The organism is Candidatus Cryosericum hinesii (assembly GCF_003570985.1).
GTDB lineage: Bacteria > Caldisericota > Caldisericia > Cryosericales > Cryosericaceae > Cryosericum > Cryosericum hinesii.
In genome coordinates, this window is sequence record NZ_QXIW01000033.1 from 1 (window position 1) to 57,671 (window position 57,671).

Consider the following 57,671-nt stretch of genomic DNA (forward strand, 5'->3'; position numbering starts at 1 on the left):
TGCTAGAGTGTTGATATCAATAGCCCCTTGTTGAAGTTGTCCTGTCAGATTATTGTTTGTTTCTGTCCAATTAATAAAAATGGCCAAATTTGTATAGACTGCAACATACTCAGTTCCGGTAAGGGCAGATCCGTTTGCAATATTGTCAGGAACTGTGGGAGTTGAAGCGGGCTGTGAAGTGACATTCAAACCTGGTTGTTGCACCCCGGCCACGCTTCCACCAGACAATGATGTGCAACCCGCTAGCACCAGAAGCGACAAAAACAAGGCAATGATTCCTGAAACTCTCTTTTTCATTTCCTGCTCCCCTTTCTTCCCTTCATCATTACCCCCTTCTTGTCAAGTTCTTTTGTTAGTATACACCCCCGCCACGCTTCGTCCAAATCTGGTCTCTGGCACTCCTTCCCTCACGCTCTTGCTCTCTTTCCTCGCCGGGTTTTCCGCTCTCTCTTGGTATGAAGGGTTGGTCTTCGGCAAGCATCTTGGACGGAGGCGCGCAATATGTGGAGAAGTAGTGCACTTTGGGGGTTATGCTGGACGCATAATGGGTTAGCTGCCCCTATCTCCACCACTCGACCCCTTACACCTGTCTTTCTCGCTCTGGGACTGACTTCCAGCCGAGGCATCTTGCACTCATTTTCCGAGAACCTCCAGTGGATAACTATGTTAGTAACTCCCAGATCGATACGTCTCGCAAACCGATGCACCACTTCCAGCTGGCTCTTTCGGTCAAGACTGTGAAAGAATGGCTCGAAATTCGCCAGCACGTTGTTCACCTCTTCCAACTGCGCCTTTTCCTTCCCGATTTCGGCCCGTTCCTGCAGTGCTTCATGCTTCAACGTCCTAAGCACAGCAATGCGCTCCCTCACTTTCTCTACGGAAACCTCCGGAATGGCAAGTCTTCCCTCGAGCTGAGTTATGTCCCTGTCGTACTTGGCGATCTTCCTATCCATCTCGATCAATCGGTCCGTACCATCGAACTTGGGCACGAAGTAACGCAGCTCCTCGCTGAGCTTGCTGACAAACACTGGAAGTAGGTTGTGTTCCAGCAACTGAGCTCCGCAGGCCTTCTGCCCGCCTCCTGCGCTCTGGCATGCATACTCGGTCTTGTTGCTCTTCGAGCTCCCGTGAGCGCTCAGGAGATGTTTGCACTTCGTGCAGTAGATCATCCTACCGAAGAGTGGCAGCGTTGACCCTTCACTTCTATCAGAGCGAAGGGCAAGTTCCTGCTGCAGACTAAGCCAGTCATCGAATTCAAGAATCGGTTCAATGCCAACGTAGTCCACGTAGGTCCACTTGTCGTATCCAACTCGCGTACCGTTCTTGCCACGTTTGTCATAGGCAATCTTCCCGGCAAACAGTGAGTTGTGCAGCACCGAGCGTACCTGGTCGCGCGTCAACCCTAGGCTATGTGCAACCTTCCGCTCAGGCTCACCGGATCCTGAACGGCGAAGGATCTCTTTCGCAACCGGGAGAGTCTCAGGATCATACAGTAGCTTCTTGTCTTCGTGCTTGAAGCCGAATGGAGCCGGTCCGCAGACCAAGGTGCCCAGTTCCTTCATTCGCGCCTCAGCGTCCACTGTTCGCTCGATGATCAGATTTCGCTCGAATCCAGCGATGACCGCGAGCATGCCAAGCACCATTTTCCCCATGGCAGTTGTCGTGTCGAAGGGCTCTGTGGTCGAAATGAGCCCCACGTCATGGGTCTCAAGTCTGTCACAGAGGGTAAACAAGTCGACGGGTCTCCTTGAGAGCCTGTCGGTCTTGTAGACGAGGACGACAGAGAAATGACCAGCCTCAGCATCGTCCATCATACGGCCGAGAGCAGGCCTTTCAATTGTCGCGCCAGACAACCCAGCGTCTTCATAGCACTGGTATACAGGCCAGTCTTTGGCTACAGCGAACGCTTCCAGACGACTCCTCTGCATCTCCAGCGACACACCTTCGTCGGCCTGTTCTGCAGTACTGACCCGCGTGTAGATCGCGCATCGTTTGCTGCCGGCCTCTTTGGCGGGACTTGTAGAAGCCAACTCATGCCATAGTGCGCTCATATCGGATTCCTCCTTACGCCATCACGTAGAACAAAGCGCCCCCTGCTGCGAACAAGAATACCCAGCATTCCGGACCAGCGCAAGACTCACGCATTTGTGGACGTTCAGAGTGCCCAAAGTCACCGACCTGCTTGCACTCAGCCATCCCTCTCTGCGCGATCGTGCTCGCGCCATCATGTTTCGTCCTGCGTTGCTTCAGACGACAACTCGCCTGATTCGTGATCATGCTAAGACTTGGTTGCATCGACCGATCGCGTCTCCATATAGAATTCCGTAGAGACGGGTTCCACTCCGAGCATGATGGGTGTATCTTGGCCATCGCTTCCACACACCAACCCTACGACACTTGCACTTCGTCTGCTTTCCTGGACAATCACGGCCAGCAGGAACTCAGTAAGGCCTTCGCTGAGTTCGGACTTGAGCTGCCGATTCATGGCTGACCTTCACCCTCGCAATGAAGTGCCCTCGGTCTGGCCGTGGTCCATAGAGTGTCAAACGCGGCGAGCGCTCCTGCGTTCCGGGATGTGGGTCTCTTGAACGCACCCCATGCGTTGACGGTAGAGGAACTGTATCGATTCCCACAATTCACTTTCGTTGCCCTCCCTAGAATGCCGTCCTCGTCCAGGCCTACGCCAGCCGCACGAGCCTCCACGCTCACCTCGTCGTCTGCCCGGATGTACAGGCTCCTCAGTGCCTTCCAACCGTATCTCATGCTCCCTTCTTCTTTCGTCTCGGGACCTTCACGATCCGCTCATGGCTTGAACAGGTCCAAGTGACATGAAGACCCTCGAAGAAGAGGTCTCCTTTCCCTTCATGCTTCGTACCGGCAAACATGTGGACACTTGCCTGGATGATCCCAGCAATATCGGGAACCTTGCCCAGGTTTCCGATGACTCTGATCTGCATCGTTGCTGTTGTCATTCTGCCCTCCCGGAGCGTACGATCTCAAGGCCCAGATCCTGCTGACACTCCCCACGATCAAAGTGGAGGGCCTGGAAAGGAACCGACTCGTCGATCACAATAGCTGTTCCGTCCAACACCATCTCGATGTCCAGCTCCCGCCAGATTGTCTCAAGTCTGGACAGGTAGAAGACGAGAGAACCCTCGTCTGATTGCCTCTTCAGCCCCTGCTGCACGTCGTCTTTGGTCCAGCCCTCAAACTCCTCGACTACTGACGAGGAAAAAACGGAGGACGTGTGATCAAACCGATCCATACTCGACCTCATCAGGTCGCGTGAGACTGTTGCTCCATGCCCCAGGAACTTGACCGCCTTGACCGTAACGCTCTCGCCGCGCAGCGTACCCATAGGTGGGCACAGGTCTAACATCGGGACAGAGTCTTCAGTAGTCTCGGTATCAACGCCAAACTCCTCAGTAGGAGTAGAGACTGCTGCCATCTTGGTCTCCATGTCACCACCTCCTGCAACCGTAGATTGCCGATGAACCCGTGGCGACGGGAGCGCCGCTTCGCCAAAAATCGCGCCGTGGTCGGGTTATCCACAGATAATCAGAGCAATTCAAGGCAGAAGAACCAAAGACGAAACACAAGACCCTGCGTATCCAGAAGCCTCCCTCTAGGGCATACAGAGGCATGTTCTTCTCTCTCATCGGTGAGTGCCTGTTCTGTTTGTAGTGATGAAGGGTTGATCCCCGTTTTGGAGAGCGTCCAAACTGTGCATTCTTGTACAGTTGTGAATGACACGGGTACATGTTTGTTCACAATTCACTCTGCCTGGTGGTTCCTTGTCACCCGCACACGGAACACGCTTCGTTTAAGAACCACACAGCTTCTTCCAACAGTTTAACCCTCACCGCGTTCTCGTCTTCTGATGACCTCACTTCAAGCAGGAGCAGGTCAAGGGCCTGTTCTGCTCGGGACCATGCATCCTCGTACAGGCATATACTCATTAGGCTTTTGCTCATTGGACCTTTACTCATTTGTATCACCTCTCCCCTCGGCGTCCGCCCAGAGCCTCAACTCTTGCAGATGTTCACGAGCACTCTTGACTGCCCGTCTGTCCACGTTGCAGGCCTTGGCCGTCGACGCATCAGACTTGTACCCCATCTTGGTTGTATAAGACCACACAAACCACTCAGGTGCTGACAACCCTTGCTTCAGAGCTACGCCAAACCTTGCAGTTATCTTCGCGTCCCCATGCGGGCAGTCCTCACAGCGGACCCAGGGCAAAGCGTCACGCGTGAACCGACAACCTACGGGACCGTGCCGGTTCTGCGCCTTGTCCTGCTCTAACCCCTCGTGAATGATCCTTTCAACCTCTGCAGACTTCAGTGGTGGTTTCAGGGTTTCGTTTTTCCAGTAGAGAGCCTTTTCTACTTGTTCTGGGTCATTCCTCAGCGTACAACCGCGCTGCCAGAGAACATATAGCGCCACTTCCCGTTCACCTGGACCGTTGCTGTCCGGGGCTTTCAAATCGCGTCCCCAAATCTGCTCAAGGCACAGCCGACCATTCGACCTGAATGGCAACGGTTTACCCCGTAGCAGCGTGTCCCCCCGTGATGTTAGTCCCCTACTGGTTTGCAGCTCCTCAGTGATGAAAGCGAACGCTGGCAAGCGTTGAAGGTGATCCGGACCTAGCCTGGGCTCAAACTCGTACACGCGTCCGCTCGCATGAAGTCCGGGCGGGGCGACTATAAGCGCATCAGCACCCTTGAACTCGCACGTTGTACCGTCTGGCAAGTGCAGCGTTCTGACTGTGGCATAAGCGCCAGCTGTACCCAAGAACCAAAGGTGGAACCCATGCCCTGTTCTCACTGTCGTTGTGTTACAGGCACTGAGTACGTCTGGCACATGGTCACACCAATCGAGGTCCAGAACGTACAGGGCATTGTCTGGGTTAACGCTGTTGCGTCCCGTGAGGATCCCAGGATTGAAGCCGGGCCCACCAAATTCAGTACTGTAGTCGGCAAACCACTGCAGCTGCTGTTCGACAGACGGGTTGCTGGTTCTGTACGGCACATAGTGGCCGTGCGTGTCCTGCAGGGCTGCTGACAGAGGCTGTTTTCCGTCGTACTCTTTGCCCGTGGTGCCGTCCACGCCCGGCAAGTGCAAAGGGATCCAGGGCAGCGATAGGTTGCCACCGTACTCAGTTACCGCGTCCTGAAGCGTCAGTATGCGAGACATGTCGCGCCTCGTTCTTCGAGGCCATCGAACGCAGGTGAACAACCTAGATTCTGCTTCTGGAGGGTCGCACGATGACGGACGGATCGACCGCCACAGTCAGGCGCCGAAGCGAACCCCTGCCCAGATTGCCCTATGTCCTTCCACTTCGCTTCTCTTCTCATCGACAACCAATGTAGCAGGGCAGTCGATGCACGATATGGAATGAAGTGTACTACGCTACTGTTTGGTGAGGCGTTTCTTCATATAGTGCTTGATGGAGTCGATCTCGTAGTATTCCAGCCACTTGCCATGGAACTGATCGTGGACGATGGGTGCCAGTTCCTCCGACGGAACCTCGCGGTTCTCCCAGATGAAACGGTCTCTTGCCTCGTTCTTCCTCTTTCGGATCACCAACGGTCCCTTGTGATAGCTGTCCAGCGCGGGGCGGATCTTGCTCCACCTCTTCTTTACATAGTCGAGGACATCTCGCTCCGATGCCAACGGACTGATGCAAATGTGTACTGGAAAGAGCAGGATGGAGAGTCCCTTGGCAGGGGTCGGATCTGGCGGCGTCCTGTACCAGTCGCCCTCGGAGCTTCTCAGAATCTCCTGCGGCTCGTCGACTATCTGGCAAGGATCTAGGGCAGACCATCCAAGAGCGCCGTTGCTGTCGGCCATGAGGTGACTCCAAGGCGCTGCATCGTAGCAGTGAATGCCAAAGAACATCGCCAGTGCGGCCAGTCGTTGGCTGCGTTCCTTTGGGTCCTTGATCAGCAGTATGTCGGTCAGCTCAGCACCGTACTTGGGGTCTTGACACTGATCCAGCAGCCGTAGCCGGGCCTTCTTGAGACCTTGGCTCCGCTTGGGGGCCTGGACTTCATCAACGGGCCCCCTCGGCTTGCTTGCTCCTTGTTTCTTCGGACCAGAAGTCCCCGCAGGGAACTCTTGAGACGACTTCGGCTTCTCCGGTTTGCTACTCACTACGGCCTCCTAGTGACTGCTGTTTCGTGCGCTTCTTCCTGCGTTCAGTCCAGATGGTGTACCCCACACCTTGGAGAACGAACGCTAGGCCGATGAGGATTCAGTAGATCCCGCTCTTGATACTGCGGTAGATCACCATTGCTGCGCTCATCAGTCCACCGGTGAGGCTCAAACAACAACTCCGCGACATGTCCGCCTCCCCTGCGTTGCCTGTCTGTATGATACCGCATTTCGGGTTCTAGGGCCTACTCTGCATTATGTGCGCCAGAGCGTCTCTTCACAGAACTGCTCCGGGCCAAATGAACTTAGTCTTCGTTCGGGGCTGGCGACAGCGAACGCTGAAGGTACTCCCGGGGGTCATCCATGGCATCAGCGGGCGGGACTTGTTTCGGCCTGACAGTTCGCGTATCGAGCTTCCCAAGGTCATTCTGACCATGCTCATGACCACCGGCAGTGCGTGCACGCGCTTTGAATGCGCTCGTGCTGGCACGGCAGTGCCCCGTCGCGCTGATTGTGCCCGAACACATGATCCATTGACATGTCGACTCTTGGTGGAAAGCGAACATAGCCAAAACCAGCACATGCTGATGATTGCTGACGATTGCCTCTCGTTTCATGCTCCGCAAACGTCAGTTTTCGAACGTGGCAAGCTACGACCCCCATCACAAGCGCACTCTGCAAAGGCCTGTGGATAACTCATCGACGGGCGATCGAGGACAGGGCGAGCCAAGATCGATGGAGCAAACCCAGGAAATAGCCAGGGAAGCGGGCCGAGGTGCTTGACCGGCATGGTGGCTATAGCCGGGGCTGCGGTCAACGGAGCACTCAGTCGCCCTGCCGGTGCTAGAGCCCAACAGCAGGAAGGCTCAGACCAATACAGACAAGTACCCTGATCCCATCCCGTATCTTCTGGCATCCTCTGCACCGTTCTCTTCCTTAAGGTTCCTCTTCCCACCTCTCCTTCTTCCTCTTTGGGTTTCCCCTCACCGAGCAAACCGGGACTGATCGGAGCAACCTCAGACCAGAGACAAGCTCGTTCCATGAGAAGCATGGGCAAAGCAGGGCAAATGGACGGTCAAATTCGCAGTTTCGGGAGGCATGCCGTACCATACGACTCCCCACTGCAAATCGCGTCAGAAAACCCCTTCTTCCGTGTTGCTCCATAGACTCCGGGAATCTCGACGGCGGACCCATGCACCTGGTCGACGTGGAGCACAAGAGTCCCGGAAGGATCGGTCCCAAGCGAGTCGGGGTTGTGTGGGCCTGGCCTAGGTCCTCGCCTTGTCGCTGCATCCATCTCGTTGCAAGGGCGTTGTCCAGCTGCATGTCGCTGCATACGGTACTTTCACCAGCAGGTGGCAAGACTGGACGTCAGTCAGAGGTCCCGGATAGTATCCGACACCCTCGGCCAGGTTGTCGAGAAGGTGAAGTATCTGCACATCGGCCAGGACCTGACCCCGAAGAAGCTTGGTGCCGTGCTCAAGTATCTGAAGAAGGCAGGCGCGCGCTTCGGAGAACTCAAGAGGAAGCAGAAGCACTTCCACACGCTCACCAGAAAGTTCGAGGTGTGACATGAGCAACGATTTACAGGTATGGCAGTACAACAAGAACAAGTTCCGTACGGTTACCAAGGACGGTGAACCGTGGTTTGTGGCAAAGGACCTGAGCGACATCCTCGAGTTCAGGGACCCAGAACAAGCACTCCGTGGTCTTGAAGACTCTGAAAAGGGTACCACTATTGTTGGTACCCTTGGTGGACAGCAGTCTATGACTGTCATCAACGAATCGGGCATGTACGCGCTCATCCTCAAGAGCCGCAAGAAGGAGGCCAAATACTTCCGGCTGTGGGTCACCGGCACGGTCCTCCCGGAGATCAGAAAGCATGGGACCTATGCGATTGCCACGGCGACACCGGCGCTCACTGTCCCCGCAACCTTCAGTGAGGCCTTGTTCCTGGCAGCGAAGCAGGCAGAACAGGTCAAGCAGTGGCTAACTCATCAGACGTCTTGGACATCGGAAGCGGCGAGCTATACCGCAACCTTCTTCACGGTCAGGCGCAGATAGTGCCCCAGTGTCTTCTTCCCTTGCAGCATAACCTAGTCCCCTTTTGGCGGCTTCTTGTCGCCGGTATCCTGACGCGTCGCCGGGGGAGCCTTGGGGTGGAACGTGAAGTTGGCCTGCTCCATCCTGGCGAGGGTGGTGTTGATCGCTTTCAGGTTGCTGTACAGCTCATTGTCGAAGTCGTGCGCCATCTTCTCGTCAATCATCATGCGGCAGAGTGCCAGAGCAGTGATGGCAAGGCGCTCGAGATGCTTCCGCCACTCGCCAGGCCAGTACCCGGCCGGAAGGGCAGCGATCTTGTTGCACTCGAGATCGATTGCCAGGTGTCTTGCTGTGGTCGCGATCTTGTCTTCGTTCTCGGGTACCGGGGTCTTGATGATAGCATCCTGTGCAAGGAATGGCTGCGAACGTTCACTCATGGCATCCTCCTAGGAGATGAGTGTCATGCTGTGCTTGGCTGCAGCTTCGATCAGTTCGGCCCTGCAGGCGGCCGTGAACCATGCCAGGCACATGTGCGCCAAGTTGTCGATGGGGCGCCAATCCCCGAGTATCTTGGGCCCGAGGTAGCGGACGCTGGCCTCGAACCCATGGCTCCCTCCGTAGTTCCAGTAGTAGTCGATGACGTCGGCGGGGGTGATCTTCGCCACCCTGGGTTCATCGGTCACGACGTCGGCGTACGTGACGATCAGGGACGTGTGGTGGACCTCCTCAACGCTCCAGTCCCAGGGAGCGCCGACCCTTTGCTCGAACAGTTCACCCAGGTCATCTGAGGCTGCGCTACGTTTTGCGCTGCTATCCATACGGACCTCCTAGTCCTCAATGTTGAGAAGCGTATAGGTACCGACCTCCCCACTTCTGTCCGCGGCGGCCATGAAGACCTCTGCATCTCTCCGATCGGTGAATGTTGCGATGATGATGGAGGGGGCATCCGGGGCAAGGCGGTAGCCAATGACGGCCTCAATGTCATACATGTGCGCCAGGACGACCTCGAGTACTGATCGTGTCATGGTCTATGCTCCCTTCTCGCCGGCTGAACTCATTCAAGAGACCATGGCGTCCCCAGGGACACAGTGATGACCGAGGGCTTCAAACCCGGGTACATGCCAGATGTTGCCATCTGCGGAGTTGTAGTAGTTGGCGTTGAGCTTGCGCTTAGACAGGCGACCACCACACCGTGCACACCTATTCCTGTTGTCACAGAGGCAATGCATGGTCAGCACCTGTGCCTGGAAGACCGGACTGGGATCCAGGCACTCCCCTCGGTACTCGTGGCAGACCGGGCAGAGTGCCAACCCCTTGGGGACCCCTGGAGCTTCTGTATTGAGACCAGAGAGCCGCAGCAGGTCCTCGGCAGTTGCCGGCCTCGCGCCCATCGTGAGGTCGCCCATGAGGGCACCTGTGACAGGATGGCTGCTGATGGACTCGGCCAGGATGGCCACCCGTGTGGCATACGTGGCATCTGTTGCCGTCCAGGCACTGACGCGACGCGAAAGCTTGAGGATGCCCGTCATGAGCATCCCGTTGGTGGGGATGTCACTTGCCGGCCGGCACTGACCATTCATGAGGTAGAAGCAGCGGTCAGGCGCCAGGACGAGACAGGTATTCAGGTCGTTGGCCAGTGCTTGCGAGATGGCGACGGTGAGCAGGGCTTCCTCACTGATGGTTGGCAGAATAGTCACATGGTACAGCGCAGCCACAAGCCTTGTTTCCAGATACGGGAACACTGGCGGATGCGGCCACGGTCCTGGCAGGATGACCGACGTGTCCTGGGAGATCATTGTGCGTCACCAGAGTGGTTCGTGTGCTTGAGGTTGGATCTCGGTTCGTCGTGCATGTCACTGCCTCCTTTGTCATCAGGCGCAGCGAGCCTCACCAGGAGAACCGAAGACGGCTCCCCTGCCGCAAAGACGTGGCAAGGGAGCCACGGCATTTTTAGCAGGTTGGTGAGGCGGCTGCAAGTTGCCATAAATCGCCGCCGGGCTGCAGTGCAGTCCAGGAAAAGCAAAAACCTTGCGCGCCAAAAACGCAAGGTCAGAACGTCAACTCCTGTCCCGGCGTTTAGCACATTTGTAGAACCCGCGGATGCAAGTAGCCTTCGTAAATCACCGCGTCGTACAATTTTAGAATACAGCGGACCGTCGACGTGTCAAGACCACTTGGGAGAGCTGAGCTCTTCCCTGGAGAGAACGGGTCCTCGATGTCCTGTGTCGATTTCAGGTCAATTCTGATGCTGCACCCTGCCATGGGGCACGAGGCACCTTGAGATCTCCGCTATGGGGCTGGAATCGCCCCATGCGGCCACAGCGAGGTGACATCCCAGAAGACTCACTCGTGCTGACCCTTCCTCCGGTTGACGATGAAGCCAAGATAGCTAGCATGCAATACAGATGTGTGTCATGTCAGCCCCTGGAGGAATGTATGCCGAACGCAGATGACTTTCGAAGTGAGCTCCATAGCATCTTCTCTTCGTCTCGAGGTGGCTACGTCGACGTGACGTCGGGTGACCTACACCGGAGGGTCGGAGGATATCCGGGGCCAAATCATCGCATGCCGATCTGCTGCAGTGTCATGAGACAGGCCATGCAAGGTGGTGATGTCATCCTCGATGAACCGCCGAAAGGAAATGGCGCCACGCTTGCGATACGGTACCGATTGCCGCGGTAGAACGGCTTGCCTACGCAGGACAACTTGTCTGACGAGACCATGGGTGCCCGCACATGGAGCTGACTCCGACGGTTCTTGTGTTGATCCGTGGCTTGCCACCACGGTCCTGCAAGTCACTCTCTACTTCTTAGTACACTTGTTCAATAGACAATCGGAATCCTCGGCCCACTCTTGCGTATTCCATACATCCAGGGCTATACTAATAAGGGTGAACGAATCGATACGGTCATCACTCTGAGGAGGGTTGATGCGTCTCAACGTGGGTTTCACAGAAGTGTGTGCACCTAGGTTTGCCCGATCCGACAGCCGGTATACATACGGCGCTGTTGCGGAGGAACGGCGGTTGCACTAGTGTTTGCGGGAAGACGCCCCTGAACACGGGTGAGACAGGAATGGCAGCGAAGATGACTGATAGGCGTGCGGATTGCGTGCATCGCCATGACCATCTCGTTGGACACCTGGAAGTTGACATTGATTGTTCCGGTGGCGACAATTGGAGGATTCAAAGGAGAAGGATGTGACCCTGTTGAGGGAGGCTGACACCATGGTTGTTTTGCTCACTCACAACTTTGACGGAGCGAGATTCAGGTGGCTTTATGCCAAATACGCTTCTGGATGTAATCCAACGCACCACTGCACGAATGCCATCAGAGGAAGATACAGTAGAAGATTCACTCGCTTGAGCAGCGAGTTTCGTCCGGGGCAGACTATTGCTCTTGATGAGTTTCCAACGGATACATGGGATGCTATATACATTTGCGGCGTTTCGGCAGACGGCTACTCAAGACACACAAACTACCCACACAACGTGCATGTCGCCATTTTGCCGAGATCCGGAGCAACAGACACATGGTTGTTTGAAAACTGGACTATGTCTGTCGAAAATGGAGTGTTCGAACGGGTCATTTCTGAGGGTGAACTCAATAGCAAGTACAAGAGCCTTCCTAGAGAATTCGTTACCTGCCGTATGTTCCGATGGGCAGTGTGGCACTATCGTCACCAGCTTGGGGATGACGAATAGCATATGAGATAGTTGGTTCGTGCCGGCGGTGCGGCAACCACGAAGCGTCTTTGCTCTGCCGCATCGCCGGAAGACGGACGTTTCTCCCTCGAAGGCGGCCACACAGTCCAAGGCGACCAGCTCATTGCGCGTCTGCAGCAGCCGAATACTGCCCTGCTCCCGCGAAGCCACTCCACGTCAGGGATGCGACTCATCCGCCAGGTACATGACATCCGCTGCGTGCGGCTGAGCGCCGGCGCTGACTGCACAAGGAGTTCATGGCACTGGACCTGTGCCGCATGCTCGAAATGAACAGTCGTGCCATCGTCCTGCTGGCTGGGATCGGTAGAGAAAGCATCCTCCCGTCGGGGAGAATGGGGCTGGCCCATCCTCCGTATCCGCTGTCAAAGCCCTTGCGACTCAGAATGACTCTCATTCGATGCTCTCTCCTCTTCTCATACGCACACCTGTCATCAGTGTCCCAACTGAGCGCGACAACAACCATTGTCGGTTTTCGCAACGCCAATTCAACTGTACGCAAGGAAGCGCGGTGCATGCGACAGCGAGGGCATCTTGCATGGGGGTTGCGCAGTACTAGACTGACTCTGTCGGAGAATGGGCGAAAAGCAGGGGGCAGGCACATGACACGTACGGGAAAGGAAGCTCACGGCACTAAGGGTGGTGTAACACCACGACCCGCTCAAACGCCTCAGAGGACCACTGCCCGAGCCACCCATCGTCGACACCGGCGTGGTCCTTTTATGCGTACACCTCCATTGCTGCTGGACGCGTCGCCGTGGGGGACAACGCTGACCGAGTCACCGGGCGGCGGGTGCGATCTTATCGCCATGCTGGCTGCATTGGCGCTCGCCGAACATCGTCAGCAGGAGAACCAGCAACATCAGAACCTGCTGATCGTGGCAGATACATCAATGCAAGCACGCCTGCTCACATGCGCGCGCCGCGAGACAGGGCTCGGAACGCTTCCAGTGCATACTCTGGATGACCTGCCTGTTGATCTCCGTGGTATGAGCATCATGCTGGTGTCTGTCACTTCTGATGACGCTCTCCGGACAATGCACCACTTGTGCACGGCTGGGGCTATTCCCTACTGCATCGTCTGCAATACAGGGACGAAATCAAGCCGGTTCATAGCCGACGCAATTCGCGGCAACTACCAGATTCTAAGGCTTAGCGCAGACCTCATCCTGACACTGGCAGGACGCCCGGCTCGTTGGATCTCACCTGTTCGCGTCCTGCTGCCAACCGTTGGGGAGTGGCAGCGCGTGACCTCTGCTACCCTGCCTTCATGCCACTCATTGCTCGTCGCCCCAGGACCAAGTCAGACGGTTCTGGTCTCCAGTGTCGATCGATGGAACGCGACAAGCCTCTCTGTCTCACTCGGTGTTCAGCTGCCAGGGACCATGGGGCTGTTTCTCTACGAGTGCGTGGGGCTTGATCCATACGGCGTGCACGAGATATGTCACGTGCAAACCTTGGCAGTCGATCTCACGGACGTCAACGGCCGTGCCGAGATTGCGCCTTTGAGTGAACCTGGTGCGCACAGCCAGGGTCTTGTCAAGACTGTCTCGCTGCGACAGGACCGCAGTGCCGTGAGCCAATACGATTCGCCACCACACGGTGCGACAGAGGACAGCTCTCGCCACTACGGAGACGACCAGTGGTATGATACCGAAGCAGAAAAAGAGGCCCAAGACCGGCGCCAAGGCGGCAAGATCAGCTACAGTGACGTTGGTGTCAAGCGGCAAAGCGCCCGGGACTATGGCATCACGTCAGAGCAGATGGAACAGCTACGAAAGAGGAGAGGTACTCCAAGAGAGGATCAGTGAGCATATTGCTGCACATCGGCTCTGGCTGTCAGATTGGCTAAGTGTACGACTACACGAATGGCTCAGTTGTTGTCTCGCGAGAAGCAGTGATCTCCACCACCAGGGAGGTGCCTTTGACTATCCACACGAACGGCTCATCGTCAGCCGGGACCAAGAAGGCCAAACATAAGAAGCGGAGGAAGCGTTCCGAGTACTACATCGAGAAGGCCGTGTCTGCTCAGCGGCATGCTCGTGGCACTCACCCGAACATCTCCAGTTCAACGATTGAAGATCTGTTGAAGAGGCGCGGCACTGCTGGACCTGATTGAGGCCACACATGCCTGGCTGGCAGATTCTGCTCGTTCCGCCCGCTGAGCCCGGGAGTCGGGTGCGTTCGCCCTCGGAACTGCAATGATGCGACCGCAGAAGGTGTCTTCCCAGGAGACCCAGCTACGTTGCCGACCTTCGACGTCGTGCTACAATATCTGATGATACGGCTCACTGAGGGGATGAGGCGATGCAGTCGGGTTCGAAAAAGGAGACAGTGCTGGCAACTTGGCGAGCAGTATCCACCAAACCACAGGGGCACACTGATCAAGGAGATCAGAAACTCCGTGTCTCGCACGTAGACACACGCGCATTGGGCTCAGTGTGGCACACCACCGCCAACAACGGTTCTTGGTCCATTACAGAAGCACTGGCCACAATCTTCTCGGCGTTCCTCGCAGCGAAGCTCGCGGCAAAGCAACGCAGGTCAGGCCCGATCCAGCTTGTCGTCCCATCCCCGGTACAAGCCCTGCTGACCACAAGTCTCCTCAGAGACCTGGGCCTTGGCAACATGGCGGTCTCGACTGCTCCCAGACAACCGCAACGTGGCGGCAGTCACAGCATCCTTGTGGTCTCTCTGCCCTCGAGCGGTGATTCCATGAGCAGCGACTATATCGGTATGATTAAGAACGCTCTGAGACACGACGTCTATCCCAATAGGGTCGAGGTAATCTCTGTCGGTGCAAAACCACTCCCGAATGCGTGTCATTCAGATCTTCTGGCGCGCGCGAGGCTGGACCCTTTCACTAGCAGAGGAGACCTGATCTTACGACTGCCTGCTCTCTCTTCACTAGCCGAGCGGAAGGTTGTCCCGTTGCTCACATCTCAAGACGTCCACGAGATCCCCTTGCTCATGGGGCGTCGCAACTGGACGAATCAGAGAGTTGTCTGTCTTTGTGGACCCGATCTGCCGCCCATAATAGCCGGCTTCAGCCATCTCTTCGCCAGAGAGGCGAGTGTCATGACGAACTCCCCCCAGTCTCTCGGATTCCGTGCTGCTGCGTCGAAGTCGCTCAGCGACATGCGAGACTTTGAGGGCGAGGCAGTCCTCTGCACGTCCAAACAGTGGCTGCTCGTCGAGCCACAACTCGGTCGGGACGGCGCTCATCGAGATGCGACGCTCTTCATGCGAGCCGCATCTACCACAGCCTTCTTCACCCAGCTTGCGCACGGGAAACTCGATGGCTCAGTCGGAGTAGGAGTCCCGAAAATCCATCATCAAGCGGCTGACCGCGCCAGCAGCCCCCCGCCTCCCAAACAAGAGCCCACCGTCACCCAACGGGCGGTTCAAGCGACACCTACCTCCCATTCGACTGCAGCCAGACCAGAACTGAACAACAAGAAGCATCGGTGCCGGCGCTACAGCGATCTCTATGAGAAGAGACTCCGTGAAGTCCTTGCGAAGCTAACGCCTGAGGAGACTGAAGCGCTGCTCGCTGCTCTTGAAGCGCAGGAGGCGGAGTGACGTGCCACACTCCGAGGGTGACAGTCGGCTGTCGTCATTGCACGCAAGAACGGACCAGCTATGAGAAAACCTGTTGCCATCAATGAACAAGGGAAGCCACCAACCATGGCAGAGCTGCTGGAGCAGGCAGGTGATGCTCAACAGTGGTGGGGGGCGATAGCCGCGTTCCTCGTCGACTCGTACCGCGTGCGTGCTACGGTGCGGTGGGAGTCTCAGTCTAGGGCTTGGGGAGAGACCTACTGGAAGGGCTCAAGCCCAGTCGTACACATCGTACCCTGCAACGGACATCTACTAGCGTTCATCCCCTTCAGAACCGCTGCGGTGAACAGGGCGACCACGAACCCCGGACTTCTCGATCCTGCTGCACGGACTGCGCTCGACAGCTACGTTGCTGGAGAAAGTCCTATGCCCGTTGTCTGTGTACGCTCAGACGTAGACGTAGATGCTGTCATGCGCCTGGTGTCGCTGGCTCATCCTCGAAAAGGTCATCCGTGCGGTTCCCTGTAGAACTGCCAGATGGGTCCCGCTTGACAGTGATGTCTGGCATTTCCTCCCTGAACTCGCTGTCGACAAGATGGGCCTGACGCCTTATGATCGCACGCTTCTCCAGTGCCGGCTGAAGACAGTAAAGGTCGAAGTCAGCAGGGGTGATGTCTTTGCTCTTATGTACGTTGGGAAAGAGCAGACGGAGGTAAGCAGCACATAGGCGCTTGACCGCAGTAACGTCACGCGTGTCTGCTTTTGTCGGCACAACGAGCATCTCCCCTACCACAACATCATAGTCGGCAACGCTTCGCAGTGCGTGCAGTACTTCTGAGAAGTACTCAACATTGAGCGTATATCCTCTGACTTTGAGATTCTCCTGTATTCGAGGAAGATACCACCCCTCAATGAAACCATGGAATCTGTCCAGTAGCGCAGATTCACGAAACATGGGTGGCAGGTCCTCAAAGTAGTGACTGTTTCGAGGGCGCAGATCGGAGGTCAAAGGAATGTTGCCCAAGAGAACGAACCCGGCATCAGCCTCCTGGCGCGATTTGCCGACAGTGAACGCGCCCGACTCAAGATAGTTCTTCATCGCCCCTGCAAGTTCGTCGGCGTCTGCGAACACGATTGTCGCTACTTCATCCATGGCGACATAGTCGTAGGACGTTACGATACCAGGGGAATTCTTTTGCATATCGTAGAAGAGCTTGGCCCGCGTGACGGTTCCGCCACTGATCAGCCATCCATACTTCGTGAGGTTGCCAAAGACGTATGATTTCCCTGTGCCCTTGGGAGCTAGTTCTACCATGTTCAGTCGTTGCTGAACAAATGGCAACAGCCGGGCAAGAAATCGGAGCTTCTGCGTCAAACCCTCAAAACCACCTGGATTGTACTCCATCGATTTGATCAACAAGTTCACCCATTCATCAACTGTAAACTTGTCCCGTGCCTGCCGGTAGTATTCGATGTCGACGTCATATGGCTTGAAAGGCTTGAAGTCAATGAGCTCGATATGGCCATCTTTCTTCCCAGTTGCGGTCGGTGCGATCCAAGTCAACTTCCCAACACCCCAAACCTCGCCACCCAGCAATTCACGGTGCTTATGCAGCAGAGACGCATTGACGCTGGCCTCGTTTGCTTTCACGCCCAAATCAGGGATGGCCAGCCTGTAGCTTCCGGTCTTGACGTCAACTTCGACTACCATGCGCATCAGCAGTTGTACGTCTTCGCCTTTGGTCAACTGACCCTTGATCGTGTGGCTCGTCTCCTTGTCTGGTATATGCTCCTGAAGGAAGCGGGCGAGAGCATAGCCATCGACGCTCCCGGCGTCATCTGCGTACTTCTTCACCAGCCAGTCGCGTATGAACGACGGCAACGCCCTGCCTCCGAAAGCCGAGTAGTTCTCAGGGTTCTTCAGGACTGACTCATTCGGAAAGATCTTAACTAGTTTCTCATCCAGGGTATCCATTAGAACAACTCCCTTTCTGTCATGCCTGCCTTGACAGGAATCATCCATGTCACAACAACAGTCCCGACTGCAACCGTAACGCTGACAGACCCAACCGCATCGTTCGGCAGCTGTATCCGCCAGGTGCCATCGGCTGAGTGGCTAACGTGAATGTCTTTCTGACCTACCGTAACCTTAGGAGCAGAAAGCGGCTCAGGCGTTACTGTAAACACCACCTGCCGCGACGTCTCGGCACTCTCTTCGACTATCTGCTTGATTTCGTACTGCTTTTGCACCTCGTCAAGCAAGCGCACGATGAAGGATGGAACGAGCACTTCCTCGGGAGTTGCGCCTCCATGAGCGAGATGTGTGCCTATTTGGTACAGTGAGCTGTAACCAAGAGAAAGTGCCACAGGTCCAGATCGCAATCCTTCCTGAGGCAGCACATCGTGAACAAGAAAGTCGGAGCATGACTTCTCTGCTTTCGCAAGCCAGGCGCAGCGTCCTTCGTGCTCTTGGCCCTCCATGTTGTACTTGCTCAAGGCAGCCACAGAGCGGGAAAAGACAGTCAGCCCGTGGTCGGCCAGCACCACCGTGCCCGGCTGAGCCATCTGCTCCTCAACGGCGGTTCCCATGACTTCCAATTCCTCAAGCAAGGTCTGTGGATACTTGTAGGGAGCTTTGTGGGCGACGGCATCCGGACTCTTGTCGATACCGACCACCCCAGAACCGAATCGGTTGAACTCGGTGGTACTCGGCAGTTGCGCTGCCATCGGAGCCAGGTCGGTTACGTCCAGACCACGTCGGTGGAGCTGACGTGTGATGAATGGTACCCATTCCCATCCCATGCCATCGACCATGAGAGCTCGCGTTCCCTGCGCCAGTAACCCCTCGGCTGTTTCATGTTTCCGTGCTGCATAGTACCACTCGTAGAATGCTCTCTCGTCAGTATTGACACGCGCCAGCTCTGCTCTTAAAGATTCACTCGGCATGTCAACCAGGCAACAAGCCCTGTACTCGTTGAAATATGCGTTCACCCACGAAAGTGGCTCCGAAAGTCCGCTGATATTGAGGGGAGCCGCGTAGTCGTACAAAAGGGGGAACGCATGCTCGACAGCGTCAAACCACAGATCCCGAGGAACCGTTGCATCAGCGAACAAGAGTACGAACTGAGCGCGTTCCCAGGGAGTTGTGTCTGTGAGCACTCTCATCCGCTCCGATGGCGGCAGGCCCGCCAGACCCCTCTGCAACTTCTCCGGCAGCTCCGTAGATTGGCCTGCAGAACGCGTTAGCACATCTAGGTGATCCCTTCTCTCTTTCAGCCGTTCCGGCGTGCGGTCGTCCTTTTCACCAATGGCACCACTCAACAACGCAGACATCAGCGCTGCCGAGTCCAATTCCTCCAAGCTCCTCATGCACTTCGCCAAGTAGCTGTAAGGAAAGAGTGTGCAAACGCCGACACGCAATAGCCACCGAGAGTACTTGTCTGACGCACTGGCGGGCCAGTACTTAAGGCACCCAGTCAGCCCAAACTGTGCCACATTGAACCTCTGACAAAGGGTGTTCTGAAGACGCGGCTCTGACGCCACCTGCATGTCTTCCACAAACTGCCTCCAGAGGTCCACATCCTGATTTCTGAATGACACCGGCACATCGACGCCGAGAACGTCACGCAGGTATTTCTCGTAACCCGACACGCGTGATATGTTCACTGCGGAATCCGGAAATACGTCCTTTGGGGCCATATCATACAGGTCGGCAACCATCTGTGAGGACACAAGAACAGCTGCCATCGGCTCACCTTGCCATAGTGACAAGAACTCCTTGTAACTGTTAATCCTACGAGCTGCCGGCACGTCGAGAGGTTGTCCGAACAGCACGACCTTGAGCACACCGCCGATCTGTTGATCAATCTTCCACACGGAGGGCCATAATCCGCTCGACTCACGGTTCGCCTTGTTCCAAAGCAGCTTCTGAAATCGCTCATGGAGTCCGGCCAAAGGAATGTAGAAACGGCGCCCTGTCCGGTTTTCGCCATGATTCTCGCACTCTGTAATGCCTCTCATGAGAGCCTCGAAATCCTCGTCCGACTTGAATCGCAGCACCTCGGACAGTCCAGTGATCACCCACGACTGGTCCCCTGCCTCACATTTCTGCATGAGACGCAAGACGTCATCACTGGTGATGACACTCTCAGCTTCGCGTTGCTCGCTAGTCACGTCCACTACGTGAAACTCTTCTCCCAGGCAAGACCTCAGCTCAGTTTCGACCGGTTTCAACCCCCACAGCGTCGGTACAAACACGAATCGCCAGGGATACCTGAGGTCTCCTCCATTCTCACTTAGCAGATCCTGCCGGATGACCAGCGCCAGATCCTGAACGCTACCTATGGTCCTGCTCATCCCGTCCGTCTCCAAGCAATTGCTCGAGAGCCACCCATCCGTTTGGCACCCTGTCAGCCATCTCAACCAGCAACTGCTGGGCTTCCGATGCCGACCGATGCATGACCTCCTGACGAATCCTGTCCTTGAAGTCCTCAGTCGCATGTAGAATGGGGGGACTCTCTTGAAGGGCAGCACGCGCCTCCTCCTCCCGGCACATTGATGGATCGCTGGTACTGATAAGCAGCGATTGGTACGCTGCAGTCGTGGTCTCTAGTGATGGGGCGACTTTGAGGCTTCGTGCGGCCCACGCGCCAAATGCTGATTTCAGGGTTTCAGGGGCGATGGCATCTTTGACTTGTCCCACGCCTGCCTCCTCTATGGTTTTCAGAAGTGAGTCGGCGTCCACAGCCTCAATGGAAGCCGATCCGAGGAATTCCTGAACGACTTCTATCGCAGCACGCAGGCTAGGGTTTGTAGCTACAACGGCGGCGACAAAAAGTGGGTACTTTCGGCTACGTACCGCCTCTCGCCCAGCCAACTGTATCATGGCCAGATCCTCTGACGGAGTTACATCCAGAATCTCACTGATCCTGATCGCAACCACTGAACTCGTCTTGGTCGGCGGTGGCGGGGCTAGTACATCGAGTATCTTCGCATGAGCCAAGCCTTCGGGCCACACCGAAGGTGAGCCTGCCATCCTTTGGCTCAATTCGCCATAAAGCCGTTCTGCCGAGTCGGCCGACGGCGGGTCAGCCGAGAACTGCGACAACCACTCTCCAAATCCACTCTTGAGGTTCTCCTCGCTCAACATCGATTTCAGATCCGCGGTGACCGGATCCAGCGTCTGCATGAGTAGCTGCATGTGGCTCTCATCCACATCAGACTGCGTCATCTGCAGAAGGGCACTCAGAGCATCAACGGCATCGCTAATGTTGACCGAACTCTGTATATATTTGAGCGACCACAGCGGCCTGCGTCGCTGATCGATCCAAGTACGCAGCTGCCCTCTTGCATCCATGAGCGTCCCAACGTCCGAGAGCCCAAAGACGCTCTTGAGCGATTGGACAAGATGCTCCTCTGTTTCCGTCCCAAACTGGACTTCAAGTGACTCTCTCCCCTTGCCAGTTGACCAGTATCTAAACAGGTCCTCCACGATGTCGCGCATGGACAGCACCCCAATGCGCCTGCCATTGGCGTCGTAAAGACGCTGTCTGTATGGTCGGAGAGCAAAGGCAAGTGCTGCACTGTGAAGCAGGTTCTCATACAGGCCGTATGGCGCAACTGACAGGTCATGCAAGCTGTCTCCCAGATTGAAGGAGGCCACCTTCTTGGTCATCGGCTCCAATGCTGCATGAACCGCCAGCGACAAGCGTCCGATGGGCTCCTGTTCGGCCGATTCGGTCAATTCAAGGCGCTGATCAACCACATATGAAGAGCCACTCGAGTTCTTGAAGATACCCAAAACCTGTCTCTGTACGCCAGCCAGATCCCTCCATAAGTCATCCAGCGACTCAGCCTGGAGCGCCCTCTCTGCAATCTTCTTCCCCCCTCCACCCCAACACGTCTTGGGGATGCGCTGCACGTCATCAAACCCGTTCTTGAACACTTGTTTAGCGCAGTCCTGCAGCGCTGCAGGCAGAACGCTGCAGCCAACGGACGCTATGGCCCCTGCCATGTAGACGTTGTATTGGCTGGCGCTGCCGAGTTGCGCCATCCAGCCGGCCACAAGGTCATCGGCCATCTTGTCATATTGACTCTGGACATTCGTCAGCGAATGGTGCTCTGCGACAGCGGCACGTCCACGGTCATTAGCCAATTCATGCAGCCTCTTCGAGCCGATCGGGGTGAGAGCCTCGAGAATAATCAGCGCAGGGTCTGTCGCTGTCGCTCGCCGACTGTACTCCAGGAGCTGATCGGTTGCTCCAGCCACATCCTCATCCTTTGCATAGAGAACTACCGCCACGTGAAGTCTCGAGGCGTCGCCAAAGCCCAACTGATCTATGGTTCTCTTGTGGAACGCCGCCGCATGTGCTCCGGCGTTGAAGAAGCCAAATTGCACTTCGCGCAGCACGCTTGATCCACGGTATTTTTCCTGCAGCTCATTCCTCTTCCCGTTGTCGAGCACCGAAACAATATCCTCACTGAATTGCGCCGCCAAGCGATCGACCTCGCTTCGGACGTCTTCCTCTGGTAGAGTGGCCCCATACATGACCACGTACTCGGCGCCCATCTTGTGAAGCGCTCCCTGTTCTTCCAGGAATCCAAGTTCCTCCGTCGCGTGACCCTGCAGGGCCGTCCCTGTAAACATGGCTTCGCAGTTGTCGGCTGTGGGTGCCACCAGTGAAGTCTCAAGGCTGTCCGAATGGCCAAGATATGCGTACAGGAAGTTCAGCAGTAGCATACTCTTGAGAACCATCAAGCAGTTCTTGCCGCGAGTTTCAACGACCGCCTGTCGCTGATTAAACACCGTGTTGACAGCAAGAAAATCGTCCGCCTCGTCGACCGCCAGCGTGGGCGCAAAGTAATCCCACAGAGCATCTGCCGTCAGCCACTGCTGACCGTTTTCGGGATTGACCTCGATGAACTTCTTAAATCCCTTCTCACCATCGTGCAAGAACATGAAGATGCTCCTGTCTGATGAGCCAATGTGATGCGAGATAAGTGTCGCCAGATATGCGGTGTATGGGTGGATTGGAAACAAGCCGCGAATGTCGTCACGCATGTTCGCTGTGCCACCGACATCCAACCGGTCAACCAGAGCGTCGAGGTCACCATTGCCAGAGTATGCCCGCGACACCAATTTGGCATAGGCCGAAGCATCCTTACGGAGTATGGCTGTCGATAGGATCCTGTAAACAGTGACGTCGGACATCGAATAGTCGACCATTTTGAAACGATCATCGATCTTCCGCTGGTCGTCAGCATTCAGAGCGAACTGGCCCGGTTTCCGATGACTGATGATGACCATCTTGAGTCGAGACTCAGTCTGGCAGAACTCGGCCAGTCTCTGCAGTGCAGCTGCTATGTCCTGAGCGTGCGTCAGCTCAAGGACAGACGTGAATTCATCCCAGTAGATCATCACCCCTGAGTACCCAGCAGCTTCTGTCAGTGCACCATCGAGAACCTGCGTGAGCCACTCCGTCAATGAAGTTGCGCCGACGTACGCATGCCCCTCCTCAGCAAAGTAGTCTTCGAGTGCCTCCAGCGTTTCCTTGTCTTGTGTCTTGAGTCGATGCAGCAAGTCCTTCGCTCCGCCAGGAGCATAAACCCTCAGTTGACTGCTGTTCCGTATGACTGCATCCCAGTCCATGCTAAATGGGTTGCTCTCGATGAGGGTAATGAACCGATCGAAGTCACTCTGGGCGTCAACGCACAAACCAAAAGACTCGAGGCCGTCCTTCACCGCTATCTGGACAGCCAGGTCAAAGGTACGAGAGCTGTGAACGAGCGGGGCTCCTGATCCATAGAGGTAGATGGGAGCGATCCGATGCTTCTCGCGGAAACTTCTGACGCGGGCGGACAGCTCGGGCTTCATACGAGACAGGAACTGCTCAAGGTCAGCGACATCGTCGTCAAGAAGATGCGAAATGACGGACGCGGCATGGCTCTTCCCCGTGCCGTACGTTCCCTGCACCCACACAGGCCTCTGCGCTTTTGGCTCTAACGATTCGAAAGAGTCTATGGTCTTTCGCAGCAAGTTCTCGAAAGGTTCCACAGTGGGGATGAAAGTGGACCATGCAGCAGACTTGTCACCATCAGCGAGCTTGAAAACAGGATCAAAATGCTTGTCCAGTTCAACGATATCAGCGTACTTCATTGATAGCCCCTCCTCCGCGAATACTCCTTGACGACATCACAGGCATCCTTCTCTGCTTGAATCGAGAACATGACCCTCTTTCCTTCCCGGCGCTGGGTCAGCAAGCCGGGCAACCAGAGGGAGAGCAACTGGTGCTCCGCTGTGGATCCGTCGATTCCCAGCGCCATGCATGGGCCGTACGGTAGTCTGGCAAGCTGATCCTTATCGATGGCCAACATGCTGGACACGTCTGACGCCCTATACAAGCCATAGAGAACCACAAGCGGATCGACCTCCGTCGGTGGTGTGCGGGTCCACAATCGACGCCCATACGCTGGCACTCCTCCAATACCTAGCTGGCCCCAGGGCGTGTTTCGGAATGAATCCTCCAGCGACGATGCCGCACCTCGGTCCAGGCTATCAACGGTGTTGTCCCCACACAAATACGAACACAGGGGTTCGACAAGTAGCGTCACGGTGGGACCCTGCCTGGTCAGCATGTTCCAGCTCATCGCACCCAGCCATGCACACGACAGGTTGATCCACAGCGCGTACCAGACAAACGGAGATGACACACCCTCATGACTCAGGACTGGCAATAGAGCCGCCCCTAATGATGTCACACTCCTCCGATCCATCAGACCCACCAGGTCGAGACACTCCAGCGCGCCAGACAATTCACCCGTCGCCTCGTACTCGCGCATCTTGTGTCGGTCGACAAGCAGGTCGAGGTATCGGGACTGGAAACCTCTCTGTCCCAGTACACCACCCCTTCGGAAGTACTCTTCAGTCCTGGCTGCGGACACTCTGCGTGGTTCGGCTAGAGTTTGGAGGTCAGCATAGACTCGGCTAACAACTGCATTCTGATCGACCGTCATGATCCTCCTTGCTCTTCGCGTATCCATCTTTGGAGCACGATCTCCGGCGTCACCCCTGGCATGAGGTGAAGGTGCACCAAATCCTCTCCCTCTCGGCTGATAGAGCACAGATCCGGTTGCCACAAGGACTCCAACGCCGTCGCAACCACCCTGTCATCCACCCCCAAGACCTGCGCTATGCGGCTGTGATTGTTGCTGTCCCGCGATATCACCGCTCCTGTCGTAGGAGACAGCATCGCGATCGAATACAGCGCCCACCAAGAAACTGGCAGATCGGAACCTGTCTTCAGGATCCTCCAGGAACGTCCTGACCTAACCACTAATCCTTGTCCAAGCGCGCCCCCTACTGGGGTTTGACGAAGAGTCGCTACGAGTGCAGCAAGTGCATCCCTAATACTTCGGTCAGTAGATACGTGAAGTCTGTCTGCGAGCAGGACCAGACAACGGTCCCGAGTGTATTCGCCGCATGGCACAGTCGCCCACCACGAAAAGAGTGCAGACCCCAAAGACCAGTTGGTCCAGATAACCTTCCAAGTGGCTGTAGAATGCGATTCTAGTGCCAGTCGGAGCAACTGTCCGGTTGTCGACAGAACATCGCCCACATCCCCAACCAGGCCAGCATCGCGTAGGTAGCAGTGAAGCGCAACAAGCTGTTTGGGGCCAAGACTGTCAGGAACACTGCCGCCCTTCGCAAGGAGTGTCTCTACCCAGGTCTGGCGACAGCCAAACGTCAGATAGCGAAAAGCACCGTGCGGCTGGTCCCGGACTTCTAGCAAGGTTCATTCCCTCCAGAAACGTTGGAGCGCCAAGATCGCTGAGAGACCGCGCTCAAGGCTAATGTTATCCAATCCACCTAGTAGATCAACATGAGCGTAGCCTGCCGCTGTCGTTGTGCTCAATTCCCTGAGTCGAGCGATAAGAGCCTCGCGTGACAACCCAAACTCCTTCGCAGGTCCACCATTCGCCTCGCCGTTTACCAGCTGAGTTACAGTAAAATCGTAACTTCCGCGTTCTTCAGCATATCGATACAGCGAGTACAAGAGTACTGCGGCAGAAATGCTCGCACCCCCCAGCTTGCGAACCGATGATGAGCGCCCTACCCCATGGGCCACACCCAGCGCGTATACATCTCCCAGCGGTGTTGTCTTCAATAAGTTTAGGAGTGCGGTCAAACCGTTACGAGAACTCCTGTTGTCCCCGCAAGTCGCCGACAGCCGTTGATACAAGTCTGACGTCGTGTAATCACCTAGCGAAACCTCCGTCACGTACCAGCGCACTATCCCGGATCTGTGGGCCAAGTTGATGAAAAGTATGCCCCATACAGCACTTGGTGCGGTCACGTACTTCGACTGACAGAGCGCCCCCAAGTCGGTCAATTGGAATATGCCGCCTTTGGCTACAGACTCAATTAGCCCAGACTCTCTGAACCATACCACAGCCGAATCACGCTGGCGGTTACCCAAGGAGTTAGCCCCGATCCACTCGACACCGTGTATCATTAGTCCATCCAACCATTCGCGCCTTAGCCCAAATGTCTGATAGCGACTGAATCCCGTATATGACTCCATACCTGAACCTCCGAGGGGCCTGATAGATGCTTGACTAGTGGAAAGAGACTTCGCCCTGAGACAGCCTTTGTCTACAAAAGTGAGACAGCGCCCGCAATGTTCGCAGCGTGCTTCATCAATGTGAACCAATGGGGATAGGCTCAGTGCCCCTGTCGGACACTGGACCGTGCAGACCCCACACTGCACGCAGTAGGCAGCTTTCGTAAGAGCTTTCTGAATCAGACCCGTGGCCTCGGGTGCACTTGCCACCGCATCAAACGCGATCCTGCCGCCGGATGCATCAACCGACTCCCACTGTGAGAAATTGATCGATTCGGCTCTTGCTGCGATGGTTCCGCGACGAACACCATCATGCCAATCGCTGACAGAAAGAACTCCTACTGCCTTGAGCCACTCCAGAACCTCATTCTTAGAGCACCCCTTGATCGTAGCTCTTAGCTGCCCAGAACCCATTGTGAAGTCCACGCGTGATCCTTCACTGTCAATCCCTACTCCGCCACCTCGCTTCTTCCAATCCCCATTGTTGAGATACATATCCATATCCGATTCTTGGGCTCCCTGCGTGGTGGCATAAGCCTCAAGAATTCTGCGATAGCCAGCAAGGACCTTGGGGTAAGCTTGCGCGATCACGCGCTCTGTCCCCGGACTGCTGAAAGGGCAAACAGCGCACCCAACACGAGCAAGACCGTCGCGGTATCCTTGGTTCACAATGAGAGCCCTCCGAAAGATGTGTAGGTAGACCTCGGTGCTGCTCCATAGCTGTATAACGCTCGCATTTATTTGCGTAAGACTCTTGCCGCCCGCCGTGATTCGTGCATAGGCACTCCGCCTCTGACTCTCATCTGACCTGACTCCATCAAACAGAAGAACTCTGGCCTGCGTTCCATCGCCCTTGAGCTGCTGGAGAAGCCGCACGACGGGAGCCGATTTGTAGACAGAGCAGCACCATCTATGCATGCGACTGGGAGGGCCGAATTTGGACCACAGTTCGAGGGCCGGCGTCTCATGGCGTGCCGTGAGGAACTGAAGTTCAGGGAAACGCATCCTGTACTCCTCTCGTACCCGCTCAACAGTCTCAAGCGTGCAAGGAAGCTCCATTGTCGTGTCAGTGAAAATGACCATGTACTGATCCGGGTGGAGCGCACGGCTGACAATGTCGAGGATGACCTGGGAGTCCTTGCCCCCCGAAAAAGCAACGACTGTGTAGTCGACACGCTTGCGAAAGCGGCGATACGTCTTGAGGACAAACTCCATGGCTTCGTTCTCAAGTGTCTCGAGGGTTGCCGAATTGCGTTCGAGCGTTGAGGCCACATCGATCGGCGCAAGCTTCAGCTTCCTCTTGCCAAGAAACTCTAGTGTCGGTGCACTGGTCATCCCGCCTCCATGCACATCAAGGACCGGATCACCTCGGTAGTAGTAGCGACGCTCTATTGCCCACAGCAGGGGTTCCTTTGACCTAGGGTACTTCCAGGTCTTCGACAGCCCTAGCAGATCGAGCTCCTCCCAGAACACGGGGCGTGGCGCACCCACGACAACGTCGGCCATGCCGGTCGGGAACGCTGGCGCGAGCAATACACCACCTGTCTCTCGGTCCCATCGAACACTGTTCAATTCAGACCCCTTCCTTCAGACGGTTGCCGCTGCAACAAGACAAGATACACCTCAAAATCACTGCCAACACTGGTTGAGGAAACGCTGTTTTGTTAGTATACATCGGCAACGCGCCTGTTCAAGTACACGAAGTGAGTGGGAGGCACCGCAGGGGCATGCAAGAGCTGGGCCGACCTCACTCGGAGCTTACTCCATCCTTGACCTGACGTAGTCCGCAGTCTCCTTGTCCTGGAAAAAGACGTAGCAGCCCTTGAGGCCGCGGGTCAGTAGCACGCGGTACGTGTTCTTGAGTAGGTCAAGCAGCTTGCCTTTGGACCGCTTCACGACTCTGTCGTAGCAGGAGTCGGGCTGTGCTGTCCAGTCTTGCTGGGCAAAACGGTAGACCAGGTCCTTGCCGAAGATGACGCCGACATAGTCGAACTCAAATCCCTGCGCCGTGTAGACACAACCGACTTGGTCGATGCCGCTTGGTTCGTATGCCCAGAGATTCGACGACGGCACGCCAGCAGGAAGGCGAGCGGTCTCTGGACGCGCGTTCCACGGCCGGCTGTACCCGTAGTCATCGATGTCCACGTCCTTCACGAGGGAGCCGTGTCCATCAAGCTCGCGCGACCACGGCCAGCAGAATCCGGCAGTCATGCGCCCGGTGTGGCCCTCCGCCACCTTCGCACGGATGGCATCTTCAACCTTCTGTGGAGTGTCCATGATCTGGAAGTCAAAAGCATCCTCGTGGGACCATAGGGTGTTGGCAGTCCGCTTGACGCGCAGGGTATTCTCGACCCAGGCCACAAATGCCTCAGAGCCCGCGCACCGGAACTGAGCCTCAAGGTCATAGTCATGACACTCAATGCCTTGCTCACGGGCACGCTGGAGGATGAGGTCCGAGGAACCAATCTCGTCTGGACGAACCACCTGATCATCATCGATGAAGAAGACACCCACCCGTGCCGCGTGCAGCAGTTCATCGATCTGAGGCTGGTCCGTCCTGCGTGCCCTCGGCGTGTAGAGGCTGTTGCTGTTCTTCCGTATGCGGTGGGCCTCATCGCAGATCAAGACATCGATAAGGTTTGGCTCGGCGTCCATGTAGCTGTTGAAGTACTTGAATAGCGCACTTCCACGACGGCCGATGATCTCGCGGAGCGTCGTCGTGAAGGACCTGGAACCAGTCGCGTACTCTGTCCCGATTCCCGCTTTGGCAAGGTCGGCCATCAGGTTGAGTGCTATCACGGACTTACCCGTCCCGGGTCCACCGCGAACGACGATGACGGTCTTGTGTTGCTGTCCTACCGTCTGCTGCGCTACCGCCATGACCTTGTCAAAGACGACGCGCTGTTCATCGAGCAGGATGTACTGAGGCACACCCTTGATCATGGCGCTGACGTGGTCCAACAACTTCTTGCTGGGACGATACGTTCCGGCGTCGACGTGCTTCATGACCTCTGCCCCTTGCCCGGTCGAGAGCCTCTTCCGAAGGTACTCCTCGAGATGCGTCGACGTGACTTCTGTGAAGGCGGGCGCCTGCTTGAGGATGTCGGCGAACTTGGGCTCAAAGATGGTGTCATTCTTGCGTGGCCGATAGTTGTGCAGGTAGGCGCAGGATCCCAGCCGGACCGAGGGATTGCCGTAGAAGGCGGTGTCCGTGTCCTCCAAGTAGTTCTGATATTGTAGGACCTGCATGGAGGGGTGTAGCACCTCGCGCTTGGTGCCGCCGACCCATGTCACCACCTCATTTGCACAGTCCGAAGCCTCGCAGGATTCCCATTGCTTCAGCTCGACGATGACCGCATTGTCCCGCCGGTCATCATCCTTGCCCATGACCATGCAGTCGATGCGGCGCGAGGTCAGGGGCAGCTGGTACTCAATGGCCACAGCATGATCCTCGAGCCCTGCGTCCTCGAAAACACCAGCCAGTGCGGTGATGGAGTTCTCCCACGCACCGACTTCCTCGTCCGATGGTTTGTATCCGTAGTAGCCGAAGTAGGACTGTTTCAGCTGCCCCGCAATACTGCGACGGGCCACATCGTCAAACAGTTGCAGCGTGCTGCCAGCGTAGAGCCTCACTGAGTCCCTCCTCGTGCTCGACGGATACTACGTCCTTGGCGAGCCGCTCAGGTACGAAGCCGGCACGTCCTCGAATGCCTGCCAGTCGAACCAGTCACTGATGCCGAGCATGGCTGCCCACTCGTTGGACTCCCGCACGTCACCCTCGAACCCCGTGTCCGGTTCCTCCAGAACAGCTGCCAGCCGTTTGCCCAGCACTACAATGGTAGAGTCCGTGTAGTCACGGACGAGGTTCCGGCCAAGCATGATGCCGACAGAGCGGAGATACGCGTAGTTGACGGCGTTGCTTCCTTCATACACCATGTGCGGCGTATCTCGTTTGACGTTGGACGCCAGCCCCGCAACCGACATCTGGACCTGTAATGCAATCGATTTCGCCTGGTTAGGCCTGACGCCCGGATACTCCCGGTAGAGCCATGACTCGATGCGGTAGTCGACGTTCAGGTTCACGACCTGGTTCACCATCCCCTGATGCCAGATAGTCAGCATCTCGCGAGCTTGCTGCTCGTCCATGGTGTCGAGGGTCACGCAGGGGTCCGCTGCTAGGATCCGAAAGACACGGTCGATGTGTTTCGACTTCGTGACCGGGGCCAGCCGCCTGTCGGGAGGGGTGGCATAGATCCTCTGGACATGCCCGCATTCGTGCGCGATGAGATGAGGCAGAAGCACCGGGTCGGCCTCGCGGAAGCGGATGACGTGCGCCGGCATGGAGGACCTGGCGATCCTCACGCTCGCTAGAACCGGCAGATGTTCGTCCTCGACGAACTCAATCGGCTTGCCCGTCAGGTCCTCGGTCTGCTCAAGGACGGCGATGACGTCGCCCTCAAGCCCGGTCAACTGCTGCAGCTCCTTCAGCGTCATGCCCTGGGCTCCTTGCGCCATGCACAGGCGACGTCGTACTCGGACGACAGGTCGAAGCCGATGTCCTGCTCCAGGGCGACCCTCTTCATGCCCACGTAGAGGAAGCAGACGAGCTGAAGTCCACTGAACCTGCCAGCCATGGAGTCCAAGCTGTACTTCCTCTCTGCATCTTGGGGATCGAGCCCGTGGCGGCCGAGGAGGGCGATCTCACAGACGACGGCTTGCACAGCCTCGTCGGTCATGGCGTCGAACCTGGTGAGGGCCTCGTAGCAGAACTGCACGGCGTCCATGCGGAGCCCGCTGCTCTTGAACGACTCCTCGGCTATCTCGCGCAATTGGTTGCGTGCCATCTCGGCGTAGCTGGCATCGGCGAGGGCGGCGCACCTCTGGAATGATTTTGTTGCCTCCATGGGTCGACCAAGAGTCCGATACACCAGGCCGAGTCCGTAGACGGTCGGCGGGTCATCATGCAGGATCGCGTCAACGCGAAGCAGTTCCTTCAGGGCCTGCGGAAGCCTCTTGGTGGCAGCATGAACGCTCGCCAGGTTCCGCAGGGCATATGGGTTGCCGGGTTCGATCGCGACCGCCTGGACAAGATGCGCCTCGGCATCGGCCATCTGTCCCAGCTTCGCCTCCGCCAGGCCGAGTGCCACGTACGTGTTGGCTTCACTCGGGTCGAGCTCGAGACACTTGAGCAGGGTCTTGCGTGCGGCCTCGTAGCTGCCTGCCTCGTTGTAGCAGAGCCCGAGGTTGTACAGCGCCAGCGGGTCTCGCGGGTCGTCCATCACCAGTTCCTCGAACTGCCGCCGAGCGCTCTCCAGATCGCCTGCCTGCACAGCGGCAAGAGCACGCTCAAGTCTAGGTTGCTGCTCGACATGCTTTTCGCTGTCTGTGCTCATGATGTTAGTATAGGCCCACAAGGTTGATAGCCAACACGACGTGCTTGAACTCTTGTCGTCATCCGTGATGTACCTTCTCTCACTAACCGGTCGGAGCCGGGCCAAAGAACGCCCACCCCTCCGCGCTGTGCCTGATGTCGAATGAATCGCCGGTCCAGTCCTTGCCCGTAAGCGTCACCGACAAGGCCCGCGCACGCTGGGCTGCAGCGAAGTAGAGGTTTGGCAGCAGTCCCGGCTTGTGCATGAAGTTCGGGAAGAACGTCGAGAAGCAGAGGAGGCCCTCTCGGTAGAAGTACGAGCCGAACCCGTAGCCCAAGGGCTTGCCGGCGAGTTCTGTCGCATTCATGAGGAGCGCGAATCCGGCTCCCTCAGCGTCACTTGACTTTGACACGGGAAAGGATTGTGTCACGCGGAGTCCGTTGCCATATGCAGGGTGTGGCCTGTCCGCTGTTGCCTCACACAGGGACGAGAGATCTCCATAGGGGAACTCAACTGTGAAACCCGTTTGATCACCCGTGGCCAGCAGGGACGGCGCGCGCTGCATGTACTGTCCGACCACATCTTCGAACTCCTCGCCTGTCCATGTGCCAGGCTCTTGGCCGTGCGGGATGATGACCGATCTGCCAATGTTGGCCATCTCATCCGGAGTTGTCCTCATCCCGTTTATGGGATGCCCGCTTGTCGCCTCTGATGCCCGGGCACCCGAGTAGTTCACAAACGCTGCTGCCATCCCCGCTGCTTCGCCAATCTGAAGCACGGCAGCAACGCTCATGAGCAGCTGGAGCCATTCCCGAGTGTCTTCATGCACTATGGCAAGGGAACACAAGTCCAGGCGGCGCATACTTGCGTCGTAGACAAGCCCGGACATGCTGTACATCCCGCCCTTGACGACTTCATTGATGAACACGGCCGCACTATCGGTCAAGTCGAGATCGCGCAGGACCTCTGTCCGTATGGCGAGGCAAGATCCCGAAACACCATCGGGCCCCCTTACTTCGCCTGTGACCTCGATGGTCTGGGCATGCTGGTACGGCCACCAGGTGAAGCCCCGTTCGGTCCGCACCGACCACTGTTCGTCAACCTGCAGCTGATTCTTGTAGAGCCACTCGACAATCTGTTCACCTGCACTCATGGAAACCTCCCTCTCTGCAGAATCTACTTGCGTGAGCAGGCCTAGTTGTTCCAGAGGTCGCGCGCGTCGTCATGCGATAGCTGAGCCAGAGGAGCTCTCGGCGGTTCATCTTTGACCAGATGATGCCGTGGTGCACGATCCGTTTCGATGGGATTCGGCTTCCAAAGCCCGCGACTCTGTAGCGAAGCGATAGAGGCACTCCGTTTCTTCAGCCTAGCGGGCAGTCCGCCTTTGTTCTTGGCTATACTAGGGTCCACATGACGCCTTGTTCCGGCTTGCTTCTGCTCCCTCTGATCGAGCGCTCGCTGTTCGTCCAGTTCGGCACGCGCCCGAGACAGCGCCTCGCGAGCCGCCCTCTCGCAGTTCGTAGCAGCTTGAACGGCTCTGGAAGACAACTCCAGCGCCCGGAGTGCTTCGTCAACGTTCTCACGAAGCCGGTCCATCTGCCTATTGCTCATTGTGCACCCCCTTGGCCTTCTTGTCCCCTCTCCACGTGCAATCATGAGCATACCACCACTTCAGGAACCGCTGGAGAGACTCGAACGAGATGAGCACGCTGCCGTAGACGATGCCCGCCTCCAGCCTGCCCTCTCGCCGCGCACGACGCTGGGCCGTGGCAGAGATGAGATAGAGCCGCACCACTTCACTGCCCCAGATGAAGCGCTCGCCCAGGAACTCCACCCACGTCCCTCCCCACTTTCCGGACAGCTTCGGCGCCTCGCCGGGCGAAAGCTTCCGGGAGCACCCTGCGGCATGCACTGCCGCACGCAGGCTGGGGATGGGCGGGCGGGGCCTCCCCGAGAGCCAGCACCGGAGCGCCTCCTCGGTCGTGTACAGACGCCGGTCCCAGGAGACCGCTGCCAGCCGGGCGTCCATCAGCCTGTACTTCCACCCCGTCCATGAGAACCAGTCCAGCATCGCCTTCAGGGCGTACGCGTCGTACAGCGCGACTCCGTCCACGACCAGGACATGGCGGTTGGCCCGGAGCCGCGCCCAGTCGGCGGCCTTGCAGTACTCCCCGTACTGTGACTGGAGGGTCTTGGCGGTCTCGCCATACATCGAGACAGCGCCACGGACAACGTGCTCGCAGATGGTATTGCGGCAGGTGGCTGAGCAGGACGTCACGTCGTACAGCGCGGCGCGCAGGTCGGGCATATCCATGTGAAGCTGTTCGGCCAGGCGCGGGAGCCAGAGCGCACGGCCCTCGGGATCTGCCTGCCAGGCCACGCTGGGTGCCTGCCCCGGAGCAGGCGGAGCGTAGTGGTGCTGGCCGATGAATGCCAGCAGGGGGTTCCGCAGGGTCTCCCCTGCGTCGACACGCAGTTCTTCCTGTTCTCTCGTTTCCATGGCTGCCTCCCTCGTGGTCGCCGCGTTGCCAAGATGCCCGGGGGTGAACGCAAACGACCTCGCGCTCACGCCCGAGGTCGACAGATGCTCGATGTCCCGGCGCTTTAGCACATTTGTATCGCGGAGCAAGTAAGCCTTACCTAAATTGCCGCGGTTCTTGCGAACACCTATATGATAATCGGTTGCGATGCGTTGTCAAGCATTTTGCACGTGCTGTACGCCGCTCCAGGACACGTTTTCAGGCCTTCTGGAACGCAGTCTGCAAGCTGCCTGAGCAGGTGCAGGCGAAAGTCCCCGGATTGCAGTGAAACAGCGCTGTGCCAGGTCCTCCGACACCCTGCCGGGGGAGCCAGCAGACGGGTCGTTCGCAGCCGGCCTCCCCTTCATCGCCTCGCAACCCATGAACGCCTCTTGCCGGGTTCATTGCACACTCGCCTCCTGTGGTGAAATGCTGCGGCTCAGTGACCGTCTCCATCCGCATGATTGCCCGTCTGAGCGCACTTCACCCACTCCCTGCCCGGGATCCACGTCTTCCCGTCGCATACCTGCACCTGCTGCTTGCAGGACTCGAGGACATGAACTCCATCCGCACGATGCTCGACGGGATAGATGAGCCCGGCGATCGAGTAGTCGGTCTCGTCCGAGCCATCGTGCGAAACCATCCCCTCCATCTGGGTAAGGGCGCGGCCGCCGACGTCCAAGGCATCCCCTACCATCCGGGCCAGCCGAAGCATCTGTTCGTCGTCCAATGGTGTGGCGCTCATCGTGTCTGCGGGCAGGGCGACCCCATATTGCTCCGCTTGCTCCCGGTCCTCGTCCAGTGATTCCGTGTGCCTGTCCCGAAGGCTGTCTGAGTTCGCAGGCACGAGCTGTCCGTCAATGACCTGCAGACGCCACGGGAACGCATCTTCGGGTTTCTCGAAATAGGAGTATGCCTCGATGAGGGCTTCGTTGAGGTGCTGCACGAAGGCAGGCGATTTCAGGAGCTTTGCAGGGAACACGGTGACCCTCTGCCCGACGCAGGCGTGTTCGTCGACCCAGCCGTACAGCCCCGACACGGGACTTGCGTCACCGATGTAGTCGACTCGATCCGGATACGGCTCGCCGATCCATTCGTCGAGAGGTGTCGACATCTCGCCGTCCCGCACGGTGTCCAGTATCCTGCAGGGCAGTTCCTCAAACTCGGTCCTGCTGTTGCGCCGCACGGCAGTGGCCACCGAACGCACAAACACCTCGTCATCGCCCTTGCCACAAAGGTCGATCGAGGTATTGAACTCCATCCCGACTCCCAGAATGCGGGTTCCCGGGACCGAGAGCGCGGTGAAGAGCCACAGCCACGACAGGAGTTCGGATTCGTCCACGAATCGGCAGTCCCCCGTTGTATTGAAACGGCCCTCGCCATCCAGCGGAAGCCCGGCGGAGTCCCCGACATCGCTCCAGTCAATCTGCCTGGCCTCCCAGAAGTATTCAGGATCCACCCCCTCCAGGCGCTGGTGCATCAGGCTCTCGATGCCCGCCCGGATGTCATCCCCCTTGTCCCGGCTCAGCTTCCACAAGCTCTGCAGTATCTCCTGCCAGGAAGTCTGCCAGACAAGACGGTCGTCATTGTCAAGGTCGTCCACGCACTGGCTAAGGAGCTCGCCTGCGCCAGGCAGCAGGTTCAGTCCATCAATGTGTACAATCATCCCAACCTCCTGTCCAAGTGATTGATAGTAGCACCAAATGTTGCCGTTGGCGCGACCTTCAGAAACGACTACTCCCTGCGCCGCTTCCTAGAAGTCGTCCCCGATGCACGGCGGCGAGCAGATCTCCTCGATTCCGGCCTCCGTCAGCCGCTCCTTGGCGGCGTCCAGCTTCATAAGCCGCATCAGGGCAGCACCGTCTCCCCACGTGTGCCAGTTCTCCCTGATGCAGCGGAAGACCCATGCGACCTCGTCGGCCTTCGAGGACTGGTACACGGCGCTCCCCTCGCGTGCGGCCGATTGCCGGACGGCTGACTCCAGGGCAACGCCTTCCTCCTTGGACCAGGCACGCGGTCCCGTCATCATCTGCATGCCTCTGCCCTCCTGAATTGCCAGCAATAATCCAAGGCTCATGTGCCCGTAGTCGGCCATCGGCGCCTCGAGTAGCAGGCTGGCGAGTTTCTCGGGTTGGTTGAACAGCGCCATACACGAGGCGTCGAACCTGGAGGGCTCGAAATCCAGGAGGGCCTGCAGCAGCTCCTTGGAGCGGGGAGCATCGCAGAGCGGCGTCACGTGGCGGTCCGGCTTCGCCCCGTACATCGAGACCACGAGGAAGTTGCCGTCGTCGTCGCGCGCCCAGCAGAATACTGTCATCATCGTGATCCCGCGGGCCAGCAGGGACAGGCAGGCGTTCAGACTCGGGACCTGCTGTTCAAGATTGCTCATAGCTCTCCCTCGACCTTCAGTTCCGGGGCCGGCCTCGTTTCCACCCTCGACCACAGCCTGCCCCAGTCGGGCGGCGGAGCCGTCCTGTGGACGAGGGCGATGTCCGCGGAGTCCGTCAGCTCCTCGGCCAGCAGGATGCGCGTCCCGCTGCACCGGGGGCACCAGTGGTTGCCGTGGTCGACCCACAAGCCGCGCCCGCCGCAGTCCGGGCACCAGATCCACTCCCATGGCGCCAACTCGCTCCGGAACTGCCCCATGTGGTTCAGCCAGTGCATGACGGCCATGCCTTCCCAGTGCCCGGAGCTCCGCATCTGCTCCAGCTTGGTCCGCCAGTGGATGAAACTGTTGATCATCTGGTCGGGCGGTTCCCGTTCGACGCGCATCACGCCTCCCCCGGCGGCTGTCCGTCCTCTTCCCGGAACTCGACCGTCCTGTGAGCGAGAGCGATCTCGTCCGGGCCCGTCAGCTCGGCCACGAGCAGGATGGCCGTCCCGCTGCATCGGTCGCACCAGTGGTTCCCGTCCTCCTCCACCCAGGTTCCCCGCCCGCCGCACTCGGGGCACGGAATCCGCTCTGACGGCGCCAGCTGGTCGCGGCAGTTCGCCATGTCCGTGTACAGGTGTTGGAACTCGAACAGGTTGGCCCGCCCGGTGCTGAGCCACTTCTCCCGGAACTGCTCCATGTGCGTCCGCGCGAGGACGAACCAGTACATGGGGGTCATCGGCCGGAGCCGCCGCTCCCAGCCCTGCAAATCGCGGCTCACGGGAGCCTCTCGGGGAGCACGTCCATCGGAGCGTCCGGTCTTCCCGGCTCTCGGGAGCATGGACGCCGGCCCGTTGGGGCCTGCTCGAGTTGAGCGGACTCCTGCTGCTCGCACGCCAGCAGGATCCCGGTCCCATAGCACCGGTGACACCAGCGTTGCCTTCCGTCCTCCATCCAGAGGCCGCGCTCATGGCACTCGGGGCACGGGATCCAGGCTGCAGGCGCCAGCTTCCTGCGGCAGGGCATCATTTGCCTGATCGCGTACACGGTGCCCATCGTCACGCGGCCTCCACCCTCCAGATCGGACTTCATCCATGCGCGCCAGCGGACGAAGCCGTCGATGGGGGAGTCGCGCTCAAACTGCTGCTCCCTGCCCAGGAGCTGCACGCCGAACGCGTGCTCCCGTTCGTGGAGGTGCCTCAGCCTGCAGAGCAGCGAGAACCAGGCGCGCGGAGAGGATGCCTCCCCGGCAGGGTAGCGCTGCTCGCACGTGAGAAGGATCCCCGTCCCGCTGCACGCGCCGCAGTACCGGTGGGGTTCCTCACCGAACAACCAAGCGCCGCCGCCGCGCCCGCCACAGTCCGGACACCAGAACCACTCTCCGGGTGACAGCTCGTCACGATATGCCATCACCCTGCCATACGCGTGCAGGAGATCAGGGACGTACCCGTGGCCCGAAAGCAGGACTTCCTCCATCCGCGCCCGCCAGTAGACCAGCTCCTCGGTTTCGTACCTATGCTCCAGGTGGCCTTCCCAGCCGGTCGTCTTGACGCCGCTCATGGATGTCTCCGCCGAGATTCCCCGGAGGAGATGGTCCCATCGGTTCCAGGGGGGACCTGCAGCTGGAACAGGGTGCAGCCGTTCCCAGTCACTGTGGAGGAAATGATGTCGGGAGGGGTGTCCGGTCCGACGGTGGGTTCGGCGGCGGAATGTCCTTCCCGTACGCCTTCCTGGAACCGGCGCTGGAGTGCGGGGAAGCTCTCGATCAGGAGGGTGCGCTCTGCCTCGAAGGCTCCGTGCTCCCGCACCTGATGGTAGCAGGACGACTTCCACACTGCATAGCCCAGGAACCGGAGCTTGCGCAGGAACGCAACGTATTGTTTCTCCTGCGGCAGTCCGGCGATCGCGTCGTCTGGCAGGCAGAACGCGAGGTCCACAGACGATGGACTCCCCGTCCGCCTGATGTTGTCGAAGACACGGTCCAGCACTCTCGACTGGGCCTCGGCGTACGCCATTATGGCGCTCTTCAGCTTGTTCTCCATGCTTCCCTCCTTGCGGCGCATCGTGCGCCACACAATGAAACAACCCCGTGCAAGCGCATGGGGTCGACGCGGGAACAAGCTGTCCCGGCGCTTTAGCACATTTGTAACGCGGAGCAAGTGAGCCTTACATAAATCACCGCGTCTTGCACAAATAGGATACGCCACGGTTCTGCAGTGTCAACTGCCTCACCTGAGTCGCAGTCTCTATTGTGTGGTGGCTGGTTCGCTGGTACTCTGTGGTCAAGATACGTGCAAAAGGAGGTCCCATGCTAACGTCATCACCAAGACCGAGAAGCCAAGCGCTTGAGGAGGTTCTACAGACGCTGGACACAGGCATTACTGCTCGTTCCATTTCCTCACCGCTATCCGATGCCCTACAGGTCAAGGACAGCGCGTCGAAAGCTCTCAAGTACATGGAGGACCACAAGTACGATCGTGTCGTCGTAGCAGACGGAGAGACCACGATCGGATACATCGATATCAAGAACCTCGAGAAACTCGAACACGACGGAGACACTCTCCTGGAGAAGTGCGTCTCAACGTTTGGGCCGGATCTGCTTATCTCAGAGGAAACTCCGCTTCCCGTGGTGTTACACAGGCTTCAAAGGGAGTCCTCTCTGTTCATCGTGGGCAGGGACGGAATCAACGCCATCGTTACGCCTGCCGACCTGGAGAAGCAGTTCATGCGCGTATACGCCTTCGGCCTCGTCTCACTGATGGAACAGGTGCTGGGTCAGCTAATGGAGGATCTCCCCTGGGACGTCGTGGCGGAGGAAATCCTGGACGAATCCGAACGGAGGACGTACAAGGCCTTCTTCAAGGGGAAAGAGTCTGCGGATGCAGAGCTCGCCCCCATCTGCTATGCGTGCTTGGGCACCAAGATCAAACTCTTCGTCAAACGACCCGAGAACTGGAAGCTGCTTGGAGATTCAAAGAGACACGCACGCTTCCGTCTGATGCAGATCAAGGGACTGCGCAACAAGCTGGACCATGTCAAACCCTTGATTGCCGGACATGATACCCTTGAGAACCTCGATGCTACTCTCGACGACGTTACGAACGTCATTCGCATTCTGGAGTCAGTAACGGAACAGACCTGAGCTACCCCAGACAAACGAGCGACGCGGGCACTACGCAAACGGTGTCCTCCAGTTTCACCCTCCGGAATTGGCTGCTACCCATATGACTTGACGGGCCCCCTTGAGCAGTCTCCTTGTCAGGGCTCCTGGGACTCCAGTACGTTGTGTAGTCTCCTGCTATGGCGTCCTCCCAAGATGGGGATAGGCCAGCAGAGTGGCGCAAGCATGTCAGGGCGCTGGGCATCACCAGCCTCGCGCTCATCTACTGGATGGCAGACAAGGCCAAGGGGCATGAGTTCGACCTCCGCGCAACACAGGCGCTTGACGAAGTCGGGAAGGTACTTCTGGAGATGGAGCACAGCATGTTCGACTGAGGAGGGAAGCCGGAGAAGAACTCGTGTGTAAACTACACTGCAGGGCAAGTGAGATCTCCAAATAGGGGCATGTTTTCGCATCCTGAGTTCCATTCCCGCTGCTCCTTTCTCATCCCAAGGACCGGCAGTATTGTGTCATCCTTCAGGTACTTTTTCTCATGAGTTCACGGAACCACTTCGGATACATAATAGATGAGTCGATGCGATCATGTTGTATCGGCACACTAGTCGCGTATACTTATGTTATACAAGAAATGCAGGAGTGCTTCTTGAGAAGCCGGCTCGGAAGAGGCGTTGTTGTTGCTGTTGTCTTGATGTCTACTCTTCCGTTTCTGGGTGGCTGTAGCGCCAAGCGGTTGGCTGAAGACTCATACCCCTACGAGCCCTACGTTCTCCTTCGGAGCTTCAAGACCCCAACAGGCTCAATCCCGCAACCCCTGAACGGTGGGCGCGTCTGCTACGCCGCGTCGGCGGTGTATCCGGGCCAGCACCTCAGTGTCTGGACGCTCGTGGACGGAGACGTGACACGAGAGAAGGCTGCCGTATGGTCCAACACTGCAATTCGCATACAGAAGACGTCGGGGCTGGCGTACTGTTCGGGAGGATGGAAGAGCGATATCTCGGTGCTAGACCACAATTTGAAGACCATCCAGCAGTTCGATGCTGCCGCACTTAGTGCCATTCACGCCAGCCAGATCGTTGTGGTTCCTTCCACGGGCCGCCGGCATGCTGTTATTGTGGTCTCGGACTCGGCCGAGCGTGTGGTCGGTATCATGAGGGTCTATGGGCAGACAGCTACGTTTCAGCAACTGGCGCCCCTGGCCGGTTCTGATGGGGACGTTGGCATCGACGATTCGGCGTCGCTTGTCGTGGCCATGGGATGCCGGGGAGCAGCGCTCCAGGCATGGGACGGTGCCGGAAAGCAGCTGTGGAAGGTCGAAGACCGTTGGAGCAACTCCGGAAACGGGCTGGTCTCCGTCTCAGGCTTGGGCAATAGAGTCGTCGCCGGCCGTTCCGGAGCTCAGCTTCTGTCCTGCTTCGATGCCAAAGGCGCTGTCTTGTGGGAGTATGCCACCAATCGCCTGAAGTCGCTTTCGATATCGACGGACGGGAACACGGTTGCCTTCTTGGACAACAGGGGGGTGACAGTGCTGGACGGCTCCGGAGTGGAGATCTGGCATCTGCCATCCAAACAGGTGGCTCCGTCTGGGTTTGGCCTGTCCGGAGATGCCACCACAATCGCAGTGAGCCACGATTCGAGCGTCGATGTTTACACAACGCCGAGTGTGGCTCTACAGTCAGTAGTGTCGCTGGCGAGTGTTGCCCTGAAGCATTGTACTGATGCCGGCATACCGTGCCCAGAAGCTCAAGTCTTACTCGATGGACTTCACTCCCCTGAAGCGGCCAAGTCCTACTCTATTTCCCGGAGCGAGGCGGAACAGGCTGTCTCCCTTGCAAAGTCGACACTTGAAGCGGGACAGGCGGCCGTGGCAGCTCTCAAGAAGGCTCGCGAGGCAATTTCAGCTCTGTCCTCAGCAAAGTACGTGCCAGGCAAAGCAGCGTCTACGCTGGACGAGGCTGAACGGGCTTTTGAGGCAACGAACTACGAGCAGTCCAAGAGCTTGGCGCAGGAGTCATCGACGGAGGCAGGCAAGATCGCCGAAGCTGCTGCGCAAGCCGATGGTATGATGATGTACGCTGGCAAGGGGCTTCAGGAAGCTCGGGCGGCCAAGTGGCAACTTGGTTCGCTGACTGTGGACTTCGAGTCAGCTACGAACACCTTCAAATCTGGTGACTACTCATCTGCACTGGATCAACTTGCGGACGTCTCCGCGAGGGTGCAGTCGACCCTCACTGCTGCCCCCCTCGTCCAGGAGAAACGGGCGTTGGCCTTGGCCAGAGTACGGGCAGAGACCAGACCAGGTGTTGACATAGCGCGAGCGCAGGCCTTGGTCGATTCCGCGGATGCCGCAATCGAGACTGGCGACTACGCTACAGCTGTTTCGGATCTTGACAAGGCTATTGCGGTGGCCCCGGACGTTGATCGGGATGGCGTCCCGAACCGGGATGATTTCTCTCCCAACATCAACAACTACGTCATCTTCGGCACGCCGATCGTTGCTGCAGCCGGCCTGCTATGGCTCGTAGCGAGAATGCGCCGACGCCGCCAAGTGGAGAGGGAAAACAAGGCCCTCCTCGACGCAGTCGGCAGGACAGTCGCCGAGTGGGAGACAGATGGCTATGACCTCGGCGACTTCAGGAGGAAGTGGATTTCATGACGGACTACGCAAAACTCAAGTTGGACTTTGAGAAGCTGTCTGGCGCCATCAGCACGCTCAAGAGGCTCCAGAGCCAGCTCGACACCATGGATACCACTCCTTTCCCTGAGGACGCCAGGAATCTGCGCGCGTTATTCCACTCTCCGGACAAGGCTTCGGAGGCACAAGCCCTCATGAGGCGGCTCGAAGAGAAGGTTGCAGCACGTGAGCGTGCCGAGCGCAACCAGCAAGAAGAAAGGAGAAGGTCCGCCGAGCGCGAGAAGCAGGAAGAGGAGGAGAGATCGCGCGCGGAGCGGGAGCGCCAGAGAAAGCTCAAGACCATCCACATAGCTAACGCGATGAGGAAGACAGAAACAGTGCTCAACTACGTGCTCAACTTTGCCTCAGACCCGGAAATGGTCGGAGCCGCCAGGAACGGCTTGCTCGCCCTTCAGCAGATGGCCGGAGCACTCCTGCAGCCGGACGCCGATCTCGATGCCGCAGATGCGCAAGCCGACCAGCTTTTCGATCTCGCTTCCCAGCTTGCTGAAGCGCAGCGGCGAGGCAATGCAGGAGCCCGCGGTTCGGCTGGCGGATCCGATGAAGGGCGGAGATCAGCTGGTTCGTCCGCCAACCATGAGGAACAACGAGGAGAGTCTGGTGACTCCAAGAGCTACTATTTAGTGCTCGGGGTGAAACCCAATGCCGCTGCCGAAGAGATCAAGAAGGCGTACCGAGCTAAGGTCCAGCAGTATCATCCTGACCTCTTTGCACATGAGGACCACGAGTGGGTACGCCAGGAGGCGGCAGAGATGACCGAGAAGATCAACGAGGCATGGGACATCCTTGGTAACCCCGCCAGGCGCAGGGACTACGATCGCTCCTGATGGCTGCAGTATATGTCTTGCTCTCCAGCGAATTCGTATTCCAACCAGTCTCAATCACGGCCTGGAGATGTCGTCGCGTGGCAAGCAAGGGCCCACTGGCAGTGATTTGGATGAGAGGCTTGTCAAGTTGCCCGCCACTACCGAAAGAGATTTCCGGTTGGTTCTGGATGTTTCACAGTCGCGTCTTCCGTCAAACCCGATACCCTCATTATGAGGACAGGTCATGTTTGGCCGCTGCAGTTTAGGCGCCTATGATACTGGCAGTACTATGAGCGACGCCAGAGTCCAAAGGAGGCCCTGATGAGACAGTTCACGCGTCTTGTCTTGACGCTCGTTCTGTGTCTCGCCTTCGGTATTCTAGGAGGGTGGGTTGCCGACCCCATTGCGTTGGCAGCCGATGCGTACACATGGACCGCAATGAGCACGGGCCTCACCAATATGACGGTCTGGGGTCTTGCCATCAACCCCGTTACTCCTTCCACGCTGTATGTCGGTACCTACAATGGTGGCATATTTCGTTCGACGGACAGTGGTGCCCACTGGACACCGGTGAATACGGGCCTCCCTCTTCCGTACTTGCCCATCGGATCCTTTGCCATCAACCCTGACACGCCTTCCACGCTGTATGCTGCTACACTCTCTGGCGGGGAAGGCGCCGTGGGTGGCGTCTTCCGCTCCACGGACAGCGGCGACCACTGGACTGCGACAGCCCTCTCTGGGGCCAGGACGGAGGTTCGCTTTGTTGCGATCGACCCTGACACCCCTGCTGTCCTGTATGCCGGGACCGGGAGAGGCCTGTTCCGGTCGGCTGATGGCGGCACCACTTGGACTGCGGTGAACACTGGACTCACCAAACACACTGCTACCGGCACTTCCATCATCCCTCTCAACGCTCTTGCTATCGACCCTGCTGCACCTGCCACCCTGTATGCTGGCACCGATGAGGGCGTCTTCCGTTCCACGGACAGCGGCAACGACTGGACGGCGGTGAATGTCGGGCTCACCAACCCATGTGTCGTCACCGTTCTTGCCATCGACCCCCTCGCCCCCACAAACTTGTATGCCGGTACCGAGGATATGGTCTTCTGTTCCACTGACAGCGGCAATACTTGGATTGCAGCTACCGCCTGCCCTACTAGTACCATTCATCCTACCAGGACCATTTATCTCAGTTGTCTGCTAGTGGACCCGCACACGCCTAGCACCCTGTACGCCGGTACCCCGCTTGGGGTCTTCCGGTCGATGGACAGTGGCTCGACCTGGGCTACAGTGAACATTGGTCTCACCAGTATCGACGTCTGGGCTCTTGCCATCAACCCTCTCGACCCTACCGTGCTCTATGCTGGTACCTACGGTGGGGGAGTGTTCCGGTATGATGTCGTGCCTTCGTACGCTCTCACGACCACTGCTTCCCCCTCCGATGGCGGTTCCATCCACAGGACTCCCGATGCTGCATCCTACGCTTTCGGCACGGTCGTCACCCTAACCGCTATCCCGGCTGCCGGGCACACCTTCACAGGCTGGTCGGGGAACGCCACAGGTACCACGAACCCGCAGGCGATTCACATGGATGCTGACAATACTATCACTGCGACCTTCTTGCCCGACACCGAGTCTCTCTCAGTTGCCAAGGTGGGCAATGGCACAGTGATGCTTGATCCAGCGGGTGGGACACATGACTATGGTACGGTCGTCACCCTCACAGCCACGCCTTCCTCGGGATATGTCTTCAGCGGTTGGTCCGGCGATCTGACTGGAACGGCAAACCCTGCCGTGCTGAACATGGATTCATCGAAGAGCGTCACTGCGGTGTTCGCCGAACACGTGACTAACTCGCTGGCCGTCAGCGTGAACGGAAAAGGATCAGTGGGCCGAAGTCCTGACCTCCCGTCCTATGAACCCGGCACGGCGGTAACGGTCACAGCCACCGCTTCGCCTGGATATGTCTTCAGCGGTTGGTCCGGCGATCTGACCGGAACGGCGAACCCTGCCGTGCTGAACATGGATTCATCGAAGAGCGTCACTGCCCGGTTCACGCCAAAACTCGAGGAGAGTTCGATTATCCCATCCGCTGGTCCGGGAGGGCACATTTCGCCAGGTACGGTGCAGTACCTGCAAGCCGGTGCCAGCATGACATTCTGGGTAACGCCGGATACAGGATATCATCTTGCAGAGGTCGTGGCGAATGGTGTCGTTCAGGGGCTCTCCAAAGGATATACCTTCACAGATGTCCATGGTGCCAACACAATCCACGCGTCGTTTGCGCCCGACTTCTGCAAGCTGACCATCGCTCCGTTGCAGCATGGCACGATCGCGAGGTCCCCTTCCCTGACTTCGTATTCCTACGGTGCCGTTGTCACCCTCACCGCAGCACCAGCTAGTGGATACCGCCTTGTCGGCTGGATCGGCGCTGTCGCCAGTGGGACGAATCCTCTCAAAGCCACTGTCAAGATGGACACCGATAAGACGATCAGCGCGACCTTTCAGGCCATTTCCGGTCCGCCACCTGCCGTCACTCTCTCATCACCCTCAAACGGCTCATCGATACGCGGTTCGACGGCCACGCTGTCTTGGAAAGCCTCTTCGGGGGCAACGAGTTACAGGCTCGACCTCGCCAAGTCATCCGCTTTCGCAAACGCGACTGCCTGGACCATCTCGGGCACTTCTCGGACGGCAAGTGCGCTAAGCCCCGGCACGACCTACTACTGGCGTGTAACAGCAGTCAACACCAGGGGAACATCTCCATGGAGTCCAGTGTTCCACTTCACGACGAAGAAGCCAGAAGTCACTCTGACACTGACACTGCGACTGGGAAGCTCCCAAATGCTGGTGACTGACGGCAAGGGAGCGAGCGACTCCTGGACGCTGGACGCTGCACCGCTGCTAGGCATTGGCAGCCGAACGCTCGTGCCCATAAGGGCTGTGGCTGAGGCGATAGGCGGAACCGTAGAATGGAACTCCTCCGCCAGGGCAGCCACGGTTGTCGTGGGCGGCAACACGCTGGTACTGACGCTGGGGAGGAACACGGCAAGTCTCAATGGCGAGGCGACGCGGATCGACACCGATAGCAGAGTCGTTCCCACAATCATCAATGCAAGAACGATGCTTCCTCTCCGGTTCGTTGCAGAGTCGCTGGGCGCACAAGTGTCCTATAACTCAAGTACGAAGACCATTGTCATCACGTGTCCAGTCGGCTGACACAGCGGCGGGCCTGAATGGTGCCTGTTTCCCGGGCAGCACCGATGACTACATAGGAGTGACGGGCGGGCGAAATTCCAAGGACTCCCCTTCGAGAGATGCGTGGGTCCCCGTACTCGAGAGAGAGACTACTACCACAATGAGGTGCTAGTTCCAGATACTCGGGTAGTGAACATCGGGAACAGACCCTAGTGATCGTCTAGAGAGCTACCTCTTCCTCCGTTCTGATGCTACAGCGCTTGGAGACTTCTGGCCTCTGTCGTTCGCGGATCGCTCAGCAATCCTGCCAAGTCTCGACAATTCCGTCAGCAGAGGGTTGGAGTTGGGCCCTGCCTGGTCCACGATGTTGCCTTCGACGAGGTCATACACCTCGTTCTCTTTGGTGTGGAACGTCGTCCGGCTGGTTTCTCCTCCGACCTTCCTCCCAGATATGGAACTCCTCTTCCAGAGGGATGCCGGGGAGGTTCTCCCGGATCAGCCGTTGACACGCCATGTACTCCTTGTAGTCCGTCAGCTGGCTCCAAGGGTCCTGGAGAAGATCCCGAGGCATCCAGTCCTTGCGCCTCAGCTCACCCAAGACAATCCGGTCCAAGGGGACGTGCGCGACGTCGTAGACGCGGAAGAGGTCTGGCATCAGTCGATCCCCGAGTGCGATCGCATTCTTGATGCTCACATTGATCCACTTCTGCGCCTGCCCCACTGTGAAGTGGAAGTCGGGGTTCTCTGCTATCTGGACGAGTCGAGATGTTGTGTCCCGATGCCACGCGTCGAACTCATCCTGACTCCACATTAGACGGCAAGTCAGGGCAGCGAGTCTCTCTTTCAGGAAATCCGTCATGAACCTGCGCCAACCGTCAGCATCCGGCGACTTCGCCATCCCCACGAGCGTCCGGTTCATCGTCAAGTAAGCACTCTGGATACAGCGCCCCAGCCCATCACCCGGCCGATCGAGCCGGGCAAGTGCCACGAAGCCGTTCCACTCTTCCCTTGTTACCTTGCGCGTGCGGAGCGTCTCATCGTCCTGTGACATCTATGCCCCCAACTCCTTGTCTCCCTTCTGCGTGGCGATCAGCCGTCTCCAATTCGGCCAATGTCGAAGACTCGAACAGCGACCTCCAGCCTCGTGCCAGGCAAATCGTACAGACATCTCATCGAGCAATACGTACAGTACTCATCTCTGGGATTCCACTGCACGTTGTCCCCATGATGACCCAGCAGGTTGGTCTCCCCAAACAGGGTAGCCGTGTCATCCTGGAGCAGTGCCTTCAACAAGGTGCCGTCGGGAAACCCCAGACTTATGCCAAGTCGTTTACTGAGACAGTCGATGTCCGATCCGTCGTGGAAGTGGAGAGCGGAGGCGATGCCGTCGATGAGCGGCTTCACGATGTTGGAGCACGTGATTTTGGAGGAGGACGGTGCCCTTATGGAAATGAGGATGCCCCAGGGCTTATTCACGTAGGGACCGCCCGTCACGACAATACCCGCTGTTTTGGCCGCATACCACACGGTTGCAGGACTCTCGGGAACACGAGCAGGTAGTTCAAACGACACGGAAGCTAATACGTGCCCGCCCTGCCCCTCCGGAGACATGGGTTCGTCGTCGACCAGCCTGTACTCGTATTGGCACAGTGCCTGGGAGGACAGTGGTGTCGGGCAGTCTGAAGGGACTTCGTCGAAACGTTCGAAGATGAGCCCATCCCTCGCGGCTCTTGACAGCTTGGCGTTGAATACGTTGTAGATCAGCAGGTTCTCGACGTCCGCGCCTTCGCTGATCGCGGATCGGTACGTCGCAGAGAGGACCTTCCCTTGCCGTGAAGGGAGTCTCGCGATGGCTTTTCGCAGGTCATTTCTGAAGTCAAGACGCCAACCTTCTGGCTCGAAAGGTATGCACGCGGTGCTCCATGCGGTCACCGGAGAAACATCAGGATCTATATAGTAAGGAGTCACGTCAGGGCACCGGTTCCTTCATGTACCCCGGGAAGTTCCAGTCATCATCGGGGTGCATCCGGTCGCATGGGATTCCTGCTGCACGCATAAGGAGGAGCGCCTTGTGGAGGTCGGGATCTGTGACGATCTCCGCTCCAAGCTTGCCATAAGTCAAACGGTACCGCCGCTGCAGAAGCCACACCCAGGCACACATGGCACCGCTGCAGCCCTTGAACGTCTTGAGCAGGCGACGTTCCCCATCACTGAGTGTCCGGTTCCACCCTGCAACCTTGATCCAATCACAGTTGAGACAGCCGTACTCCCGATCGGCCAAACCCCGCATCGGTTTTCCTTGCTCGTACAAGGTTCCCTACCTCAAGGGCAAGCCGTCACGCCGTCTAGCGAACAGGTTCTCGCGGTGATAGGCCAGATATTCCTTCTGCTTCGCGTTGAATCTGCCAACGTTCCGGTCGGTCCTGAGTCCCCACGTGCGCATAATCTCGCGCACAGCATCGTTCGCACAGAGGATCTCTCCTGCATCACTGAACGAGATCCAGCCACCATCGAACAACTTGTCGACATGTGGTGCAAACAGGAACCCGTTATTGGCATCAAGCCGTTCTGCATTTGATGAATCTGCCCAGGGTTTGATGTGGCTCGCTATCAGGAAGGTCCCGTCGCTCGTACCAGTAAGCCGACACTTGGTCTCGATCGCCCCCACGTTGAGACGGAATCTGCCTTGACCTTTGCGTGCCATGATCAACTGCTGCTTCTCCGTTTCCTCCATGTTCTGTGCCCACAGGTTCGCTTCCTCTTCATCTGCCTTGGCCTCTGACTGCAGGGAGAACACGGCGCCAGCTGCAGTTGGTCTTTCCTGTTGGACCAAGCGCAGCACCAATTCCCCCAATTCCGTCGAGATCGAAGCGAGATAGCAGCCTTGGTTGCCTCTCCCGTCTTGCTGCAGCGGTGAATGTCGGCGAGGTAGAAGCGGCGCGATTTCGTCCATGTGCGCAACTGGAGCGATAGGCGTCTCAAGGGGGGTCCACTCGATCGGGACAAGCCATCCGTTCCGAGCCCACGCATCACCCGCCCTGCCGTATTCAGATGGTTTCTCCTGCTCTCGATGGTCGCCGATTGCCACGCCGACCGCCTTGATGACTCCTTGCGCATACGAGAAGACTACGTCACCGGCACGAACTCGAGTGAGGTTGTCGTATGTCTCATTCGTCGCACCATTGGCGTTCTTCTTTGGCGACCAGATGTAGCCTCCATTGAGTTCAGCAACGAACGTCTGCCTATGGTTCACCCACCAGTAGGATGGAGTGTCTGGATACGTCTCAAGCAACTCTACTGTTTCTGGCGTCAGGAGCCGCATGGTCTCGAGTTGTCTGCCATCGACATGCCCATCTACGACATGCAGTCGTGGTGCTGCTTCACTGACGAAGCGCAGTCGGTCTGCAATGCTCGTGAGATCCACTTCATGGAGGAGTCTCTCGGTTCCAGGTTGTGCGATGATGTGCCAGGGGGCTTGCCAAAGGTCCTCGTTGTTCAAGACCTTCTTCGCTTCCTCATAGTTGGTGACCATTCCAACGACGATACGACCAAGAAGGCTCAGGTGACCCGGTGGGCGCACCGTTACGATCCAGACCGTGTCCCCCGGTTCCACCCTTTGAAGCTGACCGCCCGCGGAATGTCTCAGCGGTTCCCATTCCTGAGCGTCGACAGTCTTGGGTCTCCAATACGTCATGTAGTTCTTCGCCATGTCATCCTCCACGGATGCGACTAGTCACACACAACCTACGACACTCACACTGCTGCATCCAAAAATCTGGAGCCGCTCGATATGTCGAAGTAGAAACTCAGAGTCACATCACCACGTGTGACGAGTTTGTGCTCCTATCGTCCAAGACTCACGCACTGGCGTACTTGATTTCAGCCACATGACGACGTCATGGCCATGAATCTCAGGGTCCGCCCACACTATCGACGGAATCCGCCGGTGAGACGCGATGACGCGCGGGAGCGGATCCCTGTGGCAGTACTCAATCCAATCGTTCAGTACTGGACCGTCCCGAGCGATGATCATAAGGTCAGAACTCAGGGCGCTTTCCACCATGTGGGCATCTTTGACCATCGCAGCTGTCATCTCGACTGCCTCGGTCGGGTGAAACCGATGTTCCGCAGGGACAGTCAGGTCGGGTATGCGGCCCGATTTCTCCATGGTCAGAATCCATTTGCGACCGTACTCGCGGTCGTGTGTCCTTGGATTCTTGTCATTGAAGAGCTGGTCGTTGATCTCTCCGAAGAGTTCATCCGACATGGCGAGGAGGAAGCCGCTATTGAGAATGCACTCCATCAGCGCAATGCACTCGGCCCTGCACCTCTTGTCCCTTGCGGGTGCACACCCCGGCAGTTCTGCCGACCAGCATGCGATGCTGGTATCAACAACGAGGCTAGGCCTCATGATCCCCGCGGCCTCGCAGCTTCATCTGAGCCATCATGTATTCCTTCTCGGCAAGCAAGGAGACCTCGTCAAAGTCCTCGGGCCAGTCACCAAAACGACCGCGATCGTCAAGTTCAGTTGTCGTAACGGAAGTGGCACCGTCCTTGTCGCGGCTGAACCAGTTGAGGCTGACATCGGAGGCCTTGATCTTGCCCTCGGCTACGAGGGTCTGGATGCCTAGAATGAACAGCGGGCTGTGAGTCTCGATGACAGCCCGAGCTCTTGTGTACTTCGTGGCGTCGGCTACTATCGACGCCAAGTCATACTGAGCGCGGGGATGAAGGTGGATCTCCGGCTGCTCGATGTGGACCAGACCTCCCTCATGAGCGGCAAGGAGTCCAACCAAAACCGGAAGCGTCTGTGACAAGCCCAATCCGACGTCCGCAATGCTAACCATGTCGCTGGCATCCGGATGCCCACTCATGACTCTCTGCACCTGGATTTCGGCGGCGGTGTCGCTAACACGCTTCACGTTGATGCCAGACGTGAAGCCCAATCGAAGCAGGTACCCATTCAATCGTGCAATCTTCTTGACATCATCACTGATCTTGGAGTTGCTCCAGTTGTAGAGCAGGCCCGCCACATACGTGAGAAATGAGCCGGGGTAGCTCCCCCTTCTTGACTCCTGTGACCAACCCCCTGAATAGGCGAGCTCATACTCCCGGGCTGGATTACCGCGAAGACCCGGCAGATGAATGGTGTCACGGAGCAGGTCTGCGAGCGGGCTCATTGGGTGCAAGACGCACGGTCGCCAGGATTCCGTGCGGTCCGCCGCCCTCTTCGGTTTCTGCTCTTCGAGAATCATGAAGCCTTTCTCGGACGTCACTTTCATTGGCCCCTGTACTCTCGAGAAGGCGTGGCGCTCAAAGTGCGGAAGGTCCGATACGCCTACCAAGCTGTCTCGTTTGAATATGCAGTCTTCCCACTTACCGCGGAATTCCTCGTGGAACTCGCACTCCGAAAGGACTATCTCGGCATCCGTTCCGGATTTCTGCCCGAGTTTGTACGACTGTTGGTACCAGAAGTCGTCGACCATCATCATGCCTACCGAGTAGACAGGTGGTTTGGAGCCTTCGCCATGTCGCCAGAACAACTCCCGGTAGTTTCTGAATGTGACCTGCGGGCCTGAAAGCAGCAGTGGACCGTAGTTGGCCTGTTCTTCCTGTGTCTGTTTGATGAGAAGAAGCGCCTGCATGAAGCTTGACTTCCCGGAGCTGTTCGGCCCCGCCAATACTGTGATGGGTCTGAGTGCGATATGTTGACGATCCCGAATTGACTTGAAGCCCTCCACTGAGATTGCCTCGAGCCACTTCGCGTACGACAGTGACTTCCTATCCATCCACATGGACTGCCTCCTCTACTCAACACGAGACGCTATTGGCTCCGCTCAACTGTACTGTACACCAAAACAACTGGAAGGAGAAGCCAAAAGGCTCATGACACGAACGGTCGCTGCTGCAGATGACCCCGGACTGGCGTTGGACGCCACAGTCAGAGGGATACAGGAGCTATCAACGCATGCACGAATTGCATCTGCGCGAAGGGCCAGCCGCTGGTTCGCCGAGATGAACACGTTGTGGCACGCGTATCAGCTGGGGCAAAAACGACTTTCCAGCCTTGTCGGGCCATGAGGATCCCATCCTCTCTTGCTTCCTGAACGTGTCCCCTCCCCTTGTCGCAAGGATCACCAGTTGGCTACGGCGCGCCTCTCACGCCGCACCAAGCCGCACGACACTCAGAAGACCCTCTTGCGACGAGGCAAGCTGCCACTCACGCTTCGGCGAAAAGAATCGTTGACCCGCTGGGAGTCATCCAGAACGGTCCCCAAGACTAGCTTGCAGAGCAACGCCGTCGATGGTTCGCAGGACTGCCTGTTCGCCCCTATCTCCACCACACGACCCCTTACACCCGTCTTTCTCGTTCTGGGACTGACTTCAGATCGAGCCACCTTACACACGTCTTCCGAAAATCGCCAGTGCACAACTATGTTAGTAGCTCCGCGTTGGATACGACATTGGGATGTTCGTCCAGCCATGCGCACGTGTCGCGATGTTAGGGTATCTACTTCTCTGGTTTCTTCTTCGGGTTGCCTCGTGTCGCGTGAGGCCGGTCTGTGGATTGCACCCTGGAATGATTGTAACCTACGGCATCATGGATAAGAACTTTTAGCGATCTCTCATTGATTTTGTCGTCCTTATAAATATCAATGGCTCTCCATTGTTTGCCTGTGAGTCCGTTATTGAAGAGCTTGTCAGGATCTGCAAGGCTCGCTCCCTGAGAGAAGGTGAGCTTCACTTTGTCCTTGAAGGCATTGGCATTACAGACTATCCCATCGTGGGACCATACTGGAGTTCCCATCCATTTCCACTCCTCCACTACATCGGGATCAGCTTCATGGATAATCCTCCTGATACTGGCAAACGTGGGGCCGCGCCAATCAGTGAGATTGGCAATGAGATCGTCAATAAGTTCACTTGCGTTCATTGCTTCATTGCCTCCTCAATCACACAATATCACCTGTCGTATCAACATCGGAATGTTTTATGGCACGACATTGCCTGCCGCGCGGTAGATTTCGTACCACTCTTGCCTTGTTAATTCAATTGTGGATGCTTTGCAGATGTCTTTCAGTCGAGCCGCGTTTGTTGTTCCGACGATCGGCTGAATTTTGGCAGGATGCCGCAAAATCCAGGCAATAGCGATCGCAGTATTCGGTACCCCTTTGGTTTTGGCGAGCTCATCGATCTTGAGATTGAGTTCCGGAAACTTCTCGTTATTGAGAAACACCCCTGCAAACAAACCATACTGGAATGGCGACCACGCCTGAATAGTAATATCTTTCAGACGGCAATAATCGAGAATGCCGCCATCTCTGTCAACAGCGCTGGCATTTTCCATATTCACGTTGATGCCGTTACTGATCATGGTCGCGTTGGTAATGCTGAGCTGCAGCTGATTAATGACGAGTTTCTGATTCAGGTACCTGTTGAGCAATTCAATCTGCATAGGTTTTTCATTGCTTACACCAAAGAATCGGACTTTCCCACTGCTGTGTAGAATGTTAAAAGCTTCAGCCACTTCTTGTGGATCTGCTAGTGCGTCGGGGCGGTGGAGCAGCAATACATCAACATAATCGGTATTCAACCGTTTTAGGCTGCCATCGACCGATTCCAGAATATGCTCTTTAGAAAAATCATAGTAAATGTTGCTTCCATCGTGCTGGCATATGCCACATTTTGTCTGGAGCAGTATTTTTTCACGGACAGCCGGACTCATGTGAATTGCCCGTGCGAACAACTCCTCAGACTTACCGCCGGCGTAGATATCTGCATGGTCGAAGAAATTGATGCCTTCGTCCAAAGCAGTCTGAACAAAAACTTCCGCTTCCTTGCCAGATAGACCGGGTAGTCTCATGCATCCAAGTGAAATCTCGGATGCCTGAATCTCCCCGTTTGCAATGCGAATTGTTTTCATGAGAAGCGCTCCTTTGAGATTCATGACGTATAAGGAAGTCTATACCTTGAGTCCATCTTGTGTCAAGGGGACCGTATAGATTCTGTTGCCATAGCGAGCGATGGTGGAACTCGTTTGACCTATGGCAAAGCAGGTCTAAAATTGGCCTTGCGTTGATGCGGTGGCGCAGGATCTGTCTGTCGAGCTTATTTCGGTTTTCGGGGGGAATATATGGAGATCATCAAGGGACTGCACACTATAGACGACACGGGCTTCGTCAATATCTATCTCCTCATTGAGGAGAATGGGCTGACGATCGTTGACACGGGAATACCTGGAAATGCCAAAAAGATTGCGGAGTACGCCCGTAGTGTTGGTTACAAGAGCACTGACATCAAGACAATCGTTCTGACACATGCCGACCTGGACCACAGCGGAAGCGCCAGGCAGTTGAAGGAGCTTACTGGTGCAGAAATTGCGATCGGAGTCCTTGATGCTCCGCGGGTTGAGGGAAAAATGGAACTAAAGGCTGCAAAGGGGCTTTCTGCCGCGCTGTTGGGGGCTGTGTCGAAGTTTGGGAGGTTCGAAACGTTCAAACCTGACATTCTTCTCAAGGAGGGCGACCGAGTGAAAAGTCTTAGCGTTCTTGACACGCCGGGTCACACCGATGGGAGTATATGTCTCTACCGGGAACGTGCCTTCATGTTCGTCGGGGACACCTTGAGGGGAGATGACAATGGCGGCGTACAACCTCCCTCGGACAACATGACCTACGACATCGAGAAGGCATGGGAGTCTATCAAGAAGCTCTCCCACTTCGAGTGCGATATCATGCTGCCTGGACATGGAAAGCCTGTCATGCCAGATGCATCGAAGAAGGTAAGGGAGCTCCTGCAGAAACACTATTCCTAGATCAAATTGAAAAAGGAAAAGCCAAAAGGCGAAGAAAGGACAAGACTCAGGTGCCAAGTCTCACGGTGGAAGACACACCCCAATTCTTGGTGCAAACCTTGTTTCCTGTACGGTGCATGTCCAAGCGAACTCTCCCGACGTCTCGAACCCAGCGCCCGGTTGGTACCACTTCCGCATATGAGATTCTCAGGTACTGCCCAAGACACCATAGGGCATTGTGGTCCTTCACGTCGCTGCTTACTTCATTAGTTGTTTCGAGGTGGGTAAGGAAGTCTGTAATGAAGTCCTCAAGTATTTGTCCCGTTTCTCCTTCGTAGGCCTCCGTCTGCAATGTCTGCAGATACTCACGAGGAGAATGGCCTACCTCCAGTTGTCTTCTACCTCCCAATGTCTTTCCCTGGCCTTGCTCGGGCATAATGCGTGAATCCTCGACTAATCCCACAGACCAACCTGGAACAGCACAAATCCGCCTGCTATTGACTACCTCCAATTTGGTCTGTCCCCGATGGTTGCTTGAGTATTCCTGAGGAAAGTATACGAGATCATCTCCATCTAGTGCTTGTTCTAACGTATCCCACAGCCAGACTTGTTTCTCGGCATTGACACGAACAGGCACCAAAGGATCAGAAGGAGAACGTCTGGTCTGATAAATCAGTCCTTCTGCCGCGTGTCTGACAATGGCTGATCTCATCAGGCCAATAAGTCGTGAAGCGGGCATTGCGATCGGCGTCAACTGAAGCTGAGTAAAGCCTTGTCGCATCTTCCTGTCAACCAATTCCTTGTTGCGTGCAAATACCTCTTGCAGCTGTTCGTGAGTTGGTACGGGATACTCCTTGCCGTCGATTCCGATCACCCCTGGACTTCCTGATCGTGGGAGAAGGATCAGAATTCCTGTTCGGTTCAATGCCGCAGTGGCGCGAGCATACTCCTTCTCAAAAGGGAATGAGTCTTCGGGGGGGCGAGTACCCCCTGGTTGTGCTATTCCATTGGTTGCCTGTCTAGCCATACAACCCATAGCTCCTGGATTCTACCGGACCAGATCATCAACTTGAACTTCCAACGCTCCAGCATTCTTTCGCATTGCCTCAAGTGTCGGATTGGCAATTTCGCCGCTTCCCCTGTAGGAGCGTGGCCTATTCTTCCAGTTTCCTGAGCGAATTCAAAGACCACCAGAACACGACAGACATCAGCAAGAAAACTATGACGAATCCCTTGATGATATCTACACTGTGAAAACTGCCGGCGAATAAGGCTCGAGATGCATTCACTGCGTAAGAAAATGGGTTCGCTTTAGCCAGATCTTGAAGCCACAAGGGGGCAAGCGCCAATGGAAGCATAATGCCCGACAATAAAGAAAGAGGAAGAGTAATCGTATTCAGCGTTGGAGCGAGAGGGTCTTCGATCCTGTAAATAAGCGCGAAAGAATACGACATTGAAGCCATCGTAATCGATACCATCGCATATAACACAAGGGAAAGTAAGAATCCACCTACGTTTACGCTAAGTCCAAGCGGAATTGCGACCAAAGTAATCAAAACGCATTGGGTAAGGAGCACAACCGCGTCTCTCAAAACCCTGCCCAAAAGAATTGCCGAACGGTTTACTGGCGTTACTAGAAATCTTTCTATAACTCCTGATCTAATATCATCGATAAGATTGAATCCCACGAATGCCGAGCCAAAAAGCGCCATCATTACCAAAAGTCCTGGGATAAAAATCTGCACTGTTTTTCCAGCGGGTAGACCAGGCACCCCTCCCAGACCATTTAAGAGAGGCATAAATAGAAACAGGTACAACAGGGGCTGGAATAAGCTCACAAATACAAAAATGGGACTGCGCAGAGTCTGGCGCATATTCCTGATAAACATTAATTGTATTCCCCTCAATAGTTTCATGATTACTTATTGTCCTCTCTTAATGAACGTCCTGTATACTTTAGGAAAACGTCATCAAGACTTGGTCTTGATAACGTAATGTTTTGCGCTTTCAAATTGTTTGCATCAAGTAATCTTAGCACTTCTGGCATTGCCCTATCTCCGTCTTTGATATGCAAACGAACAAAAGTTTTCTCCAAGGTTATTTTTTCTGGATGAAATTTTTCTAATAATTGTTCAGATTTGCGAGCGATATTTTCATCCGAAAAGCCAAAAACTATAATGTCGGCTCCAATACTGTTCTTTAATTCCATCGGCGTACCTTTCACTATAATTGTTCCATCGTCGATAATCGCTATTGTATCGCAAAGATTGTCAGCTTCCTCCATATAATGCGTAGTCAAGAATATACTGACGCCATCTGCTTTCAGCTTCTTTATTTCTTCCCACATATAGACTCTGCTTTGTGGATCGAGTCCGGTAGTCGGTTCATCAAGAAGAAGTAATTGAGGCCGATGAGTCATACCAAGAGCGACATCCAACCTGCGCTTTTGACCTCCAGAATACGTAGACGCCGGCCTGTCTGCAAAAGAGTCCATTTGAAAACGTTTTACCAATTCTTCCGCCTGCTTTTTTGCAGTTTTATCATCTATACCGTAAAGCTGTGCCTGCAAAATCAAATTCTCGTATCCTGTTGCGCCAGAATCTGTGCCACCTGCCTGACTGACATATCCAATATTTTTCCTTATTTGACTCTGCTCTTTTTGTAGATCAAAACCCGCAACCTTAGCTTCCCCACCGGTCGG

At 56.8% G+C, this 57,671-nt stretch carries 54 protein-coding genes and 1 pseudogene (1 of these 55 running past the window's edge); 14 read left to right on the forward strand and 41 right to left on the reverse strand.

Annotation, left to right across the window (positions count from 1 at the left end; genetic code table 11):
- The 8 genes and pseudogenes from SMC3_RS09295 to SMC3_RS08165 form a co-directional block, all read right to left on the reverse strand.
- Window positions 1-297: hypothetical protein (locus tag SMC3_RS09295; RefSeq protein ID WP_133299376.1), on the reverse strand; the 297-nt coding region annotated here is incomplete at its 3' end.
- A gap of 110 nt (window positions 298-407) precedes the next feature.
- Window positions 408-2,051, reverse strand: a complete 1,644-nt coding sequence (locus tag SMC3_RS08125; protein ID WP_119090007.1) for a recombinase family protein — start codon at window positions 2,049-2,051, stop codon at window positions 408-410.
- Window positions 2,052-2,278: 227 nt separating this feature from the next.
- Entirely contained in the window at window positions 2,279-2,485 is a 207-nt protein-coding gene (locus SMC3_RS08135; protein ID WP_119090009.1) for a hypothetical protein, read from the reverse strand.
- A gap of 274 nt (window positions 2,486-2,759) precedes the next feature.
- A complete protein-coding gene (locus SMC3_RS08145; RefSeq protein ID WP_119090011.1) occupies window positions 2,760-2,972 on the reverse strand; it encodes a hypothetical protein in 213 nt (70 codons plus the stop codon).
- The gene (locus SMC3_RS08150) at window positions 2,969-3,460 is read right to left on the reverse strand and encodes a hypothetical protein (RefSeq protein WP_119090012.1); all 492 of its coding nucleotides are present in this window, start codon (window positions 3,458-3,460) and stop codon (window positions 2,969-2,971) included. The genes SMC3_RS08145 and SMC3_RS08150 overlap by 4 nt, the downstream gene beginning before the upstream one ends.
- Before the next feature lie 521 nt (window positions 3,461-3,981).
- On the reverse strand, window positions 3,982-4,482 hold the full coding sequence (locus SMC3_RS09770; protein ID WP_243623393.1) for a hypothetical protein: 501 nt from the start codon (window positions 4,480-4,482) through the stop codon (window positions 3,982-3,984).
- A 159-nt stretch (window positions 4,483-4,641) separates the two neighbouring features.
- Window positions 4,642-5,193: pseudogene (locus SMC3_RS09960) on the reverse strand (bifunctional DNA primase/polymerase); the annotation flags it as partial.
- A 216-nt stretch (window positions 5,194-5,409) separates the two neighbouring features.
- On the reverse strand, window positions 5,410-6,153 hold the full coding sequence (locus SMC3_RS08165) for a hypothetical protein (protein ID WP_119090015.1): 744 nt from the start codon (window positions 6,151-6,153) through the stop codon (window positions 5,410-5,412).
- Window positions 6,154-7,577: 1,424 nt separating this feature from the next.
- On the opposite strand from SMC3_RS08165, the gene SMC3_RS08175 reads away from it, so the two are divergent.
- A complete protein-coding gene (locus SMC3_RS08175) occupies window positions 7,578-7,724 on the forward strand; it encodes a hypothetical protein (protein WP_207799728.1) in 147 nt (48 codons plus the stop codon).
- Window position 7,725: 1 nt separating this feature from the next.
- A complete protein-coding gene (locus tag SMC3_RS08180; protein ID WP_119090018.1) occupies window positions 7,726-8,217 on the forward strand; it encodes a Bro-N domain-containing protein in 492 nt (163 codons plus the stop codon).
- 32 nt (window positions 8,218-8,249) lie between these two features.
- Here SMC3_RS08180 and SMC3_RS08185 read toward each other — a convergent pair whose 3' ends face one another.
- The 4 genes from SMC3_RS08185 to SMC3_RS08200 are packed head-to-tail and all read right to left on the reverse strand — an operon-like array spanning window position 8,250 to window position 9,992.
- Window positions 8,250-8,633, reverse strand: a complete 384-nt coding sequence (locus tag SMC3_RS08185) for a hypothetical protein (protein WP_119090019.1) — start codon at window positions 8,631-8,633, stop codon at window positions 8,250-8,252.
- A gap of 9 nt (window positions 8,634-8,642) precedes the next feature.
- Window positions 8,643-9,014, reverse strand: a complete 372-nt coding sequence (locus SMC3_RS08190; RefSeq protein WP_119090020.1) for a hypothetical protein — start codon at window positions 9,012-9,014, stop codon at window positions 8,643-8,645.
- Between the two features lie 9 nt (window positions 9,015-9,023).
- Window positions 9,024-9,221 carry a hypothetical protein gene (locus tag SMC3_RS08195; RefSeq protein WP_119090021.1) on the reverse strand — a complete coding sequence of 66 codons (198 nt, stop codon included), beginning with the start codon at window positions 9,219-9,221 and terminating at the stop codon, window positions 9,024-9,026.
- A 33-nt stretch (window positions 9,222-9,254) separates the two neighbouring features.
- Window positions 9,255-9,992 (reverse strand): hypothetical protein, encoded by a 738-nt coding sequence (locus tag SMC3_RS08200; RefSeq protein ID WP_119090022.1) that lies wholly within the window; start codon window positions 9,990-9,992, stop codon window positions 9,255-9,257.
- 640 nt (window positions 9,993-10,632) lie between these two features.
- Between SMC3_RS08200 and SMC3_RS08205 the strand changes: the two genes are divergently transcribed.
- Window positions 10,633-10,878: an HNH endonuclease gene (locus SMC3_RS08205; protein WP_119090023.1), complete on the forward strand. Its 246-nt coding sequence runs from the start codon at window positions 10,633-10,635 to the stop codon at window positions 10,876-10,878.
- 1,211 nt (window positions 10,879-12,089) lie between these two features.
- On the opposite strand, the gene SMC3_RS09965 is transcribed toward SMC3_RS08205, so the two are convergent.
- Window positions 12,090-12,314, reverse strand: coding sequence for a hypothetical protein (locus tag SMC3_RS09965; RefSeq protein ID WP_119090025.1), 225 nt, complete (start codon window positions 12,312-12,314; stop codon window positions 12,090-12,092).
- Between the two features lie 325 nt (window positions 12,315-12,639).
- Between SMC3_RS09965 and SMC3_RS08220 the strand changes: the two genes are divergently transcribed.
- From SMC3_RS08220 to SMC3_RS08235, 4 genes are all read left to right on the forward strand, one after another.
- A complete protein-coding gene (locus SMC3_RS08220) occupies window positions 12,640-13,728 on the forward strand; it encodes a hypothetical protein (protein ID WP_119090026.1) in 1,089 nt (362 codons plus the stop codon).
- Between the two features lie 113 nt (window positions 13,729-13,841).
- The gene (locus tag SMC3_RS08225; RefSeq protein ID WP_119090027.1) at window positions 13,842-14,036 is read left to right on the forward strand and encodes a hypothetical protein; all 195 of its coding nucleotides are present in this window, start codon (window positions 13,842-13,844) and stop codon (window positions 14,034-14,036) included.
- 188 nt (window positions 14,037-14,224) lie between these two features.
- Window positions 14,225-15,499 (forward strand): hypothetical protein, encoded by a 1,275-nt coding sequence (locus SMC3_RS08230; protein WP_119090028.1) that lies wholly within the window; start codon window positions 14,225-14,227, stop codon window positions 15,497-15,499.
- A gap of 60 nt (window positions 15,500-15,559) precedes the next feature.
- Window positions 15,560-16,006 carry a DUF3788 family protein gene (locus SMC3_RS08235; RefSeq protein WP_119090029.1) on the forward strand — a complete coding sequence of 149 codons (447 nt, stop codon included), beginning with the start codon at window positions 15,560-15,562 and terminating at the stop codon, window positions 16,004-16,006.
- Here SMC3_RS08235 and brxL read toward each other — a convergent pair.
- Genes brxL through SMC3_RS08250 form a run of 4 tightly spaced genes read right to left on the reverse strand, consistent with a single transcriptional unit; the run spans window position 15,948 to window position 24,490 of the window.
- Window positions 15,948-17,453 carry a BREX system Lon protease-like protein BrxL gene (brxL, locus tag SMC3_RS08240; protein WP_119090030.1) on the reverse strand — a complete coding sequence of 502 codons (1,506 nt, stop codon included), beginning with the start codon at window positions 17,451-17,453 and terminating at the stop codon, window positions 15,948-15,950. The genes SMC3_RS08235 and brxL overlap by 59 nt on opposite strands.
- Complete coding sequence (pglZ, locus tag SMC3_RS08245) at window positions 17,453-19,834, reverse strand: BREX-4 system phosphatase PglZ (RefSeq protein ID WP_165846691.1); 2,382 nt, start codon at window positions 19,832-19,834, stop codon at window positions 17,453-17,455. The genes brxL and pglZ overlap by 1 nt, the downstream gene beginning before the upstream one ends.
- Entirely contained in the window at window positions 19,815-23,633 is a 3,819-nt protein-coding gene (locus SMC3_RS09445; protein ID WP_165846692.1) for a DUF6079 family protein, read from the reverse strand. The genes pglZ and SMC3_RS09445 overlap by 20 nt, the downstream gene beginning before the upstream one ends.
- Window positions 23,630-24,490, reverse strand: a complete 861-nt coding sequence (locus SMC3_RS08250; protein WP_119090032.1) for a hypothetical protein — start codon at window positions 24,488-24,490, stop codon at window positions 23,630-23,632. Before SMC3_RS08250 ends, SMC3_RS09445 begins: the two co-directional genes overlap by 4 nt.
- 635 nt (window positions 24,491-25,125) lie before the next feature.
- On the opposite strand from SMC3_RS08250, the gene SMC3_RS09450 reads away from it, so the two are divergent.
- On the forward strand, window positions 25,126-25,263 hold the full coding sequence (locus tag SMC3_RS09450) for a hypothetical protein (protein ID WP_165846693.1): 138 nt from the start codon (window positions 25,126-25,128) through the stop codon (window positions 25,261-25,263).
- A 6-nt stretch (window positions 25,264-25,269) separates the two neighbouring features.
- Here the strand turns inward: SMC3_RS09450 and SMC3_RS08260 are convergent, their stop codons facing one another.
- The 13 genes from SMC3_RS08260 to SMC3_RS08325 all read right to left on the reverse strand — a co-directional run bounded on the left by SMC3_RS08260 (window position 25,270) and on the right by SMC3_RS08325 (window position 38,401).
- Entirely contained in the window at window positions 25,270-27,669 is a 2,400-nt protein-coding gene (locus SMC3_RS08260) for a phosphoadenosine phosphosulfate reductase family protein (RefSeq protein ID WP_126850816.1), read from the reverse strand.
- A gap of 186 nt (window positions 27,670-27,855) precedes the next feature.
- A complete protein-coding gene (locus SMC3_RS08265; protein WP_119090035.1) occupies window positions 27,856-29,730 on the reverse strand; it encodes a DUF2075 domain-containing protein in 1,875 nt (624 codons plus the stop codon).
- Window positions 29,731-29,757: 27 nt separating this feature from the next.
- Window positions 29,758-30,591: a hypothetical protein gene (locus SMC3_RS08270; protein WP_119090036.1), complete on the reverse strand. Its 834-nt coding sequence runs from the start codon at window positions 30,589-30,591 to the stop codon at window positions 29,758-29,760.
- Window positions 30,588-31,490, reverse strand: coding sequence for a tetratricopeptide repeat protein (locus SMC3_RS08275; RefSeq protein WP_119090037.1), 903 nt, complete (start codon window positions 31,488-31,490; stop codon window positions 30,588-30,590). Before SMC3_RS08275 ends, SMC3_RS08270 begins: the two co-directional genes overlap by 4 nt.
- 82 nt (window positions 31,491-31,572) lie before the next feature.
- Window positions 31,573-32,622, reverse strand: a complete 1,050-nt coding sequence (locus SMC3_RS08280) for a hypothetical protein (protein WP_119090038.1) — start codon at window positions 32,620-32,622, stop codon at window positions 31,573-31,575.
- A gap of 41 nt (window positions 32,623-32,663) precedes the next feature.
- On the reverse strand, window positions 32,664-33,080 hold the full coding sequence (locus tag SMC3_RS08285) for a hypothetical protein (protein WP_119090039.1): 417 nt from the start codon (window positions 33,078-33,080) through the stop codon (window positions 32,664-32,666).
- Window positions 33,070-33,969 (reverse strand): hypothetical protein, encoded by a 900-nt coding sequence (locus SMC3_RS08290; RefSeq protein ID WP_119090040.1) that lies wholly within the window; start codon window positions 33,967-33,969, stop codon window positions 33,070-33,072. The genes SMC3_RS08285 and SMC3_RS08290 overlap by 11 nt, the downstream gene beginning before the upstream one ends.
- Before the next feature lie 458 nt (window positions 33,970-34,427).
- Window positions 34,428-35,654 carry a hypothetical protein gene (locus tag SMC3_RS08300; protein WP_119090042.1) on the reverse strand — a complete coding sequence of 409 codons (1,227 nt, stop codon included), beginning with the start codon at window positions 35,652-35,654 and terminating at the stop codon, window positions 34,428-34,430.
- Between the two features lie 87 nt (window positions 35,655-35,741).
- A complete protein-coding gene (locus SMC3_RS08305; protein WP_119090043.1) occupies window positions 35,742-36,377 on the reverse strand; it encodes a hypothetical protein in 636 nt (211 codons plus the stop codon).
- Entirely contained in the window at window positions 36,374-36,760 is a 387-nt protein-coding gene (locus SMC3_RS08310; RefSeq protein WP_119090044.1) for a hypothetical protein, read from the reverse strand. The genes SMC3_RS08305 and SMC3_RS08310 overlap by 4 nt, the downstream gene beginning before the upstream one ends.
- Window positions 36,760-37,140 (reverse strand): hypothetical protein, encoded by a 381-nt coding sequence (locus SMC3_RS08315; RefSeq protein ID WP_119090045.1) that lies wholly within the window; start codon window positions 37,138-37,140, stop codon window positions 36,760-36,762. The genes SMC3_RS08310 and SMC3_RS08315 overlap by 1 nt, the downstream gene beginning before the upstream one ends.
- Window positions 37,137-37,919: a hypothetical protein gene (locus SMC3_RS08320; RefSeq protein ID WP_119090046.1), complete on the reverse strand. Its 783-nt coding sequence runs from the start codon at window positions 37,917-37,919 to the stop codon at window positions 37,137-37,139. Before SMC3_RS08320 ends, SMC3_RS08315 begins: the two co-directional genes overlap by 4 nt.
- On the reverse strand, window positions 37,916-38,401 hold the full coding sequence (locus SMC3_RS08325; RefSeq protein WP_119090047.1) for a hypothetical protein: 486 nt from the start codon (window positions 38,399-38,401) through the stop codon (window positions 37,916-37,918). Before SMC3_RS08325 ends, SMC3_RS08320 begins: the two co-directional genes overlap by 4 nt.
- 266 nt (window positions 38,402-38,667) lie before the next feature.
- On the opposite strand from SMC3_RS08325, the gene SMC3_RS08330 reads away from it, so the two are divergent.
- The 5 genes from SMC3_RS08330 (at window position 38,668) to SMC3_RS08350 (ending at window position 46,197) form a co-directional block, all read left to right on the forward strand.
- Window positions 38,668-39,501, forward strand: a complete 834-nt coding sequence (locus SMC3_RS08330) for a CBS domain-containing protein (RefSeq protein WP_119090048.1) — start codon at window positions 38,668-38,670, stop codon at window positions 39,499-39,501.
- A 158-nt stretch (window positions 39,502-39,659) separates the two neighbouring features.
- On the forward strand, window positions 39,660-39,854 hold the full coding sequence (locus SMC3_RS08335) for a hypothetical protein (protein ID WP_119090049.1): 195 nt from the start codon (window positions 39,660-39,662) through the stop codon (window positions 39,852-39,854).
- A gap of 269 nt (window positions 39,855-40,123) precedes the next feature.
- Window positions 40,124-42,133, forward strand: coding sequence for a hypothetical protein (locus SMC3_RS08340; protein WP_119090050.1), 2,010 nt, complete (start codon window positions 40,124-40,126; stop codon window positions 42,131-42,133).
- On the forward strand, window positions 42,130-42,999 hold the full coding sequence (locus SMC3_RS08345) for a J domain-containing protein (protein ID WP_119090051.1): 870 nt from the start codon (window positions 42,130-42,132) through the stop codon (window positions 42,997-42,999). Before SMC3_RS08340 ends, SMC3_RS08345 begins: the two co-directional genes overlap by 4 nt.
- Before the next feature lie 300 nt (window positions 43,000-43,299).
- Complete coding sequence (locus SMC3_RS08350) at window positions 43,300-46,197, forward strand: InlB B-repeat-containing protein (protein ID WP_119090052.1); 2,898 nt, start codon at window positions 43,300-43,302, stop codon at window positions 46,195-46,197.
- A gap of 361 nt (window positions 46,198-46,558) precedes the next feature.
- Here SMC3_RS08350 and SMC3_RS08355 read toward each other — a convergent pair whose 3' ends face one another.
- The 8 genes from SMC3_RS08355 to SMC3_RS08390 form a co-directional block, all read right to left on the reverse strand.
- Window positions 46,559-47,227 (reverse strand): hypothetical protein, encoded by a 669-nt coding sequence (locus tag SMC3_RS08355; protein ID WP_119090053.1) that lies wholly within the window; start codon window positions 47,225-47,227, stop codon window positions 46,559-46,561.
- 38 nt (window positions 47,228-47,265) lie between these two features.
- On the reverse strand, window positions 47,266-48,144 hold the full coding sequence (locus SMC3_RS08360; protein WP_119090054.1) for a hypothetical protein: 879 nt from the start codon (window positions 48,142-48,144) through the stop codon (window positions 47,266-47,268).
- Window position 48,145: 1 nt separating this feature from the next.
- The gene (locus tag SMC3_RS08365) at window positions 48,146-48,466 is read right to left on the reverse strand and encodes a hypothetical protein (protein WP_119090055.1); all 321 of its coding nucleotides are present in this window, start codon (window positions 48,464-48,466) and stop codon (window positions 48,146-48,148) included.
- A 27-nt stretch (window positions 48,467-48,493) separates the two neighbouring features.
- Window positions 48,494-49,885 carry an HNH endonuclease gene (locus SMC3_RS08370; RefSeq protein ID WP_207799729.1) on the reverse strand — a complete coding sequence of 464 codons (1,392 nt, stop codon included), beginning with the start codon at window positions 49,883-49,885 and terminating at the stop codon, window positions 48,494-48,496.
- 108 nt (window positions 49,886-49,993) lie between these two features.
- Window positions 49,994-50,587 (reverse strand): hypothetical protein, encoded by a 594-nt coding sequence (locus SMC3_RS08375; RefSeq protein WP_119090056.1) that lies wholly within the window; start codon window positions 50,585-50,587, stop codon window positions 49,994-49,996.
- Entirely contained in the window at window positions 50,577-51,965 is a 1,389-nt protein-coding gene (locus SMC3_RS08380; RefSeq protein WP_207799730.1) for a DUF3696 domain-containing protein, read from the reverse strand. Before SMC3_RS08380 ends, SMC3_RS08375 begins: the two co-directional genes overlap by 11 nt.
- Before the next feature lie 722 nt (window positions 51,966-52,687).
- Window positions 52,688-53,110, reverse strand: coding sequence for a DUF1801 domain-containing protein (locus SMC3_RS08385; RefSeq protein WP_119088071.1), 423 nt, complete (start codon window positions 53,108-53,110; stop codon window positions 52,688-52,690).
- 57 nt (window positions 53,111-53,167) lie between these two features.
- A complete protein-coding gene (locus SMC3_RS08390) occupies window positions 53,168-54,100 on the reverse strand; it encodes an aldo/keto reductase (RefSeq protein ID WP_119088072.1) in 933 nt (310 codons plus the stop codon).
- A gap of 210 nt (window positions 54,101-54,310) precedes the next feature.
- Here SMC3_RS08390 and SMC3_RS08395 point away from each other — a divergent pair, with 210 nt between their 5' ends.
- On the forward strand, window positions 54,311-54,991 hold the full coding sequence (locus SMC3_RS08395; RefSeq protein WP_119088073.1) for an MBL fold metallo-hydrolase: 681 nt from the start codon (window positions 54,311-54,313) through the stop codon (window positions 54,989-54,991).
- Between the two features lie 46 nt (window positions 54,992-55,037).
- Here SMC3_RS08395 and SMC3_RS08400 read toward each other — a convergent pair whose 3' ends face one another.
- The 3 genes from SMC3_RS08400 to SMC3_RS08410 all read right to left on the reverse strand — a co-directional run.
- Window positions 55,038-55,844: a hypothetical protein gene (locus tag SMC3_RS08400; RefSeq protein WP_119088074.1), complete on the reverse strand. Its 807-nt coding sequence runs from the start codon at window positions 55,842-55,844 to the stop codon at window positions 55,038-55,040.
- A 280-nt stretch (window positions 55,845-56,124) separates the two neighbouring features.
- The gene (locus SMC3_RS08405) at window positions 56,125-56,886 is read right to left on the reverse strand and encodes an ABC transporter permease (protein ID WP_119088075.1); all 762 of its coding nucleotides are present in this window, start codon (window positions 56,884-56,886) and stop codon (window positions 56,125-56,127) included.
- A 2-nt stretch (window positions 56,887-56,888) separates the two neighbouring features.
- Window positions 56,889-57,671, reverse strand: the 3' portion of a protein-coding gene (locus tag SMC3_RS08410) for an ATP-binding cassette domain-containing protein (protein ID WP_119088076.1). It continues 195 nt past the right edge of the window; only the last 783 of its 978 coding nucleotides appear in the window; its start codon lies off the right edge, out of view; it ends in the stop codon at window positions 56,889-56,891.

Bases quoted from the DNA above. Each gene is read 5' to 3' on its own strand.
- SMC3_RS08125 (WP_119090007.1), bottom strand. From the start codon at position 2,051: ATGAGCGCACTATGGCATGAGTTGGCTTCTACAAGTCCCGCCAAAGAG.
- SMC3_RS08135 (WP_119090009.1), bottom strand. From the start codon at position 2,485: ATGAATCGGCAGCTCAAGTCCGAACTCAGCGAAGGCCTTACTGAGTTC.
- SMC3_RS08145 (WP_119090011.1), bottom strand. From the start codon at position 2,972: ATGACAACAGCAACGATGCAGATCAGAGTCATCGGAAACCTGGGCAAG.
- SMC3_RS08150 (WP_119090012.1), bottom strand. From the start codon at position 3,460: ATGGAGACCAAGATGGCAGCAGTCTCTACTCCTACTGAGGAGTTTGGC.
- SMC3_RS08180 (WP_119090018.1), top strand. From the start codon at position 7,726: ATGAGCAACGATTTACAGGTATGGCAGTACAACAAGAACAAGTTCCGT.
- SMC3_RS08185 (WP_119090019.1), bottom strand. From the start codon at position 8,633: ATGAGTGAACGTTCGCAGCCATTCCTTGCACAGGATGCTATCATCAAG.
- SMC3_RS08190 (WP_119090020.1), bottom strand. From the start codon at position 9,014: ATGGATAGCAGCGCAAAACGTAGCGCAGCCTCAGATGACCTGGGTGAA.
- SMC3_RS08195 (WP_119090021.1), bottom strand. From the start codon at position 9,221: ATGACACGATCAGTACTCGAGGTCGTCCTGGCGCACATGTATGACATT.
- SMC3_RS08200 (WP_119090022.1), bottom strand. From the start codon at position 9,992: ATGATCTCCCAGGACACGTCGGTCATCCTGCCAGGACCGTGGCCGCAT.
- SMC3_RS08205 (WP_119090023.1), top strand. From the start codon at position 10,633: ATGCCGAACGCAGATGACTTTCGAAGTGAGCTCCATAGCATCTTCTCT.
- SMC3_RS09965 (WP_119090025.1), bottom strand. From the start codon at position 12,314: ATGAGAGTCATTCTGAGTCGCAAGGGCTTTGACAGCGGATACGGAGGA.
- SMC3_RS08220 (WP_119090026.1), top strand. From the start codon at position 12,640: ATGCGTACACCTCCATTGCTGCTGGACGCGTCGCCGTGGGGGACAACG.
- SMC3_RS08230 (WP_119090028.1), top strand. From the start codon at position 14,225: ATGCAGTCGGGTTCGAAAAAGGAGACAGTGCTGGCAACTTGGCGAGCA.
- SMC3_RS08235 (WP_119090029.1), top strand. From the start codon at position 15,560: ATGAGAAAACCTGTTGCCATCAATGAACAAGGGAAGCCACCAACCATG.
- brxL (WP_119090030.1), bottom strand. From the start codon at position 17,453: ATGGATACCCTGGATGAGAAACTAGTTAAGATCTTTCCGAATGAGTCA.
- pglZ (WP_165846691.1), bottom strand. From the start codon at position 19,834: ATGAGCAGGACCATAGGTAGCGTTCAGGATCTGGCGCTGGTCATCCGG.
- SMC3_RS09445 (WP_165846692.1), bottom strand. From the start codon at position 23,633: ATGAAGTACGCTGATATCGTTGAACTGGACAAGCATTTTGATCCTGTT.
- SMC3_RS08250 (WP_119090032.1), bottom strand. From the start codon at position 24,490: ATGACGGTCGATCAGAATGCAGTTGTTAGCCGAGTCTATGCTGACCTC.
- SMC3_RS08270 (WP_119090036.1), bottom strand. From the start codon at position 30,591: ATGACGCTGAAGGAGCTGCAGCAGTTGACCGGGCTTGAGGGCGACGTC.
- SMC3_RS08275 (WP_119090037.1), bottom strand. From the start codon at position 31,490: ATGAGCACAGACAGCGAAAAGCATGTCGAGCAGCAACCTAGACTTGAG.
- SMC3_RS08280 (WP_119090038.1), bottom strand. From the start codon at position 32,622: ATGAGTGCAGGTGAACAGATTGTCGAGTGGCTCTACAAGAATCAGCTG.
- SMC3_RS08285 (WP_119090039.1), bottom strand. From the start codon at position 33,080: ATGAGCAATAGGCAGATGGACCGGCTTCGTGAGAACGTTGACGAAGCA.
- SMC3_RS08290 (WP_119090040.1), bottom strand. From the start codon at position 33,969: ATGGAAACGAGAGAACAGGAAGAACTGCGTGTCGACGCAGGGGAGACC.
- SMC3_RS08300 (WP_119090042.1), bottom strand. From the start codon at position 35,654: ATGATTGTACACATTGATGGACTGAACCTGCTGCCTGGCGCAGGCGAG.
- SMC3_RS08305 (WP_119090043.1), bottom strand. From the start codon at position 36,377: ATGAGCAATCTTGAACAGCAGGTCCCGAGTCTGAACGCCTGCCTGTCC.
- SMC3_RS08310 (WP_119090044.1), bottom strand. From the start codon at position 36,760: ATGCGCGTCGAACGGGAACCGCCCGACCAGATGATCAACAGTTTCATC.
- SMC3_RS08320 (WP_119090046.1), bottom strand. From the start codon at position 37,919: ATGAGCGGCGTCAAGACGACCGGCTGGGAAGGCCACCTGGAGCATAGG.
- SMC3_RS08325 (WP_119090047.1), bottom strand. From the start codon at position 38,401: ATGGAGAACAAGCTGAAGAGCGCCATAATGGCGTACGCCGAGGCCCAG.
- SMC3_RS08330 (WP_119090048.1), top strand. From the start codon at position 38,668: ATGCTAACGTCATCACCAAGACCGAGAAGCCAAGCGCTTGAGGAGGTT.
- SMC3_RS08335 (WP_119090049.1), top strand. From the start codon at position 39,660: ATGGCGTCCTCCCAAGATGGGGATAGGCCAGCAGAGTGGCGCAAGCAT.
- SMC3_RS08345 (WP_119090051.1), top strand. From the start codon at position 42,130: ATGACGGACTACGCAAAACTCAAGTTGGACTTTGAGAAGCTGTCTGGC.
- SMC3_RS08350 (WP_119090052.1), top strand. From the start codon at position 43,300: ATGAGACAGTTCACGCGTCTTGTCTTGACGCTCGTTCTGTGTCTCGCC.
- SMC3_RS08355 (WP_119090053.1), bottom strand. From the start codon at position 47,227: ATGTCACAGGACGATGAGACGCTCCGCACGCGCAAGGTAACAAGGGAA.
- SMC3_RS08365 (WP_119090055.1), bottom strand. From the start codon at position 48,466: ATGCGGGGTTTGGCCGATCGGGAGTACGGCTGTCTCAACTGTGATTGG.
- SMC3_RS08370 (WP_207799729.1), bottom strand. From the start codon at position 49,885: ATGGCGAAGAACTACATGACGTATTGGAGACCCAAGACTGTCGACGCT.
- SMC3_RS08375 (WP_119090056.1), bottom strand. From the start codon at position 50,587: ATGAGGCCTAGCCTCGTTGTTGATACCAGCATCGCATGCTGGTCGGCA.
- SMC3_RS08380 (WP_207799730.1), bottom strand. From the start codon at position 51,965: ATGGATAGGAAGTCACTGTCGTACGCGAAGTGGCTCGAGGCAATCTCA.
- SMC3_RS08385 (WP_119088071.1), bottom strand. From the start codon at position 53,110: ATGAACGCAAGTGAACTTATTGACGATCTCATTGCCAATCTCACTGAT.
- SMC3_RS08390 (WP_119088072.1), bottom strand. From the start codon at position 54,100: ATGAAAACAATTCGCATTGCAAACGGGGAGATTCAGGCATCCGAGATT.
- SMC3_RS08395 (WP_119088073.1), top strand. From the start codon at position 54,311: ATGGAGATCATCAAGGGACTGCACACTATAGACGACACGGGCTTCGTC.
- SMC3_RS08405 (WP_119088075.1), bottom strand. From the start codon at position 56,886: ATGAAACTATTGAGGGGAATACAATTAATGTTTATCAGGAATATGCGC.